The organism is Novosphingobium mangrovi (assembly GCF_022818885.1).
Lineage (GTDB): Bacteria > Pseudomonadota > Alphaproteobacteria > Sphingomonadales > Sphingomonadaceae > Novosphingobium > Novosphingobium mangrovi.
Genome location: NZ_JALHAT010000043.1, coordinates 1 through 47,237, shown reverse-complemented (window position 1 = coordinate 47,237; position 47,237 = coordinate 1). Strand labels below are relative to the sequence as shown.

Genomic DNA, 47,237 nt, shown 5'->3' with positions numbered 1-47,237 from the left:
GTGCTCCTGGCGCAGGCGCGCGTGGGTGCGCGAGGCGGCGGCGGCCAGCCACAAGGTCTGCCACGCAGCGGCGAAGATGACCATGAGCTGCGGACCGCCGCCCCTGAACAGCGTGCTCGAGCCGACGAAATCGGCCGTGCTGAGAAGGATGATCGGGAAGATCCAGGCAGTCGCGAAGTTGCGGGCCTCGGGCGAACCCTTGCGCCAGGCAAAGGCGAGGCAGCCGCCCACGCTCAGCATCGTCAGCATCAGGAGAACGCCGATGATCGCGGCGAGCAAGTCGACAGGGCCGGTGCGGATAAAGGAGATAGGAAGGCCGAGCAGGGAGCACAGTGTTGCCAGGGCCAGCACCGTGCGGCGCACGAGGCGGGGCACGTCATGCGTGCCGATCGAGGTGATCGCACTGAACGTCGCGCACGTGATGGCTAGGCAGGCAAGGGCCGAGCACAGCTGCGCCGAGAAGGCGCCGGCAAGGCCAGGCACGAGCATCAGGTGCGCCTGCGACCAGACCGTGCCCCACAGCAGCATTCCCCCCGACCAGGCCGCCTGCCAGAGCGGGAACTGGCGCCGCAGCGAGACGGCGAGGACCGCGTTGTAGAGCGTGCCGATAAGGAGGAGCGTCAGCGCTCCGCCGACCCACAGGGCCAGCGTGGTCGTCCGGCTGGCGGCCTCGTCGCGTCCTGTCAGACGCAGGCGCAGCATGTCCTGGCTGGCGAGCCGGGTGAAGTGGAGGACGATGCCCTGCAGCGGGGCCGTGCGTACCGGAGGCGCGAATTCGAGCTGGCCGCCGATGCGCCAATGCCCCGCAAAGTCCCCGTTGCGCACGCTCTGGCGTTCGCGCGTACCGTCCGCGTAAAGGAAGGTGACGTCGAGCCGGTCGAAGCGGGAATAATGGACGAGGAGCGCAGGTTCCTCGGCAATGTCAGCGGGCAGGTCCTGGGCGGGAATGCGCAGCCACAAGCTGCCGTTCTGGTAGGCTTGCGGTGTGCCCGTGCACGAGAATTCGGTCGGCAGCGTATCTGCGGACTTTGGCTGAGGACTGGTGGTATGGCACAGATCCCACCCATTGAACACCTGCGCCTGCGCAGGCGACAGGCCCGCCAGCAGTGCGGCTCCAAATAAGGCCAGAAGGGTTACGCATAGCGCCCGAGGAATGCGCAAGACAGTCAACATCTTGCGAGAATGCGTACACATTTGACCGGGCGTTGGCTAGGTAGAGGCAGGCTTACCCCTGACCTGCGGACATGAAAAAAGGCCGGGACATCTCCCGGCCTTTTTTCATGTGTTGTTCTGCGCCGTTGTCGCGGATCAGGCCGCGGGCAGAAGCTGCTTGTCGGTGGCGATGCGGTTCATCGCCTTTTGCAGCTTCTCGAAGGCGCGCACTTCGATCTGGCGCACGCGCTCGCGGCTGACGTTGTAGACCTGGCTCAGTTCCTCAAGCGTCTTGGGGTCTTCCGACAGGCGGCGCTCGGTGAGGATGTCGCGTTCACGCTCGTTGAGCGCGTCCATCGCCTCGACCAGCATGTCGTGGCGCACGGTCTTTTCCTCGGCCTCGGCGACGATCTCGTCCTGCAGCGGATTGTCATCCTGCAGGATGTCCATCCACTGGCCTTCGCCTTCCTCGCGCAGCGAGACGTTGAGCGACGCATCGCCCCCCATCATCATGCGGCGGTTCATGTTGACGACTTCGGTCTCGGACACGCCCAGCGTCGTCGCGATCTTGGTCACGTCGTCGGGGCGCAGGTCCGAATCCTCGTAGGCATCGAGATTCTTCTTCATCCGGCGCAGGTTGAAGAAGAGCTTCTTCTGCGCGGCGGTGGTGCCCATCTTCACGAGGCTCCACGAACGCAGGATGTACTCTTGAATCGAGGCCTTGATCCACCACATAGCATACGTGGCAAGTCGGAAGCCGCGATCGGGTTCGAACTTCTTCACGCCCTGCATGAGGCCGATATTGCCTTCGGAGATGAGCTCGGAGACGGGCAGGCCATAGCCGCGGTATCCCATCGCGATCTTCGCGACGAGGCGCAGGTGACTGGTCACGAGCTGGGCCGCGGCGTCGGAATCTTCATGTTCCTTGTAGCGCTGGGCGAGCATGTATTCCTGCTCGGGCTTGAGCACCGGGAACTTGCGGATCTCGGCGAGGTAGCGGTTGAGGCTCTGCTCACCGCCCAGGGCCGGGATTGCCGGTAGGTTTCGTTGGGTGTTGCTCACAGTTTCCGTCCTTCTTTTCGGTCGGCGCGCGGTCTAAGACCCTTCGCTAGGCATCTTAACTTGCGGCCACCTGTTCATCATAGCACACAAATCCGATTTCAGAGTCGCAATTCGTCGATCAGGGTCCGCATGTCGTCGGGCAGAGCGCTCGCGAAATGCTCGTTGTTACCTGTAACGGGATGGACGAAGCCGAGTTCCGCCGCGTGGAGAGCCTGCCGCGAAAAAGCGAGTCGGGATAGGAGGGCCCGGAGGGGCTTTGGTGTGCGTCCATATACAGGATCACCCAATAGCATGTGTCCGATTGACGACATGTGAACACGCACCTGGTGGGTGCGGCCCGTCTCCAGACGGCATTCGATCAGGCTGGAGTGAGCCAGATTTTCCAGCGTGCGGTAATGGGTGACGGCGTGCTTGCCGCGTCCGTCCTCGACAATCGCCATCTTCTTGCGGTTCTGGCTCGAGCGCGCGATGGCGCCGCGCACGGTTCCCGCAGGTGGGATCGGGCGTCCGGCCACGACCGCCTTGTAGGCCCGGGTGATCGAGTGATCGGCGAACTGCGCGGCCAGCCCCTCGTGCGCACGGTCGGTCTTGGCGACGACCAGAAGCCCCGAGGTGTCCTTGTCGATGCGGTGGACGATGCCCGGGCGCGCCACGCCGCCGATCCCCGAGAGCTGGCCCCGGCAATGGTGCAGGAGCGCGTTGACGAGCGTGCCGTCGGGATTGCCCGCAGCCGGGTGGACGACGAGCCCGGCGGGTTTGTCGATCACGATCAGCCACTCGTCCTCGAAGACGACGCTGAGCGGGATGTCCTGCGCGATCGCCTCGGCGGGCGCGGCCTGGGGCACCGCGATGGCAAAGGGCGTTCCCGCGGCCACCTTCACCGAGCCTTGTCCCGCGGGCTTGCCGTCCAGCGTGACATGGCCTTCGGCCAGCAAGGCTTTCACGCGCTCGCGCGAGAGACCGCTCGCCTCGGCCAGCGTCTTGTCGAGGCGGCCTCCGGGCGGCGGGATAAGTCCTTCGAGGATGTTTTCGCCACGCTCCATGGGCGCTAGCCTTCGGCCATGGATATCGACGTGACAAGAGAGGTGCTCGAAACGCTCCACAGGCTGGCCGAAGCCGCGCACCCGCACGAATGCTGTGGGCTGCTGCTGGGCGCGCCCGGCAGCCCAACGGCGGGGGAGGGGCGCGAGAGCATCGTCGCCGTTCGGGAGAGCGCCAATGTTGATCCCGACCCGGCGATCCGATTCGCGATTGATCCGCTGATTCTCCTTAAGGCGCACAAGGCCGCGCGCACGGGTGGCCCCCCGGTGCTGGGCTACTACCATTCGCATCCTACGGGAAAACCGGCGCCATCCGTCACGGATTGTGAACATTCCACCGGCGATTGTCGCATATGGGCGATCGTTGCAGGAGGCGATGTTGCTTTCTGGCGCGATCGTGGGAATGGCTTCGATCCGCTCGCCTTCCAGGAGGTGTGAGGCCGCGCTCTTGCCTTCGCGTAACGCCTCTCCATCTGGAAGGACCATCCATCACCTCCCCCCGCGCCTTCGCGACACCAAAAACGGAAAGACGATCATCATGACGACGAGTTCGCTCGACCTTGCCAGCCTGCTGTGTTCGCGCCTGTGCCATGACATGCTGAGCCCCGTGGGGGCGCTGTCGAACGGGCTGGAACTTCTCGCCGACGAGAAGGACCCGGAGATGCGCCAGCGCTGCTTCGAGCTGCTGGAGCAGAGCGCGCGGATCTCGGCGGACAAGCTCAAGTTCTTCCGCCTCGCCTATGGCGCGGCGGGCGGTTTCGGGGAGCATGTCGCGGTGTCCGAGGCGCGCGCGCTGGTCGATGCACTGGTCGCCAGCAATGCGCGCATCACCGTCAACTGGCAGGTCTCCTCCGATGCGCTGCCCAAGAGCGCGATCAAGACGTTGCTCAATTTTGCCATGTTCGGGATCGAGGCGCTGCCGCGTGGCGGCACACTGGACCTCGCGGCCGAGTGGCGCGCGGGCGAGGCGGGCGGACACACCGCCGAGATCGTCGTGCGCGCGGCAGGCCCGCGGATCGCCTTCGATGCGGCGGTGGGCCGCGCCCTTGAAGGAACGCTGCCCGAAGAGGAACTGACCAGCCGCACCGCGCCCGCCGCGATGCTGCACCAGCTTGCGCAAGGGGCGGGCGGGCAGATGCAGTTTGCCATCGAGGAGGATGCCCTGATATTGGGAGCCGTGCTGGTCGACGCCTGAGCCCCGAACGTGGTGGCGCAGGTCTCGGGGGCGGCACCTGTATGATGGCGCGAAGGAGTGATGGGCGACGATGAACCGATGGCTGGTCAACAGGTTCGTGCAATCGCCCAACTGGAACGAGCGCAAGCGCCCGATCCGCATGGTCGTCCTGCACTACACCGGCATGCAGAGCGCCGAGGAAGCCTTGGAGCGTATGTGCGATCCGGCCGCCGAGGTTTCGGCCCATTACATGATCGACGAGGAGGGGATCGTCACCTCGCTCGTCTCCGAGGAAAACCGCGCCTGGCACGCGGGGCGCTCGTACTGGCGGGGCGAAAGCGACGTGAACTCCGCCTCGATCGGCATCGAGCTGGTCAATCCGGGACATGAATGGGGCTACCGTCCGTTCCCTGAGGCGCAGATGGACGCACTGCTGCCGCTTCTTGCCGACATTCTGGAACGGCACGACATCCCGCGCGCCAATGTGGTCGGGCATTCCGACATCGCGCCTGCGCGCAAGCAGGACCCGGGCGAACTGTTCGACTGGGGACGGCTCGGGGACCTCGGGCTCGCGCTCGAGATCCCGGCGGCGCGGATGAACCTGTTCTACGACAATCCGGGCAAGTTCTATCTCGCGCTCGAACGCTTCGGTTACGACATCACCGATGGGCGCGCGGCCGTCACCGCGTTCCAGCGTCGCTGGCGCCCCGGGCTCATCGACGGTGAGATTGACGGGGAAATCGGCGGCATCCTGTTCGAACTCCTGTTGGAGCGCGACACCGGCCGTGCTAGGTGAGCGCCCGTGCCGGGGAGCCGGGCAGCCGCGGGTAGGTGTGTCGTTTCATCGAAACACCTGCGCGAGGAAAGTCCGGGCTCCACGAAACAAGGGTGGCGGGTAACACCCGCCGGACGAGTGCGGTTTTCAGGCCGTGCGAAGTTCAGGGACAGTGCCACAGAGAGCAGACCGCCGATGACCCCCGCTTCCTTGTGGAGTGACGGGAACAGGTAAGGCTGAAAGGGTGCGGTAAGAGCGCACCGCGCTGCCGGTGACGGTAAGCGGCATGGTAAACCCCACCCGGAGCAAGACCGAATAGGGACTGCGCGCCATCTTGAATGGCCGGTCGGTTTCGGACCGAGGCAGTCCGGGTTGGTTGCTTGAGCGCATCCGCAAGGGTGCGCCTAGAGGAATGGCTGCCGCCGCGGCGTAAGGTCCCTCCTGAAAGGGAGACCACGCCAGGCACAGAACCCGGCTTACAGGCTCCCCGGCACACGCGGATTTCCGGAGACTGCGAGGCCTTTCTCAGGCTGCGACCGTGGCGCCTGTCTGATGGCTCTCGGACGTTCCGTCTTCGGCGGTGAGGTACCAGCGTTCCGTGCCCTCGATCCCGACGGCGGTCAGCGTTCCATGAACGTAGGCCCCGGTGTCGATCCCCAGGCGATTGTCGCGCTCATCGGGTTCCTCGGTGATCGTGTGGCCATGAACCACGAAGCCCCCGAAGTTGCCGGTGTGGCTGAGGAAAGGCTCGCGGATCCAGCGGCAGTCGCTGCCCAGCTGGGTTTCGATGGAGACGCCCGGACGCAGCCCTGCGTGGACAAAGATGTAGTCGCCAATGCGCACGAGCTTGCGAAAGCTGCGGATGAACTCGAGGTCCTGCTCGGGAATGTGCCGACGGGCCTCCTCCCGCAGTTCATCAATCTCCATCTCGGCGATCGTCTCGGCGGCAAGGCCGTAGGAGACCAGCGTTTCCAGGCCGCCGAAGCGCAGGAAGCTGCGCAGCGCCTTGCTGTCCTCGAGGCTGGTCAGGAGCATTTCCTCGTGGTTGCCGCAAAGGATCTCGACGTGCCGTTCCCTGGTCAACTGGCGCGCGCGCGCGAGGACCCCGGCGCTGTCCTGGCCGCGATCAATCAGGTCGCCCAGGAGAACGAGTGTCGTCGGGGCAGGCCCACGCGCGGCCTCGTCGTGTGCGATCGTTTCGAGCAGTTTCTCGAAAAGGTCGAGGCGCCCGTGGATATCGCCGATCGCGTAGACACGTTCTCTATGCGGCAGCGATGGCCTTTGCGCGGGTGTCGGATTGGCGAAGAGTTTTCGAAGTTTTCCAAGCATGAGCCTGACATAGATACGTTTGCGGTCCGGGAGGGGCAAGAGCAGGTTGATCCATAGTGGCGTACGTGTCGGGCATGTGGCCGCGAAGACGCACTTCGATGGCTTTGGTCTTGGTCGTCGCCGTGGGATTGGCTAGAGCAGGTGGCGAGCGCGGCGTGCGGCCCGAGCGGCAGGAGACGCTCCACCTGTTCGGACGCTCCGTGCAGCCCTTCTCCCTCCAGACCAAGGACAGCTTTTCTCGTGACCCGCTACCTCCACACCATGATCCGGGTGACCGACCCCGACGCCACGATCCGCTTCTTCAATCTCATCGGCCTTGAGGAAACCCGCCGTATCGAAAGCGAGCAGGGGCGCTTCACGCTGATCTACCTCGCGCCCAAGGGGCAGGAGGAGACCGAGGTCGAGCTGACCTGGAACTGGCCCAACGCGGATGGGACGCCCGCCGAGACCTACACTGGCGGGCGCAATTTCGGTCACCTCGCCTTCCAGGTCGAGGACATCTACGCGACCTGCCAGACGCTGGCGGATGCGGGTGTGACCATCAACCGCCCGCCGCGCGATGGCTGGATGGCCTTCGTGAAGACCCCGGACGGGATTTCGATCGAATTGCTTCAGGATGGCAAGCTTGAGCCGAAGGAACCCTGGCTCAGCATGGAAAACACAGGCTCCTGGTAATAGAGAACCTGAAAAGGGGAGGCGGCCGAACAGCTTTCGCCTCCCCTTTTTCATGTAAGGGTTAACTTTCCTTCATGTCCCATATTACGGGTTTGATATTAACCAGTCTGGCCTAGGCTTTTCCCTAAGCATTGAGGGGGCGGTGCATCTGTGCGCTGACCTGCCCAAACATGCGACGGGGGTGATCGTGGCGGAACTGGAAGCTGTGAACACGGTAGTGGCCTGGCTCGCGACCTTCGAGCGGGAACTCCTTCTGTTCTGCGCGTTCTGGTTCGTGCTGGGCGCACTCGACGACCTTCTGGTGGATGGCCTGTGGATTGCCATCAAGCTTCGCGGCAAGGCGCGTGAGGGTTCGATCACGGCCCTGCAGGCCCGTGCTCCGCTGCGCGCAGAGGCGGCCATCCTCATTGCCGCCTGGCACGAAGAGCAGGTCATCGCGCATACCATCCGGCACGCGCTCGGCGCCTGGCCGCAACAGGGCTATATCCTCTACATCGGTTGCTACGCGAACGATCCGGGCACCATCACGGCGGCGATGGCAGCAGCAGGGGGCGATCCGCGCGTGCGTGTGGTGATCCATGCCAGCGCCGGCCCCACGACCAAGGCCGATTGCCTCAACCGCCTCTACGCCGCGCTGTGCCTCGACGAGCAGCGCCGCGGCGCGCGCTTTGGCTTTCTCGTGCTCCACGATTCCGAGGACATGGTGCATCCCGCCGAACTGGCCGTCTATGACCGGGCACTGACGACGGCCGACTATGTGCAGTTGCCGGTGCGTCCCGAACCAGTGCGCGGGTCGCGCTGGGTCAGCGGCCATTACTGCGACGAGTTTACCGAATCCCATGCCAAGGGGATGGTCGTGCGCGATGCCCTGGGGCTTGGGATCCCGGCAGCGGGAGTGGGATGCGCCTTTGGACGCGCGATGCTGGATCGCATCGCCAGAGTGCGCATGGCCGCCGATGCGCAGGGGCCCTTTGCCTGCGAGTGCCTCACCGAAGACTACGAGATGGGGCTGCTCGTACAGCGTGAGGGGGGACGTTCGCGGTTCCTGCGGGTGCGCGATGCCGAGGGCGAACTGGTGGCGACACGGGCGTGCTTTCCGGCCAGTCTGCAGGCCTCGGTCCGGCAGAAGACGCGCTGGATCCTGGGAATTGCCTTTCAGGGCTGGGATCGGCTCGGCTGGGACGCGCGGGTGCGCGATGCCTGGATGGTCCTGCGTGACCGGCGCGGGCCTCTGTCCGCGCTCGTGCTGGCCTGTTCCTACGCGCTGCTCCTGACCGAGACGCTGCTGGCCGGGGCCTGGCTGGGCGGCGTCTATACGCGCACGCCCTTTCCGCCGCTGCTGGAGGGGCTGCTGTTCGTGTGCATGTGGGCGTTTGCCTGGCGCGTGGCGAACCGGTTTGCCTTTACCGCGTCCGAATACGGCCTTGGCGAAGGGCTTTGCGCGATTGCGCGGATACCGGTGGCGAACGTGATCGCGATCATGGCCGGACGCCGCGCCCTTGCCGCCTATGTGCGCAGTTTGCAGGGCACCATGCCGAGCTGGGACAAGACCCAGCACGCCGAGCACGCGGTCCATCACGGGAGAGCAGGCGCATGACTGCGGCGCGGCGGAACAGGGGGCAGCCCCTCGTCGTGTTCGTGGCCCTTGTCGCGGGGTGGCTGGGGGGACGCGTGGCCGCGTTGGACCCGGTCTCGCTTCTGGCCGTGGGCTCGCCGCGTACGCTGGCGCCAGCTCCTGACCGAGGAACTTTGCCCGAGGCGCATCCGGTCGGTGAGGGCGCGCCCCTGCGGCTGGCAGGGCCCCAGTCGTTTGCGCAGCTCGCTCCCGCGCCCGGCGAATCGGAGAGGGAGGGGCAGATGCCCGCCGGGATTGACCTTGCCGAACTCGTGACGGTCCTGCTCGACACCCGCCGGGTCGCGCTGGCGACGCACAGGGGGCCTGCTCGCGGGGCGCTCCGACAGGGGGAAGGCACCAGAGCAGGCCGTGGCACGCTGGGAGCAGGCGATGGGGAAGGGTACTATCTCGCGCCCGGGCGCATGGGGTTTGGTGAGGCAGATCCCATGCCGCCCGGCTACGCTCCGGCGCCCTCAGGCGATGTCCTGCCCGGAACGAAAGCGTCCGCCGCGCCGGGCGCAGCGCAGGACGCTGCGCGCGAGGGGCGGGCAAGACCACGACGCTGGTCGGCCGATGCCTGGGCCCTCGTGCGCGGAAAATCCGCCAGTGGGCTGGGCGCCGCGCCCCTGCCTCCCACGTATGGGGGGAGCCAGGCAGGGGCGGTCCTGCGGTACCGCCTGGCGCTCAAGAGCGCTCTGCAGCCCCAGCTCTACATGCGCACGACGTCGGCGCTGGGCGAGGTGTCCGAAACCGCCGCCGCGCTGGGCGTGTCCGCAAGGCCCATTCCGGGACTTCCTCTCGATGCGGCGCTGGAGGGGCGGCTGGTCAACGGGATCGGCGGCAATCGGGTCCAGGCCGCCGCGATGGTGACCACCCGTTTCGCGCCGTTGCTTCTGCCCGGCGATCTCCGAGCCGAGGCCTACGGCCAGGCGGGCTACGTGGCCGGCACGTACGCGACCGCGTTCGGGGATGGCCAGGCGCGGCTCGACAAGGGTGTCGTGAGGGTCGGCAAGGTCGAGGCGCGTTTGGGGGCCGGTGTCTGGGCGGGCGCCCAGAAGGGGGCCTGGCGGGTCGATGCCGGCCCTTCGGCGATGATCACGATGCCGCTCAACAAGCGGATGTTCGGGCGCCTCGCGCTCGACTGGCGTCAGCGCATGGCCGGCGATGCCGAGCCCGGCTCGGGCCCTGCCCTAACCCTGTCGGCAGGTTTCTGAGACTTTATCGCCCTTTCGGGAACCTGACCGGGCACAAGCGCCTTTTCACGCAAGCCCCGCTGCGGTAGCGAGAAAAGCGGTATGGACGTCTACCTTCCCATCGCGAACCTTTCGGTCAACGGCTTCGTCATTGTCGGGCTAGGGGCACTCACGGGTATCCTCTCGGGGATGTTCGGTGTGGGCGGCGGCTTCCTGACGACGCCCCTGATGATCTTCTACGGTATTCCGCCCACGGTCGCGGCGGCTTCGGCTGCGAGCCAGGTGACCGGTGCCAGCGTGTCGGGCGTGTTCTTCCAGTCGCGACGGGGCGGAGTGGACTACCATATCGGCACGGTGATGGTGGTGGGCGGCATCATCGGCACCGGGATCGGCGCACTGCTGTTTCGCCTGCTCGAGCGGATCGGCCAGATCGATACCGTCATCAGCATTCTTTATGTCCTGCTCCTGGGCTCGATCGGTGGGCTCATGGCCAAGGAGAGCATCCAGGCGATCCGGGCCGAGCGTTCGGGCAAGAAGATTGCGGCGAAGAAGCGCCGTCACCATCCCATGGTCGCCAGCCTGCCGATGCGCTGGCGCTTCTACCGCTCAGGCCTCTACATCTCGCCGCTCGCCCCGCTGCTTCTGGGCTGCGCGGTGGGCATCCTGACGATGCTGATGGGCATTGGCGGCGGCTTCATCCTGGTTCCCGCAATGCTCTACATCCTGGGCATGAGCGCCAATGTGGTGGTCGGCACGAGCCTGTGGCAGATCCTCTTCACCACTATTGCAACGACGATGATGCACGCGCTCACCACGCAGGCGGTCGACATCGTCCTGGCCTCGATGCTGCTGTTCGGATCGGTCACGGGCGCGCAGGTCGGCTCGCAGTTCGCGCAGAAGAGCAGCCCTGTAAAGCTGCGCCTGGTGCTGGCGGTCATCGTCCTCTTGGTGGCGTTGCGCATGGCCTTTGGCCTGACCTACATTCCCGATGACATCTACACCGTGGCGCCGCTGTGAACCGGCTGCTTGTTTCCCTTCTGGCGCTGTTTGCGCTGGTGTTCCTGGGCGGTGCGCGCGATCCCATTCTCGTGCCCGAAGTCTCGCAGCACCAGATCAACCTGCAGCAGGGCTTCAACGGCACGGACCTCTTGCTTTTCGGAGCGGTGCTGACGCCCGAAGGTTCGCGCGCGGCGCAGGACTACGACATCGTCGTCGTGCTCAAGGGGCCGACCCAGTCGGTGGTGCTGCGCGAGAAGCAGAAGGTCGCCGAGATCTGGGTGAACGCGGCAAGCACCGAACTGCGCTCGGCCCCGTCCTACTATGCCGTCGCCTCGACCCGGCCCATTGCCGATATCGTCGATGAGAAAACCGCCGCGATCTATGAACTGGGTCTGCAGTGGCTACAGCTGTCCCCCATCGGCGCGATCGATCCCGAGGAACAGGCCCGCTTTTCGGCTGGCCTCGTCGCGCGCAACGTCGATGCCGGTCTCTACCGCGAGGACGAAGGCGGCGTCAGCGTGAGCGAGCAGGTCCTCTATCAGGCGCGCATCCGGCTGCCCTCGCAGGTGCCCATCGGGCGCTATACGGCCGAAACCTTCGCGATCAGCGATGGGCGCGTGGTCGCTTCGGCCAGCAGCGAGGTCGAGGTGCGCAAGCTCGGCATCGAGCGCGCGATTGCCGACTTCTCGCAGAACTGGGGCTTTGCCTATGGTCTGCTGGCCGTCTTCGTCTCCGTCGGCATGGGCTGGCTCGCGGGACGCCTCTTCGCACTGGTCTGATCTGGGGCGGGAGCAGGCTGGAAAGCGGCCTTACAAGGCCGCGGTTTAGGCTTACATTAACTGCCTGCCTTCTAGGCTGAAAACGAAAACAGGTTTCGGCTTTCAGCAGCTTTCGGTGTGCGATGAATCAGATGGATATGGGTGGTTTCGGTGCGGTCCCGGGCGGAGCCGCGGCGCAGGCGGCAACTCCGCAGGCAACTGCCCGGCAGGCGAGTTCCTCGGCGCGTGAGCCGATCGGCTATATCGTCGAGATCGGCGGTTCGGGCAGCCGCATCGCCTTTGATCTGGGGCGCCTGACCGATATCTCCCAGGAAGAGGACCCGTCGGTTTCGATTTCCGGGCAGGTCGGCAGCCAGGTCAAGGTGCGCGTGGGCAACGGCTGGCTTCTTGCCAGCGTACGCAACCAGAAGCAGGACGGGAATGTCAGCGGGGGCATCGTTGCCGACGTCGACTTCCTCGGCGAAGGCGAAGAAGAGCGCCTGACCGGCCGTATCCATGGCTTCCGCCGTGGTGTCACGGCCTACCCCATTCCCGGTGCACCGGTCTACCCGGCGACGAGCCAGGACCTCCAGCAGATCTATTCCAGCGACGGGCGCGCCAGCATCGGCATCGGAAAGGTCTTTCCGACCAAGGATATCCGCGCGGGTCTCTACGTCGACGCGCTGCTGGGCAAGCACTTTGCCCTTCTGGGCTCGACCGGCACCGGCAAATCGACCAGCGCCGCGCTGATCCTCCACCGGATCTGCGAACACGCGCCCGAAGGCCACATCATCATGGTCGACCCGCACGGTGAGTACTCGGCCGCGTTCCGCAATTCGGGCATCATCCTCGATGTCTCGAACTTGCAGATGCCCTACTGGCTGATGAACTTCGAGGAGCATTGCGAAATCCTCCTCTCGACCACCGGGGATGAGCGCCAGCTCGATTCCGAGGTCCTGAGCCGTGCGCTGCTCGAGGCGCGTAGCAAGAACCGTCTGGCCGAGAAGCTGGGCAAGATCACCGTCGATTCGCCGGTGCCCTACCTGCTCTCGGACCTCTCCAACATCCTCAACAATGCGATGGGCAAGCTCGACAAGGGCCACTCCAGCGCGCCCTACATGCGCATCAAGAACCGTCTTGATGAGCTCAAGACCGACCCGCGTTACCAGTTCATGTTCTCCGGCATGCTGGTGGGCGACACGATGACCGATTTCATCGGCAAGATCTTCCGCCTGCCTTCGCGTGGGCGGCCGATCTCGATCATCGACGTGTCGGGCGTGCCGACCGAGATCACCAGCACCGTGGTGGCCGTGCTCTCGCGTCTGGTCTTCGACTTCGCGGTCTGGGCGCGCGATGAACAGACCCGCCCGATCCTCCTCGTCTGCGAGGAGGCGCATCGCTACGTCCCCAACGAGCGCAATGCGGACGGCTCCTCGGTCGGCCGGATCCTGTCGCGCATCGCCAAGGAAGGGCGTAAGTACGGTATCTCGCTGGGCCTCATCACCCAGCGCCCCTCCGACCTTGCCGAGGGCGTGCTCTCGCAGTGCGGCACGATCATCTCGATGCGCCTCAACAACGACCGCGACCAGGCCTTCGTACGCGCGGCCATGCCCGAAGGCGCGCGCGGCTTCCTCGACTCGATCCCCGCCCTGCGCAACCGTGAGTGCATCATCTGCGGCGAGGGTACGGCGATCCCGATGCGCGTGCGTTTCGATGATCTGGAAGAGTACAAGCGCCCGGCTTCGGCCGACCCGTCCTTTACCGACCTGTGGAGCCAGGAAGGCGGCGAAGAGGAAATGGTCATGCGCACGGTCCAGCGCTGGCGCGCGCAGGGGCGCTGACCTCTCGACTCCATCCGCACTTAAAGAGACCACTTGAAGAGATAGGGCGCGCGAGGGACTTCCCTTCGCGCGCCCTTTCGTTTCTCAGCGGCTCTTTCGCCAGTTGGCCATGCGGTAATACGCCATGGTGAGCGCCACGGTGACCACCGAGCCGAACGGGAAGGACCACCAGACTGCATCGCCCGCCAGCTGCGGTTCGAGCAGGTAGTAGAAGCCCAGGCGACCCGGGTAGAGCCCGATGCCCATGATGATGAGCGGGGCAATGACGACGCCATAGGCGCGCAGCGTGCCCTGCATGATCATCGTCACCGACACGATCACGAACGAGGCGGTGCAGATCAGCTGGATGTGCTCGGCAATCGGCATCGCCGGGCTGTCCCAGCCCAGGAAGAGCGAGAGCAGCGGGCGGTCGAAGCCCACGATCAGCGCGGCCATCGCGGTTGTCAGCACGAGGTTGGCGATCATGCCGACATTGGCCACGGCATCGACGCGTTCATGGTTGTCCGCGCCGATCGCCTGCGCGACCATGGCGCTGACCGCGGTACCCATCGCGAAGGCAGGCATCTGAAGGTAGTTCCACAATTGCAGCGAAGCGCCGTAGGCCGCCGAGGCGTTGAGGCCGAGCTGGTTGACGAGGCCGATCATGATGAGCCCGGCCGAGGAGACGAGCAGCATCTGCGCGCCCATCGGCAGGCCCTTGGTGACGATGTAGGCAAGCTCGTCGCGGCGCGGGCGCAGGAAGCCCAGTTCCGGGCCGCGCAGACGCATCGGCAGGTCGTGGCGGTAGATGCGCCAGATGAGGAAGACGAGGCCGCCCAGGTTCGCGATGGCCGTGGCGATGGCCGAGCCTGCGATACCCAGTTCGGGCACTGGCCCCACGCCCATGATGAGCACCGGGTTGAGGCCGATGTCGAGCAGGACGACCATGATCATGGCGTAGAGCGGGCTGCGCGAATCGCCCGCACCGCGCATCCCCATGGACACCATCATCGAGACCGCGCCGAAGGGTAGGGTGATGAAGATCACCTGCAGGTAGGCGAGCGCCTGGGCCTTGCTGGCGCCCGGCGTGCTCATCAGGTCAAGCAGGGTGTCGGCAAGGAACCAGCCGGCCAGGCCGGTGAGCGCCGCGACGACCGAACAGAAACCCACGCCGCTGCCGAAGGTGCGGCGTGCGGCAACAAGGTCACGCGCGCCAAAGCTTTGTCCCACGCGCACCGTGGTCGCCATCGAGAAGCCGAAAACGGCGGCAAAGAGCAGGAACATGATGACGTTGGCGTTGGCGGTCGCGGCGAGCGCGCTTTCGCCGATGAGGCGCCCGACCCAGATCGCGTTGACCGAGCCATTGAGGGTCTGCAGCACGTTGGAGAGCAGCATCGGGAGCGAGAAGAGCATCAGCGTCTTCAGGATCGGGCCCTGCGTCAGGTCCCCCTGCATCGCCCCGGCCTTGGGCGGGTGGGCGGCGTCCTCACCCGGTTCCCATTCCCCTTCGGGTATCGGCGATGCTTCGTTCATATGTCCCCCAGATGCGGCGCCCGGTGCGCGATGGTGCGCCATCGCTCAGGTGCCGCGCGTGTCGCCCCACAGGTGAATGTGAAGGCGGTCGGTAAAGTTGAACCCGTGGTCCGCGCACAAGTCGCCGAGCCAGCGTGCCCGTGCGCGCAAGGTCGCGCTGTCGCGCCCCTCCGGCATCAGAAAGACCCGCGAGGGCAGGATGGAGTGGGCTGCGACAAGGCCAAGAACTTCTTCGATGTCTGATCGCTCGGCGATCACGAACTTGAAGTAGGCGCGCGGATCGGCGGCGTAGGCGGCGAGGCGCTCGGGGATGAGCGCGAGGCTGGCCGGGTTGCCGCTGTGCGCCAGTTTCGGGCTGACGTTGAACTGGTCGATCAGGGGATCGAGCGCGGGGTGCGGGGCAACCGACCCGTTGGTCTCGATCTCGACGTGAAATTCGGGGCGCAGCTCTTTGAGCGCCTCCACCATGCGCGCCAGCGCCGCGCCCTGGAGCAGCGGTTCGCCGCCGGTGAGGACGAGCCGGTCGGGCTTGAGCGCGGCGACCATCTGCGCGACCTCGGCCTCCTCCAGCTTCACCTGGTTCGCCTCGCGCGCGAAGTCGAGGCCGTCGGTGTGCGGGCGGTTGTCGCCCGAAAAGCGCCAGGTGTAGGCGGTGTCGCACCAGTGGCAGGCGAGGTTGCAGCGCGAGAGGCGCACGAAGGTGCTGGGCTTGCCCACGCTCGCCCCTTCGCCCTGCAGCGAGGCGAAGATTTCCGGTTTTCCGGGTGTGGTGGTGGCAAGGGTCAGCATGGCAGGCGCTTCAGTCGCGAAAAGGGAATGGTTACGGGGTGGGGCAGGTTGACACGGATGACACTGTCCAGGGGTGGCACCTGCAAGGCCGCCCAAGAGGCGCTTTTGCGCGGTTTTGCAAGAAAATTCGCGGGCAGGGGAGCATGGCCAGGACTGTGTCAGGTTTGGCGCGTGTAGGAAAATGCTTTTGCTTTCTCGCCTTTCGATATTACCAATCTGGGAGTTGGTGATAATGAAGCGGAGGCGAAGACATGGCGGGACTAGGACGAGCGCTGGCGGGACTAGCCGTGCTGCTGAGCGTGGGGGCAGCCTCTGTCAGCACCGCGGCTGTGGCAGCCGAAGCACCGGCCAAGCCATCCCTTGTGCCTGCCGACTTCGCGGTGCCGACGCGCGTAGAAGGGAAGGGCTTCCAGATCGTGCCGCTCGCCCCCGAACTCGCCGCGATCGACAAGGCGGCCTACATGTCCTCGATCGCGCACCTCCAGCAGACCTTTACCCGCAGCACCGCCTGGCCGCACGAGGGCATCACGGATGCCGAGGCCCTGACCGACATGGAGACCGAACAGGCCCGCTTTGCCGCGCGCACCTCGTTTGCCTACGCCGTCCTCACCCCTGATGGCACGCGCGAACGCGGCTGCGTCTACGTCCAGCCCAGTCCCGTCCCCGGTTACGACGCGGTGGTGCGCCTGTGGGCGACCAAGGCCGAATACGAGGCCGGGTTCGAGGACGAACTCTACGCCTTCGTCCAGGAGTGGATGGCCAAGGACTGGCCCTTCACCCGCGTCGCTTATCCAGGCCGCGCCATTGACTGGGCGAGCTGGGACGCGCTCACCGCGAAGGACTGAGTGTTCAGCCGCCGGGGTGCGGGGGGAGGTCCTTGCCCTCGGCGCGCTCGCGGTTGAGGCGCTCGACGATCAGCTCGATCTCGTCCGGGTTCAAAATCCAGGCGCGGGTCTTGCGGCCCGGTTTGAACACGGGGCGCGTCAAGAGGATGCGTGCCTGCTCCTTGGCGAAGGGCTTGAACAGCGAGAAGTGCATCACGCATTCGAGGAACGATCCGATCACCGGCGTCTTGCCGTCGAGATCGATGAGCGTCGCGGGCTGGTCCCAGGGAATGTCCATCATGGCTCCGGCCTATCGTTCAAGCGAGGCCAAGAAAAGGGCAGAAGTGGTCCGAGGGCCATCGCCCTCGGGCTCCCCAAACTGTCCAGCGCAGTGCGTGCCTGCCGCGTCCGGCACCCACTGCGCCGGGCCGGTATACAGGGCCAAGGGATGGTAAATCCCTTGAATCCATAAAAAAGGCCCGCGAAGCGGAAAAATGCTTCGCGGGCCTTCTTGTGTCTGTTGAGCCTTAGCCTAGACGCTCCAGCGCGGCGGCGAGGCGCTGCGCTTCGGCGGTGTGGTGGGCGTGGTCCGCGCGGGCCTTCTCGACCGCTTCGGGCTTGGCCTTTTCCACGAACTTGGGGTTCGAGAGGCGCCCGTCGAGCGACTTGGCTTCCTTCTGCGAGGCGGCAAGCGCCTTTTCGAGGCGGCTCTTTTCCGCCGCGATGTCGATCACGCCTTCCAGGGGAATGGCCAGCATCGCATCGCCTGCGCCCACCTGCAGCACCGGCCCTGCAGGCGCGGCCTCGAAGTGGATCGCATCGAGGCGCGCGAGGCGGTCGATCACGGTGGCGTTGGCCCCGATGATGGCGCGCGTCGCGTCCGAGACGTGCGCGATGTAGGCGGTGAGGCGCGCGCCGGGCGCAATGCCCAGTTCGGCCTTGGCGCCGCGCAGCGAGCCGATCAGCGCGATCAGCCACTCGACCTCGGCCTTGGCGGCGGTGTCCACGCTGGCGTCCGGGGCGGGCCATGCCGAGACGATGAGGTCCGCCTCGCGCGCGCCCATCTTCGACCACAGCTCTTCGGTGACGAAGGGCATGAAGGGGTGGAGCATGACGAGGATCTGGTCGAGCACCCAGCCGGCGACGGCGCGGGTTTCTTCATCGAAGTTGCCCTTCACCAGTTCGATGTACCAGTCGCAGAAGTTGTCCCACACGAAGTGGTAGATCGCGTTCGCGGCGGCATCGAAGCGCATGTCGGCCATGGCCTTGTCGAGCTCGGCCACGGTTTCGACGACTTCGCCGATGATCCAGCGGTTGACCGCCGAGGTCGCGGCGGGCGCGGCGACGGAGGTCGAGGCGACAACGCCGTTCGACTGGCAGAAGCGCGCCGCGTTCCACAGCTTCGTGGCGAAGTTGCGGTAGCCCTCGATGCGCTTGTCATCCATCTTGATGTCGCGGCCCTGGCTTTCCATGGCGGCCATGAAGAAGCGCAGTGCGTCGGCACCGTACTGGTCGATGAGGCCCAGCGGATCGACCACGTTGCCCTTCGACTTCGACATCTTCGCGCCATCAGCCGCGCGCACGAGGCCGTGCAGGTACAGCTTCTTCCAGGGCACCTCGTCCATGAAGTGCAGACCCTGCATCGCCATGCGCGCGCACCAGAAGAACAGGATGTCGAAGCCCGAGATCAGAAGATCGTTGGGGTAGTGCTTGGCCAGAAGGTCGGTCTTTTCCGGCCAGCCCAGCGTCGCGAACGGCCACAGCGCCGAGGAGAACCAGGTGTCGAGCACGTCCTCATCGCGGGTCAGCGCCACGCCTTCGCCCGCGAGGGCCTGTGCGGCCTCTTCGGTCTCGGCGACGTAGACCTTGCCATCTGCAGCATACCACGCCGGGATGCGGTGGCCCCACCAGAGCTGGCGCGAGACGCACCAGGGCTGGATGTTGTCCATCCAGTTGAAGTAGGTCTTTTCCCAGGTCTTGGGGACCACTTCGATGTCGCCGTCCTGCACCGCCGCGATGGCGGGCTTGGCCAGCGTCGCCGCATCGACGTACCACTGGTCGGTCAGCCAGGGCTCGATCACCACGCCGCCACGGTCGCCGTAGGGGGTCTGGATGGTGCGCGGTTCCGCGTCCATCTCGGTGGTTTCGGTTTCGCCGTCCTTGTTGGTCTTGGTGACGACGTGGGGGATGAGGAAGCCCAGTTCCTTCATCTCGGCCACCACGGCCTCGCGCGCGGCGAAGCGTTCCATGCCCAGATACTTCTCGGGGACGAGGCCGTCCTCGGTCTGCACCACGTTCGCATCGGCATCGAACATGTTGAGCATCTCGGCCGGCTTGAAGCCCGCGCGCTTGCCCACTTCAAAGTCGTTGAAGTCATGCCCCGGGGTGATCTTCACCGCGCCCGAGCCCAGTTCGGGATCGGCGTGCTCGTCGGCGACGATCTTGAAGCGGCGTCCGGTGATCGGCTGGAGGATCTCCTTGCCGATGACCGACTTGTAGCGCGCGTCCTCGGCGTTCACGGCGACCGCCATGTCGGCCAGCATCGTCTCGGGGCGCGTGGTGGCGACCTCGATGAAGTCCTGCCCGTTGTCGAGCGTCACGCCATCGGCGAGCGGGTACTTGAAGTGCCAGAAGCCGCCCTTGACCTCGCGGGTCTCCACCTCAAGGTCGGAGATCGCGGTCTTGAGCTTGGGGTCCCAGTTCACCAGCCGCTTGTCACGGTAGATGAGACCTTCGTTGTAGAGGTCCACGAAGACCTTGACCACGGCCTGCGTAAAGTGCGGGTCCATGGTGAACTGCTCGCGGCTCCAGTCCATCGAGCAGCCCAGGCGGCGCAGCTGGCGCGTGATCGTGCCGCCGCTTTCGGCCTTCCATTCCCAGACCTTCTCGACGAAGCCCTCGCGCGAATAGTTGGTGCGCTTGTCCTGGCTCGCTTCCATCTGGCGCTCGACCACCATCTGCGTGGCGATGCCCGCATGGTCGGTGCCCACGACCCACAGCGCGTCCTTGCCCTTGAGGCGCTCGTGACGGATCACGATGTCCTGCAGCGTGTTGTCGAGCGCGTGGCCGATGTGCAGCGAACCCGTCACGTTGGGCGGCGGATTGACGATGGTGAAGGGCTGCGCGTCGGGGCGCTCGGGGCGGAAGAGGCCGGTCTCTTCCCAGTGCGCGTACCAACGGGCCTCGATCGCGGCGGGATCGAAGGTCTTGTCGAGGGTGCTTTCCGGCGTGGTTTCGGGCGTGGTCTCGGTCATGGGGCGGGCTTTGCCAGCGCCTTTCCCCTTGCGCAAGCGGCCAGTTGCACGATTGCAACCGCAAGCGGTTCCCACTGCCGCAGTTTTGCCTTATCGGCCTGCCACATAGCGGCAATCACACGGCGGTACGCGCCCTCGGCGGCGCATTTCGTCGCAGACCGGGAACCACTTGCCGGGGAGGGTGTTCTTCCCCATTACGGGCGCACACGAGATAACATGCGACAATGGGCTGATTTCACGGTGTCGGAGAGCGACGGGGGCAAGGCGCCGGTACTGGCGTTGAGCGGCTCGCTGCGCGTCCACGCCATCGGCGATCTGGAAAAGCGCCTGAAGGACCTCGACGGCACCTATTCGCGCCTCGACATCTCCGGCCTCACCGACATCGATACCACCGGCGCCTGGCTGGCGCTCGACTTCGCGCACGAGCGCGGCATCGAGATCACCGGGGCGAGCGAGCGCGCGACGCGCCTGTTCAAGGCCATCGGCGATGTCGACGATGCCGATGCGCCGCCCGAACGCCTGCCCTTCCTGCAGCGCAGCGTGGGCGAACTGGGCATCCTCGTCAGCGGCTGGGGCCGGGGCTTTGGCCAGACGGTCGGGTTCCTGGGGGAACTGATCTGCGCCTTTGGCACGACCATCGCACACCCTTCGCGCTTTCGCGGCAAGGCGCTCGTCCACCACATGCAGCACGTGGGCGTCAACGCGCTGTGGATCGTGGGCCTGATGAGTTTCCTCATCGGCATCGTCATTGCCCAGCAGGGCGCGGTGCAGCTCGCCCAGTTCGGCGCGGAATTCTACACCATCAACCTGACGGGCCGCCTGTCCATGCGCGAGCTTGGCGTGCTGATGACCGCGATCATGGTCGCGGGCCGCTCGGGCTCGGCCTTCGCCGCGCAGATCGGCACGATGAAGCTGACCGAGGAAGTGGACGCGATGCGCACTATCGGCGTCTCGCCGATGGAGGCGCTGGTCCTGCCGCGCGTGCTCGCCGCGATGATCATGATGCCGCTCCTGGGCTTCTACGCCGCGATCTGCTCGATCATCGGGGGCGCGTTCATCTCGAACTTCGCGCTCGACATTCCCTTCTTCGCCTTCCTGCGCCGCACCCAGGAAGTGGTGCCGCTGACCGACGTGTGGATCGGCTTCATCAAGGCCCCGGTCTTCGCCCTGATCGTGGCGCTCGCGGGCTGCTACCAGGGCATGCGCGTCTCGGGCAACGCCGAGGAAGTGGGCACGCGCACGACGCAGGCCGTGGTCACCGCGATCTTCACCGTGATCGTGCTCGACGCCTTCTTCGCCGTATTCTTCACGGAGCTCGGCTGGAAATGACCGACCGTACCGACGACTATACGGGCGACTACCCGATCAAGGTGCACGGCCTCACCAACGCCTTTGGTGAGCACGTCATCCACGAAGAGCTCGACCTCAAGGTCCGCCGCGGCGAGGTGCTGGGCGTGGTCGGCGGCTCGGGCACCGGCAAGTCGGTGCTGATGCGCTCGATCATCGGGTTGCAGCAGCCCTCTGCTGGCGAGGTCGAGGTGCTGGGCCACGACATGATGACCGGCGGCGTCGAGGACGACATCGACATCCGCTCGCGCTGGGGCGTGCTGTTCCAGGGTGGTGCGCTGTTCTCCACGCTTACCGTGGGGGAGAACGTGGAAGTGCCGCTCAAGCAGTTCTACCCCGAGATTTCCGACCAGCTGCGCCAGGAGATCGCGCGCTTCAAGGTGCGCCTGTCGGGCCTGCCCGACGAGGCCGCCTTCAAGTTCCCGAGCGAGCTTTCGGGCGGCATGAAGAAGCGGGCAGGTCTCGCCCGCGCGCTCGCGCTCGATCCCGAGCTGCTCTTCCTCGACGAGCCGACCGCGGGGCTCGACCCCATCGGCGCGGCCGCCTTCGACAATCTTACGCGCGAGCTGAAGGAAACGCTCGGGCTTACCGTCTTTCTCATCACCCACGACCTCGACACTCTCTACGCGATCTGCGACCGGGTGGCGGTGCTGGCGGACAAGAAAGTGATCGCGGTGGGCACGATCCCCGAGCTCCTCGCGCTCGACCATCCCTGGATCCAGGAATACTTCAACGGCCCGCGCGGGCGCGCTGCGCTTGCCGGCAAGGAGGACCCCCGGATCGACGCCGCCGTGGAGGACGCGCCCGATGGCGCGGACGCGGGCGGGAGTGACACAACCCGAGAAGCGGGGGCATAAGGCACAACCATGGAAACCAAAGCCAATCACGTCTGGGTCGGGGCCGTCACCCTCATCCTGCTGGCGCTCGCGGCGGGCTTCGTCGTCTGGCTGGCGCGCCTCAACGAGGGCAACCAGCAGCAGTACGACATCTTCTTCACCCAGTCGGTGGACGGCCTGGCGCTGGGCTCGGAAGTGAACTTCTCGGGCGTGCCGGTGGGCCAGATCTCGCAGATCGAACTGTGGCCCAAGGACCCCAGCTTCGTGCGGGTGCGCGTCAAGGTAAACGAGCGCGTGCCGATCACGGTGGGCACCACCGCCACGATCCAGGGCAGCTTCACGGGCGTCTCGGACATCCAGCTCGAAGGCGCGGTCAAGGGCGCGCCGCTGCTGGCGGAACCCGGCCCCGAAGGCGTGCCGGTGATCCCGACCAAGCGCGGCGGCTTCTCCGAGGTGCTGGCCAACGCACCGCTCCTGATGGAGCGCCTCGCGACGCTGACCGAGAACCTCAACCAGCTGATGTCGGCCGACAACCGCCGCTCGATCACGGGCATTCTCGCCAACACCGAGAAGATGACCCGCGACCTTTCGCAGGCCACCCCGCAGATGCGCGGCGCGATGGCCGAGCTGCAGGGCACGCTCGACCAGGCCACCAAGACGCTGGCCGCGTTCGAGGGCGTGGCGAACAAGACCGACGACCTGCTCGGCTCGAAGGGCACCTCGCTCGCCGAACAGATGCGCAAGACCCTGAAGTCCGCGCAGGAATCGATGGACCAGCTCAACGAGACGATGGCCCACGCGCAGCCCGCGCTGGATCAGGTTTCGCAGAGCACGCTGCCCGCCGCCGAATCCGCGATCCGCGATCTTCGCGCGACGAGCCGGGCGCTGCGCAACGTGACCGAGACGGTCGAGGAACAGGGGGCCGGTGCCCTGCTCAAGGGCCAGAAGCTGCCCGACTACAAGCCCTGAGCCGGGCAAGGACGAGACGATGATGACGATGAAAAGCCACTCCTGGATGTCCTCCCCCGCGCGTGCCCTGACTTTCGGGCGCTGGCGCCTCGGTGCGGCCGCCGCCACGGCAAGCCTTGCGCTGGCGGGCTGTGTCAGCTTCGCACCCGAGGTGCCCGACACGCTCATTCGCCTGACCCCGGAACACACTGCGCCCGCAGGCTCTGTCTCGCGCGGCAAGCTCTCCGATGCGATCGTTGTGCTCGAACCCGAGACCGAGCGCAGCCTCGAGGCGCTGCGCGTGCCCGTGCGCATCGACCCGGCCAATCTCGCCTACCTCAAGGGCGCAGGCTGGATCGAGAAGCCCACGCGCCTGTTCCGGGCGCTTCTTGCCGAAACGATCCGTGCCGATACCGACCAGATGGTGCTGGAAGGCGCGGACTACGAAGTGAAGGGCAAGACCTTCATCGGCGGGCGCCTGCGGGACATGGGCTATGACGCGCAGACCAGTTCGGTGATCGTGCGCTACGACGCCGTGCGCTGGCAGCGCGGCAACGAGGAGCTGGAGCGCCGCCGCTTCGAAGCGGTCGTGCCCGGCATTGCGCCCGAGGCCGAGGCCGTGGGCCCCGCGCTCAACCGCGCCGCCAACCAGGTCGCGGGCGAAGTCGCCGCCTGGGTCAAGGAAGGCTGATCGCCGCGGCGACGAACCTTCTCGCAGGATAAGCCAGGGGCCTCGCTTCGAAAGGAGCGGGGCCCTTGTCGTTTTGGGGGGACGGGAAGGGGATGAAGAGGCTGTTCCGAGGGCCATCGCCCTCGGGCTCCCGGACCAGTCGAGCTCACAGGTCTCACGCCGCGTTGGCTGAAGGAGGTGAGGTCGCCCGGTTCGGGGTCAAGGGGCGATGGCCCCTTGGAAAAGGACCCTTCCTTCCTTCGCCTGAGGCTCCGCGGTTCGCTTGTATGTCTGGATCGTTTCCCAATCGTCAGATTGCGTACGCGCATGCAGGCGCTGCAATCGGTCGAGATGGGGCCGAATCACGTAAAACCGTCGATGTGGGGGAGAGGCGAGTGAGTCGCTATGTTGCAGAATTGTAAACAGCAAGTTCTGCAATATCAAAAACATAGGAGTTCATTCTGCGAATTAAAGACCCCGCATGACAAAAAAATTACAGCCGCTCGAGGTGAAATTGGCGTGGGTGGCATTTTTGGCGGAAAGCCGGGCTCTGCGCACATGTGTCCACATGTCGGGGTGTGATCCCAAGGACACAGTTCCCGACGGTGACCGGGTGGAATGAGGGGCTGGGCATTGCGCCGGGGACGTCGAGGCGTATGTGGCGGCGGCCCGCTGGCCACGTGACCAGATAAGGGCAGGTTTTCAGGAGTTTACAATGAAGAAGATTGCTCTTCTCGCTGCCAGTGCTGCACTGTTCGCCCTCCCCGCTGCTGCCAACGCCCAGGCGTTCGTGCAGATCGAAGGTGGTCTCGACGTGGCGCAGCACGACGGCGATTCCGAGGCGGGCGTTCAGTACGGTGTGTCGGCAGGTTACGACTACCAGCTCTCCAACAGCTTTTTCGTCGGCGTGCAGGGCAGCTACGGTGACAGCTCGGCCCGCGACTGCGCGCATGATGTTCTCGAAGCTGGCGATCGCGCCTGCCTCGAAGCCCGTCGCGATCTGGCCGCTGTCGTCCGCCTCGGCACCAACCTCGGCGCGCGCAACAAGCTCTACGTGCTGGGTGGTTACACCAACACCCGCGTCGGCGTGAGCTACAAGGGCGAGACCGCGAGCCAGGCGCTCGGCGGCTTCAGCGACCTCGGTGCGCACGACACGCTCAACGGCTTCCGCCTTGGCGCGGGCTACGAGTACGACGTGACGAAGAACCTCTTCATCAAGGCGGAATACCGCTACTCGAACTACGGTTCGGACTACAGCCGCCACCAGGGCGTGCTGGCTGTCGGCACCAAGTTCTGATCCTTCTTACAGGCTCAAGAAGAGGGCCCGCTCCGGTTTTGCCGGGGCGGGCTTTTTCATGTGCGAAGTAGAGGCGAAGAAGCATTGAATCCGAGGGCCATCGCCCTCGGGCTCCTCGAACTGTCTACCTCAGGGCTCTCGCGCTTCGTGGGCTGAGAAAGGTGAGGTTGCCGATTCTAGGGTCAAGGGGCGATGGCCCCTTGAAAGGTTTGGCCTTCTTTCACCCGTCCCCCTCAATGCGCGCCACGATCTCGGCCAGCCACGCGCGTGGGGCCTCGGCGCGGCCGATGTCGCAGATGAATTCCTGCCCGCGCTTTGCGGAATCGAGGCGGGGGCCGTGGTGGGCGCTCGCGCGTTTCCAGCGTTCGGGCCGCTCGTGGTAGGTAAGCCCGCGGCGTTTGAGCCAGGGCGGCACGTCCCACAGGTTGAGCGGGCCGCCTGGCGCGGTCAGGCGCAGCGCCGGGTCGGCGGTCCTGGCGCAGGCGCCGGGGCCGATCCACAAGGTGTTGTTGGCGCTCCATTCCCCGATCTCGTGGGGGTGGGGGAGCGGCGGTTCGGGCCAGTCGGGCCGGGCGCGCAGGTCCTCAGGCTTGCCTGCCATGCGCACCTTCATATGAGCAAAGATGCGGTGGTGGCGCTCGCCCGTCTGTGGGTCGGCGAAGAGGCCGAAGAACAGGAAGCGGTCGCCCACCCCCACGCCGTGCTTCGCCAGATGCCCTTGGGCGGCTCCGAACTGCCCGAACCAGCACAGCGCCTCGCCCTGCGGGGAGAGGCCGAACATCGGGTCGTCATGGCACAGCGCGTCGGCGGACAGGCGCCCGCGCGTCACCTTTTCGACCAGATCGCCCAGTCCGCGCCGGGCGTAGGTCGTGGCCGAGCGGCCCGGCGTCGGGATCGGCAGCGAGACAGGCGCGCTGTCCACGATGGGCGAGGGGACCCCGCCCGCCGTGGTGTCGAAGCCCTTGCGGCTGAAGACGATCTTCATGCGCGCCGGGCAGGGGGGTAAGCCCCGGCGATCAGTGCGCCTTTGCGAGCTTGGCGACGCGCATGGCAAGTTCGAAGGCGGCAAGGCGCGCGGCGCGGTTCTCGGCCGCCTCGGCGTCCTCGCCCCACAGTTCCACCTGCCAGTCCTCTTCGAGGTTTGCCGCCTGCCACAGCGCGGCCGCCTCGGCCTCCTCCTCGAGCGCTGCGAGCGCGATGATGAGCGAGGCGGCCAGGCTCGCCATCATCTTGAGCGCGGCGAGGGTGAAGGCATCGTGGCGCGCCAGTTCCTCGGCGATCCGGCTGAGTGTTTCCTCCGGGTGAGCGCGGTGGATGATCCCGGAGATGCGCGCAAAGCGTACGCCCAGGCGCGCTTCGGTGGCGGTGAGGATCGGCTCCCACACGGCGAGCTGGCGCTTGTAGAGCGCCTCGTCGGGATCGGCGCGGTAGCACAGCGTGTCGGTCTCGGCGTAGGGCAGCAGCTCGGCAAGCGCGGTCTCGCGCTGGGGCGCCACGGCGTCGAGCGCGAAGTCGACAAGGTCGCGCATGACGAAGCGGGCGGTGTCGATTTCCTCGCCTTGGGCGGCCCATTCGGCGGCGAGTTCCTCCGCGAGCGCCTGGCTCGGCACGATCTGCGGGCGGCCACCGGCTGTCTTGATCGCGCGGCCATCGAGGCGCACGCACCAGCCCGAGCCGTCCTCGAGCGGGGTGGCGGTCACTTCCTTGTAGAAACGTTTCACGAAACTTCAGCTCTCTGGTTGATCGCCCGGTCGGCTGCGCCACTTGCGGGCGAGGAGGGCGGGGATGAGGAAGAGGTCGACAAGGCCATTGGCGACAAGGACATAACCCAGCGCCGGCGGGGCAGGCGCAAAGAGGCCGCCCTTGGCGATGAGAATGCCCACGACCACGCAGGCCACACCCAGAAGGCGCACGGCCTGGATGATGAAGAAGCGCCGGGCGGCGGGATCGGGCGCGCCGGAGGGGGAGGGCGGGGGCGCGCTCATGCCAGCAGGTGCGCGCGCAGCTGGCCCGGCGTTTCGGCGACGAATTCCGCGCCCGCCTTCATCAGCTCTTCGGGATGGTGGTAGCCCCAGTCGACGCCCACGCCGCGCACCCAGGCGGCCTTGGCCATCTCCATGTCGTAGGCGGTGTCGCCGATCATCACGGTCTGCTCGGCGTTGGCGCCCGCCTCGAACATGGCCTCCTCCAGCATCGCGGGGTGCGGCTTGGAGGGGTGGCGGTCGGCGGTCTGGAGGCTGACGAAGAGCTCGGCAATGCCGTTGTTGGCAAGGCAATGGGCAAGGCCCCGGTCGGACATGCCGGTCGCCACCGCCAGCGTCCAGCCTGCTTCCTTCAGCGCCTCGAGCGTTTCGCGGATGCCCTCGAAGAGCGGCTGCGAGACACGCCCCTCGGTGCGGGCCTGGCGGAAGGCCTGCTTGTAGGTCTCGGCCATGGCGTGTTGCTGCTCGCCGTCGCTTTCCGGGAGCAGCGCGCGCATCGCCTGGGGCAGCGAGAGGCCGACCGCGCGGCGGATCGTCGAGCGCGCGGGCGCTGTCAGATCATGCGCGGCGAAGGTGGCCTCCATCGCCTCGCAGATCGCGGCCTGCCCGTCGATCAGGGTGCCGTCGCAATCGAAGACCGCCAGTTTCATCGGCGCGTTTCCTTTCTCAGCACTTGAGCTTCAGCACGTGGGGCTTCAGCGCTTGGGCGCCTTGCCCTTGGGGACGGGGCTGCCCTTACCCTTCTTGGGGCCGGACTTCTTGGGCACGCGGGTGCCCGGAGGGCCCTTGTGGAGGCCCTTGCCCAGCGTCTTGCCCTTACCGCCGCCCGCGCGCGGGCCCCGGCTGCCTTCGTCCGAACGGCCGACCGTGCGGGTACGGCGCTCGCCCCGGCGCTCCTTGCGGATCTGCTTGGAGTGCTGCTTGGCGACGCGCTTTTCATCTTCCTTGGTGAAGGGCGCGGGGCCGGGGGGCAGCTCGGCGCCGTCGGCCTCGTCGAAGCCCAGGTTCTCCATGGAGTTGGCGAAGTGCTCGGGCAAGGGTGCGGTCACGTCGAGCGGGGCGCCATCGGGGTGCTCGATGATGAGACGGCGCGCGTGCAGGTGCATCTTGCGGCTGATCGTGCCCGACAGGAACGCATCCTGCCCGCCGTACTTGCCATCGCCCACGATCGGGTGGCCGATCGCGGCCATGTGGACGCGCAGCTGGTGGGTGCGGCCCGTGAGCGGGTGCAGTTCGACCCAGGCGGCGCGGTTGCCCGCACGGTCGAGCACGCGGAAACGGGTGCGCGCGCTCTGGCCGTTTTCCTCATCGACGTGCATCTTCTCACCGCCCGTGCCCGGCTGCTTGGCGAGCGGAAGTTCGATCATGCCATCATCGATATTGGGGACGCCCATGACGAGGGCCCAGTAGATCTTCTTGGCGGAGCGCCCGGAAAAGCGCTTGGAGAAATAGGCGGCGCTCCCCGGCGTGCGCGCGATGAGCAGGACGCCCGAGGTGTCCTTGTCGAGACGGTGGACAAGGCGGGGGCGCGGGCCGTCGGGGGCATAGGCGTCGAGCAGGCCGTCGACGTGCTGCTTCATGCCCGAGCCGCCCTGCGTGGCAAGGCCCGGAGGCTTGTTGAGGACGATGGCGGCGCGGTCCTGCGTCAGCACCATCTGGTCGGCGAGTTCGAGTTCCTCTTCGGTCAGCTCGCGCTTGGGGCGGGGCGCTTTGCCGCCGGGCTTCGCCTCGCCGCCCGGTGGCACGCGCAGGACCTGGCCTGCGGTGAGGCGCGTGTCGACGTCCGCGCGCTTGCCGTCGACGCGGATCTGGCCGGTGCGCGCCCAGCGCGAGACCATTGCGAAGCCGACCTTGGGCAGGTGGCGCTTGAACCAGCGGTCGAGGCGCACACCCTCGTCGTCGTGGCCGACGGTGAACTGGCGGACGATGTCGTCGTTACCGGCCATGAATTAGATGCTCCGCATGATAAGGAGGCCCAGAAACAATCCGGCGAACCCTGCAAGCAGCGAGGCGCCGACATAGAGCGCGGCAAGGCCAGGTTGCCCGCGCTCGAGAATGGTGATGAAGTCGAGGCTGAACGAGGAGAAGGTGGTGAACCCCCCGAGCAGGCCGACTGCGATGAACAGCCGGGTGCCTTCGCCGTGGCTCCCATAGCGTGCAAGTGCGCCGATGAGGAGTCCCATGAAGAGCGAGCCCAGCACATTCACGGTGAGCGTGCCGTAAGGGAAGACTCCCGCGCGCGCGGGGCCGAGCGCGGCGGTCCAGGCGCGGCCGACGAGAAACCGCAGCCAGGCGCCGGTTCCGCCGCCCAGCGCCACGAAAAGCGAGGCGGCAAGGAAGGATGGTTGGGGCATAGAGGCCCGCCTTACCCGCGATTCGCGCAATTTCCAATCGCTGCTTGCGCCGCCTGCGGGGTGGCGAAAGCCCGGTTCTTGGCGGTTTTGGGGCTTTTGGGGAGTCTTTGCGGTTGTCTTTGGTGTGTCACTTTGATATTGGCGCGACCAACCCAGCCGGACCTTTCACGGGATTTGGCGCTTTTTGGTTCATTCTGATTCGCGGTTCGTCTCGCCATATAGGAGGTGCGGGGCGGGCTTCGTTCGTATTTTTGAGGTGTGGTAGTTTTATGCAGATTATGGTTCGCGACAACAATGTTGACCAGGCTCTTCGTGCGCTCAAGAAGAAGCTGCAGCGCGAAGGCGTCTATCGCGAAATGAAGCTGCGTCGCCACTACGAGAAGCCCTCGGAAAAGCGCGCCCGCGAAAAGGCCGCTGCTGTGCGTCGTGCTCGCAAGCTCGAGCGCAAGCGCATGGAGCGTGACGGCGTCAAGTAAGACGGCGTTTGCCGAACGTGCACCTGTTGGTGCGCGTTCGGGCACCTCGATATTGGCCTTGGACTTGAATGCCGGGGCCGCTTGAGCCATGAGGGCGCGACCGTAACCGGTTCGCGCCCTTGGTGCATCTGGCAACCCCTGAAAAAGGTGGCTTTGCGCAGAGGCTTGGGGGCGCTATCTGCGCACACGTGCCGAGTCTGCGGCACACATTCGTCACGAGGCCACACGATACGATGACTGAGATCACCCGCGTCCCGCTCCAGCCCGTCAAGAAGGGCTCCCTGTCGAAGATCTGGGTGGGCGCGCTTGCTCTCGCGCTGGCCGGTGCTGGCGTTGCCTATGCCGCGATGCCCGCGCAGGTCCACGTCAAGACCCTGACCGAAGGCCATGGCCCCTCGCCGACGACCGAGGACATGGTTCTCATCAACTACAAGGGCACGCTTCCCGACGGCAAGGTCTTCGACGAGGCTCAGCAGGTCCCGATGGAACTGGACGGCGTGATCCCCGGCTTCTCGACCGCGCTGCAGAAGATGCAGGCGGGCGGCAAGTACACCGTCGATATCCCCTCCGAACTCGCCTACGGCGAAAAGGGCCAGGGCGAGATCGCACCCAACACCGACCTTACCTTCGAGATCGAGCTGCTCGACTTCCGCAGCAAGGCCGAGATCGAACAGCAGCAGCGCATGATGCAGCAGATGATGCAGATGCAGCAGATGCAGGGCGGCGCTCCGGGCGCGCCCGAGGCTCCCTCCGAGTAAGTCGGAGCTTCCCGCGATGAAGAACATCACGACCGCTGTGGCCGCCCTGGCCGCGGCGGTCTTGTTCGTTCCGGCCGGCGGCGCGGCGGTGCGGGCCCAGGAGGCCGCGACCACCCCGGTTCCCCCCGAGGAGGCCGAGCCCGAAGTCGTCGTCGAGACACTGCAGGAGGGCGAGGGCGATCCGCCGCCCGCCGGCTCCTTCGTGCTCGTCAACTACAAGGGCATGCTGAGCGATGGCACCGTCTTCGATGCCAATGAGCGCGTGCCCATGGACCTCAACGGCGTCGTCCCCGGCTTTGCGCAAGGGCTCATGCAGATGAAGCGCGGCGGGCGCTACCGCCTGACCATCCCGCCCGAACTGGGCTACGGTGCGCGCCAGTCCGGCCCGATCCCCCCCAATTCCAAGCTCGTCTTCGAAGTCGAGCTGATCGACTACAAGACCCCGCACGAGATCCGCGAGATGATGGCGGCAATCCGCGCCGAGCAGGAAGCCGCCGCCAGGGCGCGCATCGAGGCGGCGCAGGGGGAAGCCAAGGAAGAGCCGAAGAAGTAAAGGATTCAAGGGGCCATCGCCCCTTGACCCCCGAACTGGCTAGCTCACCGTTCTCAGCTACCGTGAAGTAAGAGCCTTGAGGTCGCTGGTGCGGGGAGCCCGAGGGCGATGGCCCTCGGAATCATTTCCTGGACTTCTTTCCCCTGTTCGAGGCCCGTCCCTCTCGCGCTTGAAGCGCGGGCCCGCCGGTGCTAGCGGCTTTGGCCTGCTGCGCGGCGCGTGTTCGCCGCCGTGAAGAGAACAACCTTCGAAAAGGAACGTCATGTCGGTCGATACCGCAACCGTTGCGAAGATCGCGAGCCTTGCCCGCATCAAGGTGACCGAGGGTGAGCTCGAGGCGATGGTGCCCGAGCTCAACGGGATCCTCAACTGGGTCGAGCAACTCGGCGAGGTCGACACCTCGAATGTCGAGCCGATGACCGCGGTGATCCCCAACACGCTGCGCCTGCGCGAGGACGTGGTCGATGCCGATCCGCTGACCGGCGGCGGCAAGCGCGCGGAAGTCCTCGCCAACGCGCCGGTGGCCGAGCACGGCTTCTTCGGCGTGCCCAAGGTCATCGAGTGACCTGGCGGGCATCCGCCCACCCTTTCGTCCTTCCCGCACCTTCGGGAAGCCCGCTTGCTATCTGCCCTGCGGCGCGCCTCTGCGCCCGGGCGACAGGTGAGAACCAATGACCGATCTTACAGAACTTGGCGTCGCGCAGATCCGCGACGGCGTGAAAGCCGGTGACTTCACCGCCGTGGAAGTGGCCGAGGCGTTCAACGCCAACGTCGCAGCCGCGCAGGAGGCCCTGAACGCCTTCATCGTCGCCACCCCCGAAAAGGCGCTCGAGGCCGCACAGGCCACCGACGCCAAGCGCGCGAAGGGCGAGGACCTTGGCAAGATGGGCGGCGTGCCCATCGGCATGAAGGACCTCTTTGCGACTTTCGACGTGCAGACGACGGCCGCCAGCCACATCCTCGAAGGCTTCAAGCCGCAGTACGAATCGACCGTGTCCCAGAACCTGTGGAACGCGGGCGCAGGGATGCTGGGCAAGCTCAACCTTGACCAGTTCGCGATGGGCTCCTCGAACGAGACCAGCTACTTCGGCAACGTGATCTCGCCCTGGCGCAAGGCAGGTTCGAACGCGCAGCTGGCACCGGGTGGTTCCTCGGGCGGTTCCTCGGCGGCTGTGGCGGCACGTCTTGCTCCGGCGGCGACCGGCACCGACACCGGCGGCTCGATCCGCCAGCCCGCCGCCTTCACCGGCACCACCGGAATCAAGCCGACCTACGGGCGCTGCTCGCGCTGGGGCGTCGTCGCCTTTGCCAGCTCGCTCGACCAGGCGGGGCCGATGGCCAAGGACACGCGCGACTGCGCGATCATGCTTGAAGCCATGGCCGGGTTCGATCCCAAGGACGCGACCAGCCTCGATCTGCCCGTGCCCAACTGGGAGGAGCTCCTCTCGGCCGACCTTTCGGGCAAGACCGTGGGCATTCCGCGCGAATACCGCATGGACGGCATGGACGCCGAAATCGTCGCGCTGTGGGACCAGGGCGTCGCCTGGCTCAAGGACGCGGGCGCGAAGGTCATCGACATCTCGCTGCCGCACACCAAGTATGCGCTGCCGACCTATTACATCATCGCACCGGCCGAGGCGTCCTCGAACCTCGCGCGCTATGACGGCGTGCGCTATGGCCTGCGCGACCTTCCCGAGGGCGCGAACCTTCAGGACATGTACGCCGCCACCCGCGCCGCCGGCTTCGGCGACGAGGTCAAGCGCCGCATCCTGATCGGCACCTACGTGCTCTCGGCGGGCTTCTACGATGCGTACTATACGCAGGCCCAGAAGGTGCGCACGCTCATCTCGCAGGACTTCCAGAAGGCCTTCGAGGAATGCGACGTGATCCTCGCGCCGACGACCCCGACCCCGGCCTTCGCGCTGGGCGAGAACGTCGACGATCCGCTCTCGATGTACCTCAACGACGTGTTCTCGGTCCCCGCGTCGCTGGCGGGCCTTCCGGCCATGTCGGTGCCCGCCGGGCTCTCGAAGGACGGTCTGCCGCTGGGTCTCCAGATCATCGGCAAGGCGTTCGACGAACAGGGCGTCCTCAACGCAGGTCTCGCGCTCGAACAGCGCGCACAGTTTACGGCCAAGCCGGAGAAGTGGTGGTAATATGAGCACCTATCGTATTCAGGGCGCAACGGGCGAGTGGGAGGTCGTGATCGGCCTTGAAGTCCATGCGCAGGTCTCCTCGCAGGCCAAGCTGTTCTCGGGCGCGGCGACCGAATTTGGCGCCGAGCCCAACACGCAGGTCGCGCTGATCGACGCGGCGATGCCCGGCATGCTGCCCGTGCCCAACAAGGAGTGCATCCGTCAGGCGGTGCGCACCGGCATGGCGATCAACGCGCAGATCAACAAGTACTCGCGCTTCGACCGCAAGAACTACTTCTACGCCGACCTTCCGCAGGGCTACCAGATCAGCCAGCTCTACCACCCGATCGTGGGTGAGGGGCAGCTTGTCATCGAGGCCGACGAGAAGGCCGGGATCCCCGAGGACAAGGTCATCGGGATCGAGCGCATCCACGTCGAGCAGGACGCGGGCAAGCTGATGCACGATCAGCACCCGACGATGTCCTACGTCGACCTCAACCGCGTGGGCGTGGCGCTGATGGAAATTGTCAGCCGCCCGGACATGACCTCGCCCGCCGAGGCCGGGGCCTACGTTTCGAAGCTGCGCCAGATCCTGCGCTACGTCGGCTCGTGCGATGGCAACATGGACCAGGGCTCGATGCGCGCGGACGTCAACGTCTCGGTGCGCAAGCCGGGCGAGGAACTGGGCACCCGTACCGAGACCAAGAACGTGAACTCGGTGCGCTTCGTCATGCAGGCGATCGAGCACGAGGCGATGCGTCAGGTCGACGTGCTGGAAGCGGGTGGCAAGATCGTGCAGGAAACGCGCCTGTTCGATCCGGGCACCGGCTCGACCCGCTCGATGCGTTCGAAGGAAGACGCGCACGATTACCGCTACTTCCCCGATCCCGACCTTTTGCCGCTGATCCTGGAAGACGACTTCCTTGAAGATTGCCGCAACTCGCTGCCCGAGCTGCCCGATGCCAAGAAGGCGCGCTACGAGAACGAGCTGGGCCTCTCGGCTTACAACGCACAGGTGCTGACCGCCGACGTCGACACCGCAAAGTGGTTCGAGCGCCTGCTGGCCGAGACCGCGAAGGCTTCGGGCAAGGCGCCCGCCGAAGTCTCCAAGCAGGCCGCCAACTGGCTGATCTCGGAACTGTTCGGCGCGCTCAACAAGCTGGGCACCAGCCTTGAGGAATCGCCCGTAACTCCTGAAAAGGGCGGCGATCTCCTGGCGCTCATCGCCAAGGGCACGATCTCGGGTTCGGCCGGTAAGCAGGTCCTCGAAATCATGCTCGACACCGGCGACGAGGCCGAGGCCATCGTCGAGCGCGAAGGGCTCAAGCAGGAGTCCGACACCGGCGCCATCGAGGCCGAGATCGACAAGGTCCTTGAAGCCAACGCCGACAAGGTCGAACAGTACAAGGGCGGCAAGGTCGCGCTCTTCGGCTTCTTCGTCGGCCAGACGATGAAGGCCATGAAGGGCAAGGGCAACCCGCAGGTCGTCAACGAGATCCTGAAAGCCAAGCTCGGCTGATCTCGCCCGTCCGGCACATAAAAAAGCCCCGGTGGAGCAATCCGTCGGGGCTTTTTCGTGGCTAGGTCGGATGTGCGCTCCACGCGACGTCGCCGTCAGCGCCAGGATAGGGCCGTTACGCGCAACACCCGCGAAGAAAGGTAAGGCAAAGCCCATGCGAGGGCCATCGCCCTCGCGCTCCCGAAATCGGAGAGGGCACGCCCTTGCGATATGGACGCGGCCTCCTTCGGCTGCGCGCCCTTATCGGTCGCTAGAGGGCCGATCTGGCGCGCCAGAAAGCGGCCTGTCCGGTTAGGCTTGTTATCCGAGCGGACAGCAGTCGGGCTGGGGTGGAAAGCGGATGTTAGCGGTCAGCTCTAAACGTTGCGATGGCTAATATGGCCTCGTCGAACTTGCGATCAGTTCCCAACAATGTGATGGAAACATCACCCCCAGTGATCGCACGGTTTGCGCGCCCTGATAGTCCTCTTAGGACTGCAGGACCCTCCACCGGAAAGCGCGACGGATCGCGCAGATGCAATATGATAGATTTGGTGCCTTTGTACCGCCATTCCGTCACGTCACTAATCTCTTCCCATGGGATGGTCTGATTGGACCACCCTGCCCACCGGATACCTGACCGACTGATGTGAAGGCGCTCAGCATTCGTCCACCAAAGCTTTGCGCCACCAATCGCACACATTCCGAAGAAAAGAATACAGAACCACCCCCAAATCTCGGTCATCAACAGGCCAGCTCTGCGTGTAACCGGGACCGGTCCTACCAATCCTGCCATCCATATTCCGATTGCAACAAAGCCGAGCGAAGTGGCGACAATAAGTGCGGCCCGCCAGCGCGAGGTATGTGCGACGAAATCATCCATTCAACTTCATGTAAAGCTACCGCGAATGTACGCAATGGGGCAATGCTGCTGGGCTGGCCTCGGGCCAAATATTTCGACGGCTTCAGCACTCGTTATGAAACCGGGGCTGGAAGCTGCGACTGATCGAGGAAGGTAATCCGGGAGACGCGATCTGGCCACGGATCTGGGGCTTGAAGCGGTGCGCTGACTGGATTCCCGCCTTCGCGGGAATGACGAAGAGTTGGATGCTCACTCATGCGGCGCCAATCTACTTTATCAGTCCGCAATTGGACCTTCCGTTACTCGGCCCATTCGACGCCTGCGATCTTAAATTAACAGGGGCGGGCAGAGCTGCCTTCGACGAGTTCGGGGAGCCCGAGGGCGATGGCCCTCGGAATCAATTTCTTCGAGTTTGTCCTTGTTAGGTGTCTGCCCTCATTGGCCCATCGCACCAGGCACGCGCGTCATCTGGGCCTCGGGGGGTGGGGGGCGGCTTAGCCGATCCGGGTGCCCTTCAGCTCCATCGTGCCGAAGAAGCCGGCCTTGATCGTGCCGGTGAGGTCATCGCCTTCGATGGAGGCCTTGCAGTCGAGGTCGATCTTCATGGGCGAGGTCATCGTCATCTTCCAGGCGATGGTGTTGCCGGCAATCGTGCCGTTCTCAAGGTCCATGGCGCCAAGGTCGCCTGCGATCGTGCCGGTGAAGGTGTCGCCTTCGGGCACGATGGTGAGCACGCCCTTCTGCGTGCCCATCGGCGTCTTCGTGGTGCATTCGTAGCGTCCGGCTACCGACATTGTGTTCTCTCCCTGATCGCTTATTCGCTGTCCGTGGTGGGGGCGGGCATGACCTCGACCGGCAGGCCGAGGCTTTCGAGTTGCGGCTCGACCACGGCGCGGTCGCCAACGACAACGAAGGTCAGCTCGCCAGGTTGCAGGTAGGCCTGTGCGGCTTCTCCGATGTCTTCGGCATCGATGCGGCGGTAGGTCTGCGCGAGCGTGGCGTAGTAGTCCTCGGGCCGGCCGAGGCGCTGGTTCAGGCGGATCGCGCCATCCACTGACGCGTTGGTCTCGAACTGGTTGGGAAGGCCCCGGATCGCGCCTTCGGTAACGCGCTGAAGCTCCTCTGCGGTGACCGGCTTTTCGCCCGGAAGCGCGGCTATGTCGGTGCGGATCGCGGCGATGGCATCACCGGTGCGGTCGGCCTGGACGGGCGCGCGCACCAGGAATGTACGGGGGCCTTCGTTCTTCGTGACGCCCGAGTTGACGCCGTAGCTCCAGCCCTTGTCCTCGCGGATGTCGGCGTTGAGGCGCGAGAGGAAGCCGCCGCCAAGGACGTCGTTGGCAAGGTCGAGCGCCTCGCCGTTCTTCGCGGTCCCATCCATGGGCAGGACGCGGCCCGCCATGATCACCGACTGGGGCGAATTGGGTCGGTCGACCAGCAGGATGCGCGCGCGCGCCTGCGGGGTGGCCGCATCGAGGTGCTTGACGGGCGCCGGGGTCGCGGGCGCCGTCCAGCCTGCAAAGGCGCGTTCGAGGAGGGGCTTCAATTCGGCCATCGTCACATCGCCCACCACCGTGATGCGGGCCAGATCCGGGCGCAGCCACTTGGCGTGCGCGGCTTTCAGGTCCTGTGCGCTCAGCGCGGCGAGCGAGGCGGCGTCCCCCAGGCCATCGCTGGGCTGGGCGTAGGGGTGGGTGCCGTAGAGCGCGGCGCCCAGCGTGCGCTGGGCCAGCGAATTGGGTGAGCTGAGCGCCTGCGAAAGCTGCGCCTGGCGGGTTGCCTTGAGGCGCGCGACGTCCTCGGGAGCAAAGGTCGGGTGGAGCAGGATCCCCGCGGCGAGATCGAGCGAGGGGGCGAGGTTGTCGCTCAGCGCGACGAGGTTGAGCACGCTGGCATCGGTGCTTGCCCCGGTCTCGATGCTGGCGCCGATGCGCTCCTGCGCTTCGGCGAGCTGGGTCGCATCGAGGCCGTTCGCGCTCTCATCGAGCATGTCGAGCATGAGCGCCTGGGTGCCGGGCGTGTCGAGCGCGTCGGCCGAGGTGCCTGCGTCGAATTCGATGGTCAGCTGCAGCTTGGGCACCGCGGTGCGGCGCGCGAGGGTGACGGGCACGCCGTTCGAAAGGGTGGCGTGTTCGAGCGTGGGGAAGGCGAGATCGCCGATGGTGCCGAGCGGGGGCGCTGTGCGTTCGGGCGCCGGGGCCAGTTCGGGGGCGGGGGCCTTGTTGTCGGGAGCGGGGGCCGGGGTGGTGTCCTCATCGCCCCAACCGCCCAGCGCGCCGCCATCGAGTGTGCGCTCGCCGGGAACGGTGGCGAGCTTGTAGACCGGGCGCGAGAGCCACTTGGCAAGGACGGCGCGCACCTTCTCGGGCGTGAGCGCGGCCATGGCCTCAAGGCGTGTCTTGTAGAAGGCGGGATCGCCCGAATAGACCATGCCCTCGGCCAGCGTCGCGCCCTTGCCGGCAAAGCCGCCGACGCGTTCGAGCGCGCCGATCTCGTCGGAAAGGGTAGAGACGACCGCGCGCTTCAACTCGTCCTCGCTTGGGCCTTCCTTCAGGTACGTGGCAAGGACCGCATCGAAGGCGGCTTCGGCCTTGGCGCGCTCGACGCCGGGCTTCACCATCATGGCCATCGAAAGCTGGCTCATCGCTTCGTAGGTCTGGGCGGATGCGGTGACGCCGACCGCCAGTTCCTGTCCGCGTACCAGGGCGTTGTCGAGGCGCGAGGAGGCGAGACCACCCAGGATGTGCATGCCGACCTCAAGCGCGGGCGCGTCGGGATCGTTGAGGCCGGGGCCCGTCCAGGTTCGGGTGAGGCGCAGGACCGGGACCTGGTCGGTGATGTCGCGCGAGGCGCTCTTCTCCAGCGTCACCGGGCCCGCTGTTACCGGGTGGATCGCGGGGCCGCGCGGGATCGCGCCGAACCACTTCTGGACCATGGGCTTCGCGGTCTTCGCGTCGATGTCGCCCGAAAGAACGAGGACGACATTGTTGGGGCCGTAATGGTCGGTGAACCAGGCGCGCACGTCGGTGAGCGAGGCCGCGTCGAGGTCCGCCATCGAGCCGATGGTGCTGTGGCGGTAGGGATGGCCGACGGGGAGCAGGCCTTCGGAGATCACGTAGTCTTCAAGTCCATAGGGCTGGTTGTCGCCTTGCCGCTTCTCGTTCTGGACGACGCCGCGCTGCTGGTCGAGCTTCTCCTGGCTGACCGCCGGGAGCAGGTAGCCCATGCGGTCGCTCTCCATGAAGAGCGCAAGGTCGAGCGCGCCGGTCGGCACGGTCTCGACGTAGTTGGTGCGGTCGTACCAGGTCGAGCCGTTGGTCGGTGTGGAGCCCGCCGCCTCGAGCGGAATGTCGAAGTTGGGCACGTTCGCCGAGCCGCCGAAGAAGAGATGCTCGTAGAGGTGGGCAAAGCCGGTGCGCCCGCGCGGCTCGTTCTTGGAACCGACCTTGTAGTAGGCCGTGACGCCGACGATCGGGGCCTTGCGGTCGGTGTGAACGATGGTGGTCAGCCCGTTTTCCAGCTGGAAGCTCTCGTAGGGGATGTCGACCTTGGCGACGAGTTCTTCGGGGGTGGCGGCGCCCGGCGTAGCGGCAGGCGCGGACGTTTCGGTCCGGTCGCGGGCCGCAAGCGGCAGCGGCGCGAGGCTGGTGACGAGAAGGGCGGCGGCAAGAGCTCCAAGGCTCGCACGGGTTCCGATACGCATGGTCTCGAAGCTAGCAAAGTTGCTGCGCCGCGCAATCGAAATACCGTGCGGAAAAAGAGAGCAAATTCCTCCTCTTTTGCACGCGTGCGCGGGCAAGGACGCGCTTGCCGGGCGGGGGCGGGTCTGCAATCGTTGGCGCACGGGAATAGGTACGGCCCCGCGGCCGGAGAGGAGTGGATATGGACTGGGACGCGAAGGCGCCGATGTGGAACCGCCGAGGGCTGCTGCGCAGGGGCGCGGGTCTGGGGCTTGCGGGCCTGGGAGCCGGATTGGGCGCAGGATTGGCTTTTCAGGCAAGCGCGCAGGGGCTTGGTGGTACGCTGACGGGGTTGCTGGTCCAGGCGAGCGACAGTTCGCTCGACAAGCTGGCCCGGCCCGGTGCGTTCTACGACGACCCGGATGTGCGCATCGACCTGCCGCTGATCGGCGGCCTCTTGGGCGGCAATTCCGGCGGGACGGGCGGCTTCGGACAGGGGCTCGGCGCGATCCTGGGCGCGGGCAGCCCGCTCGATTTGACCGGCGGGCTGGTGCGCGCGGTGAACGATGCGGCGGGCGTCGCGGCAGGGGCGGCGAAGCCGGTCTTCCGCACCGCGATCCGCGACCTCGACGTGACCGACGTGCCGGGCATCGCCTCGCGTTCGGACGGGGCGACGCGGTACTTGCGCACGAGCGCGGGCGAGGAACTGCACGGCGCGCTGCGCCCGCTCGTCGACGAGGGGCTGGACGAGGTCGGCGCCTACCGCCAGCTCGACCGGCTGACGACCTCGTCGCGGCTGGTGAAGAGCGCCGGGCTCACCCGCGACGCGCTGGGCGGTTCGGTGACCGAAAAGGCGCTCGACGGGATCTTCGCCTACATCGGCCGCGAGGAGGCGAACCTGCGGGCCGATCCCCTGAAGCCGCTGGGCGGACTGCTGCGCGGGGTGCTGAGGCAGTAGAAGGTCTATTTTCAAGGGGCCATCGCCCCTTGACCCCCGAACTGTCTAGCGCACCTTTCTCAGGCACCGTGGCGCGAGAGCCTTGAGCTTGACAGTTTTGGGAGCCCGAGGGCGATGGCCCTCGGATCTATTCTTCCCCCTTATGGCTGATTTGATCGCGGGCAATTGAATTGGCCGGAAAAGCGCCCAGATAAAGCCATGGAAAATTTTGGTGGGGCACCTCTTGTGTTGCAAAATTGCAACACCATATCCGGGGTGTCAGGAGGCAAAACAGACCATGAATCTCGAAAAGTTCACCGACCGCGCGAAGGGCTTCCTTCAGGCCGCGCAGACCGTGGCCATCCGCAACAACCATCAGCGCATCAGCCCTGAGCACATCGCCAAGGCCCTGCTCGAAGATGGCGAGGGTATGGCCGCGGGGCTGATCCAGCGCGCCGGTGGCAATCCCAAGATCGCGGAAAGCGCCATCGACAAGGCGCTGGCCAAGATGCCCGCCGTGTCGGGCTCGGGCGCGCAGGCGACCCCGGGTCTGGACAATGACGCGGTGCGCCTGCTCGACCAGGCCGAGCAGCTCGCGACCAAGTCGGGCGACAGCTACGTGACGGTGGAGCGCATCCTGCTCGCGCTGGTGCTGGCCGCCACCACCGAGGCGGGCAAGGCGCTGGCCTCGGCCAACCTCAACGCCAAGGCGCTGGAGGGGGCGATCACCGAACTGCGCGGCGGACGCACGGCGGACAACGCCTCGGCCGAAAACGCCTACGATGCGATGAAGAAGTACGCGCGCGACCTCACCGAGGCGGCTCGCGAGGGCAAGCTCGACCCGGTCATCGGGCGTGACGAGGAGATCCGCCGCACCGTCCAGATCCTGGCGCGCCGCACCAAGAACAACCCCGTTCTCATCGGCGATCCGGGCGTCGGCAAGACCGCCATCGCGGAAGGTCTTGCGCTGCGCATCGCCAACGGCGACGTGCCCGACAGTCTCAAGGACCGCACGCTGATGGCGCTCGACATGGGCGCGCTGATTGCAGGCGCGAAGTACCGGGGCGAGTTCGAGGAGCGCCTGAAGGCCGTGCTCGACGAAGTGAAGGGCGCCGAAGGCCAGATCATCCTGTTCATCGACGAGATGCACACGCTGATCGGGGCGGGCGCATCGGAAGGTTCGATGGATGCGGGCAACCTCTTGAAGCCCGCGCTCGCACGCGGCGAACTGCACTGCATCGGCGCGACCACGCTCGACGAATACCAGAAGTACGTCGAGAAGGACGCGGCCCTCCAGCGCCGTTTCCAGCCCGTCTTCATCGGTGAGCCCACGGTCGAGGACACCGTCTCGATCCTGCGCGGCATCAAGGAGAAGTACGAGCTGCACCACGGCGTGCGCATCACCGACGGCGCGCTGGTGGCGGCCGCGACCCTGTCCAACCGCTACATCACCAACCGCTTCCTGCCCGACAAGGCGATCGACCTCATGGATGAGGCCGCGAGCCGTATCCGCATGGAAGTGGAGAGCAAGCCCGAGGAGATCGAGAAGCTCGACCGCCGCATCATCCAGCTCAAGATCGAGGAGCAGGCGCTCGCCAAGGAGAACGACAGCGCGTCGGCCGACCGTCTCGTCACCTTGCGCGAGGAGCTGGCGAACCTCGAACAGCAGTCGAGCGAGCTGACCACCCGCTGGCAGAACGAGCGCGACAAGATCGCGGCGGAAGGCAAGATCAAGGAGAGCCTCGACAAGGCCCGGATCGAACTTGATCAGGCGCAGCGTTCGGGTGACCTTGGCCGCGCAGGCGAGCTGTCCTACGGCACCATCCCCTCGCTGGAACGCCAGCTCGCCGAGGCGCAGGCCCAGTCGGCCAACGCGCTCCTGCGCGAGGAAGTGACCGAGGACGACATCGCGGGTGTCGTCTCCAAGTGGACCGGCGTTCCGGTCGACAAGATGCTGGAGGGCGAGCGCGAGAAGCTCCTCAAGATGGAGGAGGTGCTGGGCAAGCGCGTGATCGGGCAGGTCCAGGCCGTCCAGGCCGTCTCCAAGGCGGTGCGCCGTGCGCGCGCAGGGCTGCAGGACCCCAACCGTCCGCTCGGCTCGTTCCTGTTCCTGGGCCCCACGGGCGTGGGCAAGACCGAGCTCACCAAGGCGCTCGCCGAATTCCTGTTCGACGATGACAGCGCGATGGTGCGCATCGACATGTCCGAGTTCATGGAAAAGCACGCGGTCGCCCGCCTGATCGGTGCGCCTCCGGGCTATGTCGGCTACGAGGAAGGCGGCGTCCTGACCGAAGCGGTGCGGCGCCGTCCCTATCAGGTCGTGCTTTTCGACGAGGTGGAAAAGGCCCACCCGGATGTCTTCAACGTCCTGCTCCAAGTGCTCGACGACGGGCGCCTGACCGATGGGCAGGGGCGCCAGGTGGACTTCACCAATACGCTCATCATCCTGACCTCGAACCTGGGCAGCCAGTTCCTGACGCAAATCGAGGACGGCAAGGACGTCGAGAGCGTCGAGCCGCAGGTGATGGAAGTCGTGCGCGGGCATTTTCGCCCTGAGTTCCTCAACCGCCTGGACGAGGTCATCATGTTCCACCGTCTTGGTCAGGACCACATGGGGCCCATCGTCGATATCCAGGTGGCGCGCGTGCAGAAGCTGCTCAAGGACCGCAAGATCGTGCTCGACCTTTCGGACGCGGCCAAGGCGTGGCTGGGCCGGGTGGGCTACGATCCGGTCTACGGCGCACGGCCTTTGAAGCGCGCGGTGCAGAAGTACCTGCAGGACCCGCTCGCCGAGAAGCTGCTGGCGGGCGATATCCCCGACGGTTCCCAGCTGGCGATTGGCGATGGCGACGGGGCACTGACGATTACCGTGGAGTAAAAGGGAGGATTCAAGGGGCCATCGCCCCTTGGACCCCCAAACGGTCGACCTCATCTTTCTCAAGCACCGTGGCGTGAGAGCCTTGAGGTAGCCCGTTTTGGGAGCCCGAGGGCAATGGCCCTCGGATCACCCTTCTTCTCTTCTGACCCAAAAGAAAGGGCCCCGGGATCGCTCCCGGGGCCCTTTTTGGTGTGCCGTGCGGCGCGGCTATCAGAAGCGCGCGGTCACGCCGACCTTGTAGTAACGGCCCATGAAGCCGCTCCAGTAGGTGTCGAGGCCGCCACCAGCGGGCGCCGGGTAGGGCGCGTTGGTGTCGAACACGTTGTCGACCATCAGGCGCACGGTGTAGTCATCGTTGATGTCGTAGCTGATCGAGCTGTTGACGAAGGCTACTGCCGGACGGGTCGGGTACTGGTAGGTGTTCGCCGAGGCGTCGGGATCGCGCTCGGCCTTCCCGATGTACTGCACCTGCGTGTAGGCCGTGAAGGGCCCGTTCATGTAGCTCGCGTTCACCGTGAACTGGTGCTTCGAGTAGCCGATGCTGCCACGGTCGGTCTGGATGTCACCCGTGCCGATACGCGTCTCGAGCGTGTCGATGTACTGGTACGAGGCGCCCAGCTGGATCGCGCTGTTGGCGCCCAGGAAGGGGGTGTCGGTGAAGTAGTGCAGTTCGCCGATCAGACCCTTGTACTTGTACGAGGCCGCGTTCAGGTAGCCGGTGCGGATGAATTCCACCTGGCCGTCCGCGTCGCGGTCGATCTGGTCGCAGGCCGCGCTCGGGAAGCTGGTTGCATCGTAGCAGGCTTCCAGCGTGCCGTCGGCATCGACGCTGACGATCGCGTTCTTCAGGTTCACGCTGACCCAGTCCACCGCGAGCGAGAAGCCGGGGAGGAACGTCGGGGTGAAGATACCACCGATGGTCCAGCTGTCGGCAACTTCGTTTTCCAGGCTGGTGTTGCCCGAAAGCGAACCGCGCGAGGTGAAGTCGACGATGTTCGAGGTGAAGTCGGCGGGAAGACCGTCGGCTGCACAGTTCGCTGCACGGTTGGCCGGGTTGGGGCCTGCGGTGATGAAGCGTGCATCGCACGGATCGTCGGCGGTGGTGAAGATCTGGCTCGTCGGGTTGTAGAGCTCGGTGATCGCGGGCGCGCGGATCGAGCGCGTGAAGTTGCCGCGAATGCCGAAGTCCTTGAGGAAGCTGACCTTACCGCCTGCGGTCCAGGTGAGGTCACCGCCCGCCAGCGAGTTGTCGACGTAGCGCCCGGCGCCGTGCAGCTCGGCCGAGTACAGGAACGGGACGTTCATGTCGGGCGAGATGAGCGGAACCTGGAGTTCGCCGAAGACCTCGTTGGTGTGGTAGCTGCCGCGGACCGGATCGATCGGGATCGAACGGCCGTACTGTGTGCGCGCACCGTCGGGATCGTTGGGGTCGACCGCACCGTAGAAGAAGGCGCCCGGATCGAACGAGGACTTCTCGTTGCGGTGTTCATAGCCCAGCGCGAAGCCGACGCCGCCTGCGGGCAGGTCGAACAGCGTGCCGGTGATGTCGGCGGTGACCATCCACTGCTCGTTGAGGGCGGTGGGGTGCGCGGTCGTGGTGATGTACTCACCCACTTCCGGACCGTTCTGGTTGCCGAACGGGTTGAACGGCACGCAGGTGGCCGAGCCGGTCTGGATCGGCGAATTGGTGTAGCCGTCCTGGCAGCCGGCCAGCGCGTTCTCGAAGTTCTGCTGGACCAGTTCGCGGCTCGAACCCTTGGTCTTCGAACGGCCGTAGTTGCCGATCACTTCCCAGGAGATGTCGCGGCCCGCGACGTTGAAGTCACCCTCAAGACCGCCGGTGATGCGGTAGAGTTCCACCGTCGAGCTGCCACGGCCCGAGACGAGGTCGGTGTTGGCACGGCCCAAGTAGAACACGTCCTGGCCCTCGGGCAGCTGCGCGGCGATGGTCTGGCGCGCGGCATCGCTGAGGAACGGGTTCGACAGCGGGATGATGAGGTTGCCGTCGGGATCGCCCGCGTCGCCGAACAGCCAGGTGTTGTAGACCGGCTGGGTGCGCAGTTCGGTGCCCTTCGAGCGGGCATAGTTGAAGTCGACCGTCGCCTTGATGCCGTCGGTCAGCTCGTAGTCGGCGTGGGCGTAGCCCAGGTACCGCTCGACCGGCGACAGCAGGTTCGAGAGCGGGACCAGGCTCATGCCGTTGCCGCCTGCCGAGGCTGTGGCGCCGTGCACGGTGCCGAAGTCGATCGGGGTGAGGTTGCCGTTGCGGTCGAAGCCCAGCGTGTTGCCCTGGTCATCGAGGATGCCGTAGTTGAGGCCCGGCGCGCCGAGCGGGCCGAGATCCCCCGGGATGATGTCGATGGTGGAGGGCAGGCCGTAGGGGCTCAGCGCCGGGATGCGGCGATCCTGGATGATGACCTGGCTGTAGGGCGAATCCTCGATCGGCGAGGTGTAGAACAGGCCTGCAGCGGTGCGCTTGCGCGCTTCGTAGGTCATGCCCTCGGTGCGGTTGTACTCGAAGGAGCCCACGATGTGGCCGCGCCCACCGCCAAAGCTGGTGCCCGCCAGCGCGCCGAGGCGGTGGTTCGCACCGTCGCCGCGCTTGGAAAGCCCGGTCTGCGCGTTGAGCTCGATGCCCTCGTATTCCTTCTTGAGAAGGATGTTGACGGTGCCCGCGATCGCGTCGGCGCCGTAGATCGGCGCGCCGCCCACGGCGATGGTCTCGATGCGGTCGAGCGCGAGGGTGGGCAGGGTGTTGAGGTCAACCTGCGAACCGGCGGCCGAGGGGCCGAAGATCGAGGCGGTGTTCGAGCTGACGAAGCGGCGGCTGTTGACGAGGGTCAGCGTGCGCTGCGAACCCAGGCCGAAGAAGTTGATGAAGCTCTGGCCCGAACCGAAGCTGCCACCCTGGCTGCCCGTGGCGCTGGCGCCGGGGGTGCCGAAGGCGGGAACCATGCTCAGCGCGTCGGCAATGTTGGTAAGGCCGCGCTTCTGGAGGAGCTCGCTGTCGAGGATGATCGAGGGCTCGTAGGTGTCCGCGTTGGTGCGCGCGATGCGCGAGCCGGTCACGATGATCGCGTTGTCCGGGCTCTCTTCGGTGGCGACAGGAGCGCTATCCTGCGCGAGGACGGGGGTGGCGCTCAGCGCGACGGTCGTGAGACACGTAGCCCCGATGAGCGCGGTGCGCATGATGTTGGTCTTCAATGGTTTGCCCCTTGTTTTACACATACGCCGCGGTCGCCCGCCGGCACCGGGGGGTGCTGGCTCGGCAAGCGCAACGGGGTAGGAGGGCTACCCCCTCGCGGCGTCGGGGGACGGATTGCGCTGATGGCGCTCCGGGGCAACACCTAAGACAACTGACTTAGGACATTTCATAAGTGGTGTAATAAAGTTGCCACACTTGAGTGGTGGGCAAGTGCTCTGCTGCCAAATTTGTGTTTCAAAGTGTACAAAGAGTGCAACTTTACGCATCGCTGCGCGTTTTAACCGGGGCTTTATTACGTGCGCGCGAAATGTTCATAGACGGCAAGCCTCCCGCCACGCGCGCCAACAGCTGCCCCTCAGCGCACGCGGTGCGCCTTGACCCCCATGTGGCCGTTGAGCCGCATCCAGTAGGTGCCAAAGGCCGCCTTCTCGAATTCCACACTGTCGCCCACCTTGGGGGCGGATGCGCTGCGCCGCTTGGTGGTGGTCTCCCAGACCGCATCGGCCTCGGCAATGGTCACGCGGTAGTAGCCGCGCGGCAGGCCCTCGACCCGGGTGATCGTCGAGACGAGGGTGTCCTCGTCACCATCGCGCGCCTCCTCGACGCTGTCCGCCTCGGCCGTTTCGGCCTTGGCGCTGCGGGTCTTGGAGAAGATCGCGATCTCGGGCACGGCAAAGCCATAGAGCGAACGGCGCACCTGGCGGGCCTCGTCCTCGTCGACGATGGCGACCGCGCCGGTATCGCTCGCGGCCAGAAGCGCGGCGCTCTCCCTGTCAAAGCAGGCGAGGCGGGCGGCATCGTCGGTGAGCGCGCGGCACTGGGCAAGCCC

Annotated in this window: 42 protein-coding genes and 1 other RNA gene; 24 read left to right on the top strand and 19 right to left on the bottom strand. The window is 66.0% G+C overall.

Annotation, left to right across the window (positions count from 1 at the left end; genetic code table 11):
- The 3 genes from MTR65_RS17695 to MTR65_RS17685 all read right to left on the bottom strand — a co-directional run.
- A partial coding sequence (locus MTR65_RS17695) for a 7TM-DISM domain-containing protein (RefSeq protein ID WP_243802552.1) occupies window positions 1-1,074 on the bottom strand: 1,074 nt, incomplete at its 3' end.
- 234 nt (window positions 1,075-1,308) lie between these two features.
- Entirely contained in the window at window positions 1,309-2,214 is a 906-nt protein-coding gene (rpoH, locus tag MTR65_RS17690; protein WP_148629156.1) for an RNA polymerase sigma factor RpoH, read from the bottom strand.
- A gap of 98 nt (window positions 2,215-2,312) precedes the next feature.
- On the bottom strand, window positions 2,313-3,257 hold the full coding sequence (locus MTR65_RS17685) for an RluA family pseudouridine synthase (protein ID WP_243802550.1): 945 nt from the start codon (window positions 3,255-3,257) through the stop codon (window positions 2,313-2,315).
- Between the two features lie 18 nt (window positions 3,258-3,275).
- On the opposite strand from MTR65_RS17685, the gene MTR65_RS17680 reads away from it, so the two are divergent.
- The 4 genes from MTR65_RS17680 (at window position 3,276) to rnpB (ending at window position 5,698) form a co-directional block, all read left to right on the top strand.
- The gene (locus MTR65_RS17680) at window positions 3,276-3,692 is read left to right on the top strand and encodes a M67 family metallopeptidase (RefSeq protein WP_243802548.1); all 417 of its coding nucleotides are present in this window, start codon (window positions 3,276-3,278) and stop codon (window positions 3,690-3,692) included.
- A gap of 100 nt (window positions 3,693-3,792) precedes the next feature.
- Complete coding sequence (locus MTR65_RS17675) at window positions 3,793-4,449, top strand: histidine phosphotransferase family protein (protein WP_243802546.1); 657 nt, start codon at window positions 3,793-3,795, stop codon at window positions 4,447-4,449.
- Window positions 4,450-4,519: 70 nt separating this feature from the next.
- Window positions 4,520-5,224, top strand: a complete 705-nt coding sequence (locus tag MTR65_RS17670; RefSeq protein WP_226633823.1) for an N-acetylmuramoyl-L-alanine amidase — start codon at window positions 4,520-4,522, stop codon at window positions 5,222-5,224.
- Window positions 5,225-5,233: 9 nt separating this feature from the next.
- An RNA gene (rnpB, locus tag MTR65_RS17665) (RNase P RNA component class A) lies at window positions 5,234-5,698 on the top strand.
- Between the two features lie 30 nt (window positions 5,699-5,728).
- Here the strand turns inward: rnpB and MTR65_RS17660 are convergent.
- A complete protein-coding gene (locus tag MTR65_RS17660; RefSeq protein WP_243802544.1) occupies window positions 5,729-6,532 on the bottom strand; it encodes a metallophosphoesterase in 804 nt (267 codons plus the stop codon).
- Window positions 6,533-6,772: 240 nt separating this feature from the next.
- On the opposite strand from MTR65_RS17660, the gene MTR65_RS17655 reads away from it, so the two are divergent.
- The 6 genes from MTR65_RS17655 (at window position 6,773) to MTR65_RS17630 (ending at window position 13,613) form a co-directional block, all read left to right on the top strand.
- Window positions 6,773-7,207, top strand: coding sequence for a VOC family protein (locus MTR65_RS17655; protein ID WP_039391371.1), 435 nt, complete (start codon window positions 6,773-6,775; stop codon window positions 7,205-7,207).
- Between the two features lie 187 nt (window positions 7,208-7,394).
- Window positions 7,395-8,804, top strand: a complete 1,410-nt coding sequence (locus tag MTR65_RS17650; RefSeq protein ID WP_327194347.1) for a glycosyl transferase family protein — start codon at window positions 7,395-7,397, stop codon at window positions 8,802-8,804.
- A complete protein-coding gene (locus tag MTR65_RS17645; RefSeq protein WP_243802542.1) occupies window positions 8,801-10,036 on the top strand; it encodes a hypothetical protein in 1,236 nt (411 codons plus the stop codon). Before MTR65_RS17650 ends, MTR65_RS17645 begins: the two co-directional genes overlap by 4 nt.
- Window positions 10,037-10,117: 81 nt before the next feature.
- Window positions 10,118-11,032: a sulfite exporter TauE/SafE family protein gene (locus tag MTR65_RS17640; RefSeq protein WP_148629173.1), complete on the top strand. Its 915-nt coding sequence runs from the start codon at window positions 10,118-10,120 to the stop codon at window positions 11,030-11,032.
- Window positions 11,029-11,793, top strand: a complete 765-nt coding sequence (locus tag MTR65_RS17635; protein WP_243802541.1) for a TIGR02186 family protein — start codon at window positions 11,029-11,031, stop codon at window positions 11,791-11,793. The genes MTR65_RS17640 and MTR65_RS17635 overlap by 4 nt, the downstream gene beginning before the upstream one ends.
- 131 nt (window positions 11,794-11,924) lie before the next feature.
- A complete protein-coding gene (locus MTR65_RS17630) occupies window positions 11,925-13,613 on the top strand; it encodes an ATP-binding protein (RefSeq protein WP_243802556.1) in 1,689 nt (562 codons plus the stop codon).
- Window positions 13,614-13,697: 84 nt separating this feature from the next.
- Here the strand turns inward: MTR65_RS17630 and MTR65_RS17625 are convergent, their stop codons facing one another.
- Entirely contained in the window at window positions 13,698-15,125 is a 1,428-nt protein-coding gene (locus tag MTR65_RS17625) for an MATE family efflux transporter (protein WP_243802539.1), read from the bottom strand.
- Between the two features lie 45 nt (window positions 15,126-15,170).
- A complete protein-coding gene (locus MTR65_RS17620) occupies window positions 15,171-15,914 on the bottom strand; it encodes a 7-carboxy-7-deazaguanine synthase QueE (protein ID WP_243802537.1) in 744 nt (247 codons plus the stop codon).
- 251 nt (window positions 15,915-16,165) lie between these two features.
- Between MTR65_RS17620 and MTR65_RS17615 the strand changes: the two genes are divergently transcribed.
- The gene (locus MTR65_RS17615; RefSeq protein ID WP_243802534.1) at window positions 16,166-16,759 is read left to right on the top strand and encodes a twin-arginine translocation pathway signal protein; all 594 of its coding nucleotides are present in this window, start codon (window positions 16,166-16,168) and stop codon (window positions 16,757-16,759) included.
- Between the two features lie 4 nt (window positions 16,760-16,763).
- Here MTR65_RS17615 and MTR65_RS17610 read toward each other — a convergent pair whose 3' ends face one another.
- Together MTR65_RS17610 and MTR65_RS17605 are read right to left on the bottom strand one after the other, a co-directional pair.
- Window positions 16,764-17,039, bottom strand: coding sequence for an allantoate permease family MFS transporter (locus MTR65_RS17610; RefSeq protein ID WP_148629185.1), 276 nt, complete (start codon window positions 17,037-17,039; stop codon window positions 16,764-16,766).
- 226 nt (window positions 17,040-17,265) lie between these two features.
- Window positions 17,266-19,992, bottom strand: a complete 2,727-nt coding sequence (locus MTR65_RS17605) for a valine--tRNA ligase (protein ID WP_243802532.1) — start codon at window positions 19,990-19,992, stop codon at window positions 17,266-17,268.
- Window positions 19,993-20,208: 216 nt separating this feature from the next.
- Between MTR65_RS17605 and MTR65_RS17600 the strand changes: the two genes are divergently transcribed.
- The 5 genes from MTR65_RS17600 (at window position 20,209) to MTR65_RS17580 (ending at window position 25,090) form a co-directional block, all read left to right on the top strand.
- Window positions 20,209-21,321: an ABC transporter permease gene (locus tag MTR65_RS17600; RefSeq protein ID WP_243802529.1), complete on the top strand. Its 1,113-nt coding sequence runs from the start codon at window positions 20,209-20,211 to the stop codon at window positions 21,319-21,321.
- Window positions 21,318-22,196, top strand: a complete 879-nt coding sequence (locus tag MTR65_RS17595; RefSeq protein WP_243802527.1) for an ABC transporter ATP-binding protein — start codon at window positions 21,318-21,320, stop codon at window positions 22,194-22,196. Before MTR65_RS17600 ends, MTR65_RS17595 begins: the two co-directional genes overlap by 4 nt.
- 9 nt (window positions 22,197-22,205) lie before the next feature.
- The gene (locus MTR65_RS17590; RefSeq protein ID WP_243802525.1) at window positions 22,206-23,144 is read left to right on the top strand and encodes an MlaD family protein; all 939 of its coding nucleotides are present in this window, start codon (window positions 22,206-22,208) and stop codon (window positions 23,142-23,144) included.
- A 19-nt stretch (window positions 23,145-23,163) separates the two neighbouring features.
- On the top strand, window positions 23,164-23,814 hold the full coding sequence (locus MTR65_RS17585) for an ABC-type transport auxiliary lipoprotein family protein (protein WP_327194346.1): 651 nt from the start codon (window positions 23,164-23,166) through the stop codon (window positions 23,812-23,814).
- A 694-nt stretch (window positions 23,815-24,508) separates the two neighbouring features.
- The gene (locus MTR65_RS17580; protein WP_243802523.1) at window positions 24,509-25,090 is read left to right on the top strand and encodes an outer membrane protein; all 582 of its coding nucleotides are present in this window, start codon (window positions 24,509-24,511) and stop codon (window positions 25,088-25,090) included.
- Window positions 25,091-25,310: 220 nt separating this feature from the next.
- Here MTR65_RS17580 and MTR65_RS17575 read toward each other — a convergent pair whose 3' ends face one another.
- The 6 genes from MTR65_RS17575 to crcB are packed head-to-tail and all read right to left on the bottom strand — an operon-like array spanning window position 25,311 to window position 29,426.
- Complete coding sequence (locus MTR65_RS17575; RefSeq protein ID WP_243802521.1) at window positions 25,311-26,075, bottom strand: Nmad3 family putative nucleotide modification protein; 765 nt, start codon at window positions 26,073-26,075, stop codon at window positions 25,311-25,313.
- Between the two features lie 31 nt (window positions 26,076-26,106).
- Window positions 26,107-26,811: an ATP12 family protein gene (locus MTR65_RS17570; RefSeq protein WP_243802519.1), complete on the bottom strand. Its 705-nt coding sequence runs from the start codon at window positions 26,809-26,811 to the stop codon at window positions 26,107-26,109.
- A gap of 6 nt (window positions 26,812-26,817) precedes the next feature.
- Window positions 26,818-27,075, bottom strand: a complete 258-nt coding sequence (locus MTR65_RS17565; protein ID WP_226633788.1) for a hypothetical protein — start codon at window positions 27,073-27,075, stop codon at window positions 26,818-26,820.
- Window positions 27,072-27,722: an HAD-IA family hydrolase gene (locus MTR65_RS17560; RefSeq protein WP_243802517.1), complete on the bottom strand. Its 651-nt coding sequence runs from the start codon at window positions 27,720-27,722 to the stop codon at window positions 27,072-27,074. Before MTR65_RS17560 ends, MTR65_RS17565 begins: the two co-directional genes overlap by 4 nt.
- A gap of 45 nt (window positions 27,723-27,767) precedes the next feature.
- Window positions 27,768-29,018 (bottom strand): RluA family pseudouridine synthase, encoded by a 1,251-nt coding sequence (locus MTR65_RS17555; protein WP_243802515.1) that lies wholly within the window; start codon window positions 29,016-29,018, stop codon window positions 27,768-27,770.
- 3 nt (window positions 29,019-29,021) lie between these two features.
- Window positions 29,022-29,426 (bottom strand): fluoride efflux transporter CrcB, encoded by a 405-nt coding sequence (crcB, locus tag MTR65_RS17550; RefSeq protein WP_243802513.1) that lies wholly within the window; start codon window positions 29,424-29,426, stop codon window positions 29,022-29,024.
- 269 nt (window positions 29,427-29,695) lie between these two features.
- Between crcB and rpsU the strand changes: the two genes are divergently transcribed.
- The 6 genes from rpsU (at window position 29,696) to gatB (ending at window position 34,867) form a co-directional block, all read left to right on the top strand.
- Window positions 29,696-29,902, top strand: coding sequence for a 30S ribosomal protein S21 (rpsU, locus tag MTR65_RS17545; protein ID WP_007011585.1), 207 nt, complete (start codon window positions 29,696-29,698; stop codon window positions 29,900-29,902).
- A 233-nt stretch (window positions 29,903-30,135) separates the two neighbouring features.
- On the top strand, window positions 30,136-30,660 hold the full coding sequence (locus MTR65_RS17540) for an FKBP-type peptidyl-prolyl cis-trans isomerase (protein WP_226633752.1): 525 nt from the start codon (window positions 30,136-30,138) through the stop codon (window positions 30,658-30,660).
- A 16-nt stretch (window positions 30,661-30,676) separates the two neighbouring features.
- Window positions 30,677-31,213: an FKBP-type peptidyl-prolyl cis-trans isomerase gene (locus tag MTR65_RS17535; protein WP_243802511.1), complete on the top strand. Its 537-nt coding sequence runs from the start codon at window positions 30,677-30,679 to the stop codon at window positions 31,211-31,213.
- Window positions 31,214-31,475: 262 nt separating this feature from the next.
- On the top strand, window positions 31,476-31,778 hold the full coding sequence (gene gatC / locus MTR65_RS17530) for an Asp-tRNA(Asn)/Glu-tRNA(Gln) amidotransferase subunit GatC (RefSeq protein ID WP_039391407.1): 303 nt from the start codon (window positions 31,476-31,478) through the stop codon (window positions 31,776-31,778).
- Between the two features lie 106 nt (window positions 31,779-31,884).
- Window positions 31,885-33,369: an Asp-tRNA(Asn)/Glu-tRNA(Gln) amidotransferase subunit GatA gene (gene gatA / locus MTR65_RS17525; RefSeq protein ID WP_243802509.1), complete on the top strand. Its 1,485-nt coding sequence runs from the start codon at window positions 31,885-31,887 to the stop codon at window positions 33,367-33,369.
- Between the two features lies 1 nt (window position 33,370).
- On the top strand, window positions 33,371-34,867 hold the full coding sequence (gatB, locus tag MTR65_RS17520; protein WP_243802507.1) for an Asp-tRNA(Asn)/Glu-tRNA(Gln) amidotransferase subunit GatB: 1,497 nt from the start codon (window positions 33,371-33,373) through the stop codon (window positions 34,865-34,867).
- Window positions 34,868-35,210: 343 nt separating this feature from the next.
- Here gatB and MTR65_RS17515 read toward each other — a convergent pair whose 3' ends face one another.
- The 3 genes from MTR65_RS17515 to MTR65_RS17505 all read right to left on the bottom strand — a co-directional run bounded on the left by MTR65_RS17515 (window position 35,211) and on the right by MTR65_RS17505 (window position 39,411).
- A complete protein-coding gene (locus MTR65_RS17515; RefSeq protein ID WP_243802505.1) occupies window positions 35,211-35,729 on the bottom strand; it encodes an STM3941 family protein in 519 nt (172 codons plus the stop codon).
- A 473-nt stretch (window positions 35,730-36,202) separates the two neighbouring features.
- Window positions 36,203-36,502 carry a hypothetical protein gene (locus tag MTR65_RS17510; RefSeq protein WP_243802503.1) on the bottom strand — a complete coding sequence of 100 codons (300 nt, stop codon included), beginning with the start codon at window positions 36,500-36,502 and terminating at the stop codon, window positions 36,203-36,205.
- Window positions 36,503-36,522: 20 nt separating this feature from the next.
- Window positions 36,523-39,411 carry a M16 family metallopeptidase gene (locus MTR65_RS17505; RefSeq protein WP_243802501.1) on the bottom strand — a complete coding sequence of 963 codons (2,889 nt, stop codon included), beginning with the start codon at window positions 39,409-39,411 and terminating at the stop codon, window positions 36,523-36,525.
- Window positions 39,412-39,590: 179 nt separating this feature from the next.
- On the opposite strand from MTR65_RS17505, the gene MTR65_RS17500 reads away from it, so the two are divergent.
- Together MTR65_RS17500 and clpB are read left to right on the top strand one after the other, a co-directional pair.
- Window positions 39,591-40,346, top strand: a complete 756-nt coding sequence (locus tag MTR65_RS17500) for a DUF4197 family protein (protein WP_243802499.1) — start codon at window positions 39,591-39,593, stop codon at window positions 40,344-40,346.
- Window positions 40,347-40,623: 277 nt separating this feature from the next.
- Window positions 40,624-43,203, top strand: coding sequence for an ATP-dependent chaperone ClpB (gene clpB, locus MTR65_RS17495; protein ID WP_243802497.1), 2,580 nt, complete (start codon window positions 40,624-40,626; stop codon window positions 43,201-43,203).
- Between the two features lie 210 nt (window positions 43,204-43,413).
- Here clpB and MTR65_RS17490 read toward each other — a convergent pair whose 3' ends face one another.
- Window positions 43,414-46,407, bottom strand: a complete 2,994-nt coding sequence (locus MTR65_RS17490; protein WP_243802495.1) for a TonB-dependent receptor domain-containing protein — start codon at window positions 46,405-46,407, stop codon at window positions 43,414-43,416.
- Window positions 46,408-46,763: 356 nt separating this feature from the next.
- Window positions 46,764-47,237, bottom strand: a 474-nt coding sequence (locus MTR65_RS17485; protein ID WP_243802493.1) for a hypothetical protein, incomplete at its 5' end; no start/stop codon positions are given.

What these genes read in the sequence shown, in the direction of transcription:
- MTR65_RS17685 (WP_243802550.1), bottom strand. Translation starts at nt 3,257, where the DNA reads ATGGAGCGTGGCGAAAACATCCTCGAAGGACTTATCCCGCCGCCCGGA.
- MTR65_RS17680 (WP_243802548.1), top strand. Translation starts at nt 3,276, where the DNA reads ATGGATATCGACGTGACAAGAGAGGTGCTCGAAACGCTCCACAGGCTG.
- MTR65_RS17675 (WP_243802546.1), top strand. Translation starts at nt 3,793, where the DNA reads ATGACGACGAGTTCGCTCGACCTTGCCAGCCTGCTGTGTTCGCGCCTG.
- MTR65_RS17670 (WP_226633823.1), top strand. Translation starts at nt 4,520, where the DNA reads ATGAACCGATGGCTGGTCAACAGGTTCGTGCAATCGCCCAACTGGAAC.
- MTR65_RS17660 (WP_243802544.1), bottom strand. Translation starts at nt 6,532, where the DNA reads ATGCTTGGAAAACTTCGAAAACTCTTCGCCAATCCGACACCCGCGCAA.
- MTR65_RS17645 (WP_243802542.1), top strand. Translation starts at nt 8,801, where the DNA reads ATGACTGCGGCGCGGCGGAACAGGGGGCAGCCCCTCGTCGTGTTCGTG.
- MTR65_RS17640 (WP_148629173.1), top strand. Translation starts at nt 10,118, where the DNA reads ATGGACGTCTACCTTCCCATCGCGAACCTTTCGGTCAACGGCTTCGTC.
- MTR65_RS17630 (WP_243802556.1), top strand. Translation starts at nt 11,925, where the DNA reads ATGGATATGGGTGGTTTCGGTGCGGTCCCGGGCGGAGCCGCGGCGCAG.
- MTR65_RS17625 (WP_243802539.1), bottom strand. Translation starts at nt 15,125, where the DNA reads ATGAACGAAGCATCGCCGATACCCGAAGGGGAATGGGAACCGGGTGAG.
- MTR65_RS17620 (WP_243802537.1), bottom strand. Translation starts at nt 15,914, where the DNA reads ATGCTGACCCTTGCCACCACCACACCCGGAAAACCGGAAATCTTCGCC.
- MTR65_RS17615 (WP_243802534.1), top strand. Translation starts at nt 16,166, where the DNA reads ATGGCGGGACTAGGACGAGCGCTGGCGGGACTAGCCGTGCTGCTGAGC.
- MTR65_RS17610 (WP_148629185.1), bottom strand. Translation starts at nt 17,039, where the DNA reads ATGATGGACATTCCCTGGGACCAGCCCGCGACGCTCATCGATCTCGAC.
- MTR65_RS17605 (WP_243802532.1), bottom strand. Translation starts at nt 19,992, where the DNA reads ATGACCGAGACCACGCCCGAAACCACGCCGGAAAGCACCCTCGACAAG.
- MTR65_RS17600 (WP_243802529.1), top strand. Translation starts at nt 20,209, where the DNA reads ATGCGACAATGGGCTGATTTCACGGTGTCGGAGAGCGACGGGGGCAAG.
- MTR65_RS17595 (WP_243802527.1), top strand. Translation starts at nt 21,318, where the DNA reads ATGACCGACCGTACCGACGACTATACGGGCGACTACCCGATCAAGGTG.
- MTR65_RS17590 (WP_243802525.1), top strand. Translation starts at nt 22,206, where the DNA reads ATGGAAACCAAAGCCAATCACGTCTGGGTCGGGGCCGTCACCCTCATC.
- MTR65_RS17585 (WP_327194346.1), top strand. Translation starts at nt 23,164, where the DNA reads ATGATGACGATGAAAAGCCACTCCTGGATGTCCTCCCCCGCGCGTGCC.
- MTR65_RS17580 (WP_243802523.1), top strand. Translation starts at nt 24,509, where the DNA reads ATGAAGAAGATTGCTCTTCTCGCTGCCAGTGCTGCACTGTTCGCCCTC.
- MTR65_RS17575 (WP_243802521.1), bottom strand. Translation starts at nt 26,075, where the DNA reads ATGAAGATCGTCTTCAGCCGCAAGGGCTTCGACACCACGGCGGGCGGG.
- MTR65_RS17565 (WP_226633788.1), bottom strand. Translation starts at nt 27,075, where the DNA reads ATGAGCGCGCCCCCGCCCTCCCCCTCCGGCGCGCCCGATCCCGCCGCC.
- MTR65_RS17560 (WP_243802517.1), bottom strand. Translation starts at nt 27,722, where the DNA reads ATGAAACTGGCGGTCTTCGATTGCGACGGCACCCTGATCGACGGGCAG.
- MTR65_RS17555 (WP_243802515.1), bottom strand. Translation starts at nt 29,018, where the DNA reads ATGGCCGGTAACGACGACATCGTCCGCCAGTTCACCGTCGGCCACGAC.
- crcB (WP_243802513.1), bottom strand. Translation starts at nt 29,426, where the DNA reads ATGCCCCAACCATCCTTCCTTGCCGCCTCGCTTTTCGTGGCGCTGGGC.
- rpsU (WP_007011585.1), top strand. Translation starts at nt 29,696, where the DNA reads ATGCAGATTATGGTTCGCGACAACAATGTTGACCAGGCTCTTCGTGCG.
- MTR65_RS17540 (WP_226633752.1), top strand. Translation starts at nt 30,136, where the DNA reads ATGACTGAGATCACCCGCGTCCCGCTCCAGCCCGTCAAGAAGGGCTCC.
- MTR65_RS17535 (WP_243802511.1), top strand. Translation starts at nt 30,677, where the DNA reads ATGAAGAACATCACGACCGCTGTGGCCGCCCTGGCCGCGGCGGTCTTG.
- gatC (WP_039391407.1), top strand. Translation starts at nt 31,476, where the DNA reads ATGTCGGTCGATACCGCAACCGTTGCGAAGATCGCGAGCCTTGCCCGC.
- gatA (WP_243802509.1), top strand. Translation starts at nt 31,885, where the DNA reads ATGACCGATCTTACAGAACTTGGCGTCGCGCAGATCCGCGACGGCGTG.
- gatB (WP_243802507.1), top strand. Translation starts at nt 33,371, where the DNA reads ATGAGCACCTATCGTATTCAGGGCGCAACGGGCGAGTGGGAGGTCGTG.
- MTR65_RS17515 (WP_243802505.1), bottom strand. Translation starts at nt 35,729, where the DNA reads ATGGATGATTTCGTCGCACATACCTCGCGCTGGCGGGCCGCACTTATT.
- MTR65_RS17510 (WP_243802503.1), bottom strand. Translation starts at nt 36,502, where the DNA reads ATGTCGGTAGCCGGACGCTACGAATGCACCACGAAGACGCCGATGGGC.
- MTR65_RS17505 (WP_243802501.1), bottom strand. Translation starts at nt 39,411, where the DNA reads ATGCGTATCGGAACCCGTGCGAGCCTTGGAGCTCTTGCCGCCGCCCTT.
- MTR65_RS17500 (WP_243802499.1), top strand. Translation starts at nt 39,591, where the DNA reads ATGGACTGGGACGCGAAGGCGCCGATGTGGAACCGCCGAGGGCTGCTG.
- clpB (WP_243802497.1), top strand. Translation starts at nt 40,624, where the DNA reads ATGAATCTCGAAAAGTTCACCGACCGCGCGAAGGGCTTCCTTCAGGCC.